Raw genomic sequence first — 56,783 nt, 5'->3', positions numbered from 1 at the left:
CAGGCCATGGGCATCGTCACCGTAGCGCGTGCGGCCCGTGCCGCCGTTGATGAAGCTCGTATCGTCGGGGGCATCGACCAGCCGCGCATCGGCGAACGCATGCAGCTTCACCTCCTGCGCGGCGGCGAAGGATGGGGCGAGGCTGGCGATGGCGAACGTGAACAGCAGGCGCCGCGTCACGCCCCACCCGGACCCCGCGCACCGAGGCGCGCCACGAAGGAAGCGAAATCCATCGGGCGGCCGACGTGGTATCCCTGCACATGGTCGCATCCCGCCGAAGCGAGGAAGGCCATGCTGTCCGCGTCCTCGACCCCTTCCGCGGTCACCTGGTAACCCAGGCGATGGCCGAGCTCCACCAGCGAACGCACGATGGTCCGGTCGGTGGGGTCGGTGGCGAGGTGCTGGACGAACATCTTGTCGATCTTCAGTTCACGGACGGGAAGGCGGCGCAGGTAGGCGAACGAGGTCTGGCCCACGCCAAAGTCATCGATCGCCATCTCAATACCCATATCGGCGAGCCGGCGGAGGACTTGAAGGGCCGCTTCGGGTTCGCCGATCACCGCGCTCTCGGTCACTTCCAGGGCGATCGCCGCGGGCGGGACAGCGTGCGCGTGGAGCAGCTCGGCCACCCGGTCCGGCAAGGCAGGATCCCCGATATCGCGGGCGCTCAGGTTCAGCGAGACCTTGATGGCATGCCCCGCGTGGATCAGCTCCGCCGCACGGGCGATGCCATGGGCGAGCACCCAGCGGGTCAGCCGGCCGATGTTGCCGGTCTCTTCCGCGACGGTGATGAACAGCTCGGGCGGCACCATCCCACGGCCGGGGCGGTGCCAGCGGATCAGGGCCTCGGCAGCGTCCACCGTGTCATCGGCCAGGCGCAGCTTCGGCTGGAACCACAGTTCCAGGGCATCGGCATCGATCGCCGCGCGCAGTTCGCTCATCAGCGACAGGCGCTCGGGGCGGTGCGGGTCGGATTGCGGGTCGTACACATCCACCCCACGGGTGGAACGCAGCGCGGCGAACTCGGCCACCTCGGCACGCCGCAGCAGCGGCGCGGCGCGTTCCCCGTGCGCGGGTGCGAGCGCGATGCCGACCGCTGGCCCCATGTCCATGCTGACATCCGCTTCCTGGTACGGCTGGCCCAGCGCGTCGACCATGCGGAACGCGGCGGCGATCGCTTCGGCGCGATCCGCACCCCGCAACCACACCGCGAACTGGGTATCGGTGGCGCGGCCGACGAAGTGCTGGCCGGCCACGTGGCACAGGCGCTCGCCCGCATCACGCATCAACCGGTCCGCCAGCGCGTGGCCGACGGTCTTCACGATATCCGGCAGGCGGGTCACGCCGACGATCAGCAAGGCGCCCGCCTGGCCGGGCGCGGCCGCGAGATCGCCGTCAATCGCGTCTTCCGCCGCGGCGCGGTTGGGCAGGCCGGTCACTTCGTCGTGCAGCGCCTGGTGGCGGATGCGCAGCTCGCGTTCGCGGACCGCATCGCCCATCGTGCGGAAGGCCGTCGCGAGCTCGCCGATCTCGTCGCGCCGACGCACTTCAGGGGCATCGTGGTAGTCGCCACCCGCGATGCGGCGCGCGGACGCAGCGAGCGCTTCCACCGGACGCGATACGCCACGCGCCACCAGCCAGGCCACGAGCAACCCGGCGCCGAGCGCCAGCAGGAACAGCGCCAGCCACGCATTCCACACCGGCTGGAACGGGTGCAGCGCGTCGTCGAGCGAGTAACCCAGCACCGCGTACACGGCGCTGCCGCCGCGTGGCTGGGTCAGCGGTTGCGCGAGCACGAGGAACTCGCGCCCGGCGATGCTCGCAAGACTTGGCTGCGACGGCAGGTGCGTGCCCGGGCCCTGGTACTGCGCGGTCAGTTCGGAATGCGAGGTGCCGCGCGCGATCACCGCGTAGCCGTCGTGCACCGGCGTGGCGAGTTCCACGTCGCGCGGCAACGCCGAGAGCTGCTGCATGTGTGCGATGAGCGCGTCGTCCACGGGAATGCTCGCGACCACCAGGCCGACCGGCTGCGGCGCATAGATCGGCACCACCACGATCCATGACGCCTTGCCATCCGCGACGGCGATCGCCGCGGTGCGTTCGTCATACGCACGTGCGAGCAGGTCGGGCCATGCGAACGGCTTGCCCTCGTCGGTGCCCGCCGTATCGACCTGCACGCTGCCATCAAGGTGGAGCAGCTGCATGCGTGCGGCGCCCACGCGGCGGCCATGGTTGCGCAACACCGAGAGGATCGTGTCGCGGTCGCTCGCCGCGATCGCCGAGCGCAGGCCGTAATCGAGCGACATGATCTGCACGCCGCTGGCGACGCTGGCCGAGAGGTCGTTCATCTGCGCCACGAACGCACGGGCATTCGCGGACAGCTGGCGGCCGCCTTCCTGCACGAGTTCGCCGCGCGCGACGGTGTAGCCGAGCACGGCCGTGACGCCCTGCACGAAGATGAGGGTGACGACGAAGAACAGTGCCAGCCGCGTGCGGAAACCGGGTACCCGCATGGGCGGATCAGTAACCGATGTGTTCGCGATCCATCGGCCCGCGCGGGTTCGGCAGGAGCGCGAGCACGAAGCGCACGGTCGCACCGGTACCCTCGGCCACCGTCACGCCCTGGATCGGCAACGTGACGCCCGGGCGCAGCTGCGGATGCCACGCGTGCGCCTTGTATTGCCCGGATGCTACGCCATCGATGCTGGCCCTGCCCTTCGCGTCGGTCACCGCCATCTCCTGGTCCTTCGTGACGTAGAGGTACGTGAGCATGTAGTCGTGGATGTTGCAGCCGACCGCCGCGTTGCCGGCGTTCTTCATCACCAGCGGGGTCGAGCTTTCCCCCGGCGCGAGCATGTATTCGAACTTCTCGAGCGCCGAAAACGAGTAGACGTGGTGGCGCGTGATGTCGCTGTTACGGAACACGACGCTATCGCCCACGCGGAGCGCAGTGACGTAGGGGATGAAGGTCTCGTCCTTCTGGTCGACGTAGCGCGTCTCCGCCGCGGGCGTGCGCGTGGGCGTACCCGGGTTCGGCGCGAGCGTGACGACCGCATCGGGGATCGGCTTGCCGGCGGGATCGACGACCTCGATGGCGACGCGGCCCGCAAGCGCGGGGGCGGACGTGAGCATGGATAGCGTCGCGACGGCGAGCAGGCAGCGCATAAGGATCCCCCTGGTGACGGGGCCCTAGCCTAGCCCAGTTGGCGGTTCAACCTCTAACGGGGCGCAGCATGCGGCAGATGCCCGCGATGGGACGTGAAGGGCCGCACGGATCGCTGTGCCACGGATCCGGCCGGTGTCGTACCGCCACGCTGTCGAACGATGGCTGGCCAAGGCCGCCGGCGCTGCCGCAGGCCATGGCCAGCGCCATGCCCGCGAAAAGGATGCTGATCGTGCGCCTGGCTGCCATGTGGGCGGTCCCCCCGCTGTCGTCGCCACCGACGTTAGGCCGGCCGGCGTGAAGGAACAATAGTCCGAATGGGAGGGATGGCCTCGACATTCGCCCGGTCCCCGACGACCCGCACGTGCACGTCCGCCAGCGCGGCCACGGCATCCCGGTGCGAGACCACCACGATCACGCTATCCGGCAGGCTGGCCCGCACGCCACGCAGCACCGCCAGCTCGGCCGTCGCATCAAGCGCGCTGGTGGCTTCGTCCAGCACCGCAAGCACCGGCCGGCGCAGGATCACCTGGGCCAGCATCAGCCGTTGCAGCTCGCCGCCCGAGAGGCGGCTGGACTCACCGTGCACGGCGAGGTCGAGGCCTTCCGGTGCCGCCTCGATGCGCGGCGCGAGGCCCACGCTGCGCAACACCTCGCGCAGGGTCTCGTCGGAGGCCTCGGGGCCCGCCCAGGCGAGCACCTCGCGCACGCGACGCTGCCAGGGGCGCACGCCCTGGCTGACATAGGCGCCGCGCGCCACGCAGGTACGCCAGGCATCGTAGGTGAGCGGCACGCCATCACGGCTGGCCATGAACAGGTCCGGCCGCGCCATGCCAGCCAATGCGTCGACGAGGCTGCTCTTGCCGATCCCGGAGTCCCCGCTGACCAGCACCAACTCGCCCGGCCGCAGCACCAGCCCTTCAAGGAGAATGCCTTCACGCGGCGGCTTCACGCGCATGCGCTCGATCACGACGTCACCCAACCCGTCGTGCGCAGCGGGCGGCGGCGCGCTGTTTTCCATCGCCATGTAGCGCTGCCACAGCGCCAGCGCAGGCTCGGCGGAACGCAGCTGCTGGAAGCCCTGCCGGGTGGAAATCAAATACGGCAGCAGGCGACCCAGCAGCAGGCCGACGGCCACGAGGGCGGCGCCATCGATACCGTGCGAGCGATCCGCCAGCAGGAACACCACGGGGATGCCGATGGCGGCACCGAGTTCGAGCACCAGCCGGCTCGACGCCACCAGTTCGAGCTGGCGCCGGTAGCCATGGCCGAGGCGACCGGAGACATCGCCGTAACTCGCCCGCTCCGCCGCTTCCCTTCCGAACGAGCGGACATGGCGAAGGCGCCGCGGGAAGTCCTCGCTATGCCAGAAGAGATCGGTCATGTCGGCGACGTAGCGCCGGCTGACCTCGCCATGCTCTCGTCCGGTCACGCGCGACGTCAGCAGGATCGCCACCAGCAACAGCGGGATCGTGAACATCAGCACGGGCGAGATCCACAGCGCGAACGCGATACTCACCAGCGAGGTGAGCACGGCCACGGCGAGCTGCTGCATCGCGCCCAGGCCCTGCACCAGCAGTTCGCTGTTGAAGGTGAGGACGTTGGCGATCTCGGCGGAACTCGCACCGGCGAGTTCCGGCAGGCTCGCGCCCAACAGGTGCGCGTGCACGTCGCCGCGCAAACGCATGGCAAGCCGCGCCACCTGCGCGGCGCCCAGCCGCGCGGATTGCCAGCGCAGCAGTGCGAAGAGGATGCCGCTCGCGGCGAACGCGGCGGCGTTGATGGTGAGGTCCGGACTCGCGAACGGTACCGCGTGGCCCGGCTGCACGAGCGGCACCAGCAGTACGGCGGAAAGGCTTCCGCTGACCGCAGCACCCACGGACAGCGCGGCATACACCAGCAGCGAGATGCGTTCAGCGCGTGGCAGCAGCGCCAGCAGCCCTCGCCATGCCGATGGCCCGCGCATGTTCAGCCCACCGCTTCCTGCACGTCCAGCCAGGGCATCAGTGCCTGCAAGGTCGCGCGCGGATCCGGCCCGCGTCGCAGCACCCACGCGCCGCGGAGCAACGCGGTGTCGATGAAGCGCCGCCAGCCTGGCTGGCGGGCCGCGTAGGGCTGGTCTTCGGTGAGCCGCACGATCGCGTCATCGCGTGCCATGGGTTCGAGCAACGGCCCGTCCGTGCGCTGTGGCGACAGCAGCACGGTCGCGACGATGTCCAGCGGCTCCGCTGCCGGGCGCATCCCGCCGCCACGCAGGTCGATCTCGAACTTCTCGACACCACTGCGCCGGCGGATCCGCGGTGACGCCATGATCTGCCGGCGCGCGGGACCGTCCAGCCATGCAAGGCTGGCGTCCGTCACGTGGAGGAAGTTCGGCACGCCCGTCGCGCGCAGCCGCTTCGGTTCGACGAATACGCCATCCTCCGCGAGCACGTCATACCCGTCGAGCGCAGCCTGCAGGGTCAACGTGGATTTTCCGGCGCCGGATGGTCCGAGCAGCAGCACGCCGCGGCCCTCGCCACCAACGCACGCCGCGTGCAGCGAGACCAGGTCCTGGCCGCGCGCCGCCAGCAGGTACACCGCGAACTCGATCAGCTCGTAGCGTACGTGGTAGGCGAAGGCGAGGCGGTCTTCGGATACGGTCACCACCGCTCGCCGCTGGGCGGGCGAGACGATGACGTGGTTCGACGCATCGACGATGCCCATCACCATCCCGCCGCCCGAGGAGGTCTGCACTGGCGGCGGCTCCGAGGGACCACCGGCGCGGGCCGGCACCAGTCTCAGCTCGATGTGGAACACCGGCGGTACCGGCGCCAGGCGGTGGGCGGGCAGCCCTTCGTAGGCGGTGCCGGCGATCGCGAGCAGCGCCTCGCTGTTGCTTGCGAAGACGAACGAGGCGCCAAGCACGGGCCAGCTGCGGGCATGGGCCAGCCGCATGCGCTCCCCGAAAGGGTCGGCGAACTCGGGGGCATCGAAAGGATCGGTGTGGGCCATCGTCGCGTTCGCCGGGATAACCGCCGTAGGTGCCGGGCCCCGGCGGGAAGGTTGTGCCACCCGGCCCGGCAACCTGCCCGGGGGACCGGGGCACTCACGCCTATCCCGCATGACGCGAAAGGCGTTCACCCCATGCTGAACATCCTGGTAGGCCACTCCTACTTCCTGCGCTATGACCGCAAGCAGTGGGAGCGTGGCAAACCCTACCCGCCGCTCGCGACCCTGCAGATCGCCGCCCTGCTGCGGCGCATGGATCACGCGGTGGGTCTGTTCGACGCGATGCTCGCCGAAGGTGTCGAGGATTTCGCGCCGATCGCGCAGGCACAGCGCCCGCAGCTCGTCGTGTTCTACGAGGACAACTTCAACTTCCTCACCAAGATGTGCCTGGGCAACATGCGCGATGCGGCGTGCCGCATGATCGGCGAAGCGAAAGCCGATGGCGCGCGCGTGCTCGTCGCCGGCTCCGATGCGTCGGATCATCCCGAGGCGTTCCTCGCCGCCGGCGCCGACGCCGTGCTGACCGGTGAAGGCATCGGCGCACTGATCGAGCTGGTGAACCGGCTCGAGCGCGATCCGATCATCGATCCGGAGGCGTGGACCGAAGGCGTGGCCGGCATCGCCACGCGCTCGCCCGCCGGCACGCGGGTCACGCGCCTTGGCGTCGTCCCGCCCGATCCGCGCATCAGCGGCCTGCCCGCGTGGGACCTGGTCGACATGCCGCGCTATCGCGCGCTGTGGATGGAGCGGCACGGCTATTTCAGCCTGAACATGGCCGCCTCGCGCGGCTGCCCATTCCGCTGCAACTGGTGCGCGAAGCCGATCTGGGGCAACCACTACAACCAGCGCCCGCCGCAGGACGTCGCCGCCGAGATGACCTACCTGAAGCAGACGTACGCGCCGGACCATATCTGGATGGCCGACGACATCTTCGGCTTCCACATCGACTGGGTCAGCGCGTTCGCCGCCGAAGTGCAGGCATCCGATGGCTCGGTACCTTTCATGATCCAAACGCGCGCGGATCTCTCCAGCGAACGCATGGCCACCGCGCTCGCCACGGCCGGTTGCGTCGAAGCGTGGATCGGTGCGGAAAGCGGCAGCCAGCGCGTGCTCGATCGCATGACCAAGGGCACGAAGGTGCCGGACCTCATCGCCGCGCGGCAGCGGCTGGGTGCGCATGGCATTCGCGTCGGCTTCTTCATCCAGCTCGGGTACCTGGGCGAGGAACTTGATGACCTGCTCGCTACGCGCACGCTGGTGCAGGCGGCCAGCCCCGACGATATCGGCGTGAGCGTGTCGTATCCCCTGCCCGGCACGAAGTTCTTTGAAGAAGTCCGCGCGCAGCTCGGCCGGAAGACCCATTGGGACGATAGCGGCGACCTGGCGATGATGTTCCAGGGGGCGTACGACACGACTTTCTACCGTGAAGTGCGCGACCTGCTGCACCGGGAGGTTACCGACCCGGGCCAGGTCCTCGATGAGGACTGGGCCGAACTGCTCGCGCGCGAGCATCTGCACCGCAACGCCGAACCCACGCCTGCCGCGTGGGCGCGCCGCGCCACCGGGGCATGAGCATGCTGCCGCCCCTGCCGGTACTGAAGCGCGGCCTGGCCCTCACCACCGAGGCGCTGGCCAACGAACTCGCGCTGGGTCGTTCCGGTACCGCGCAGCCCGCGTGGAGTGAGCTGGAATGGCGTCTCGCCGGTGCCGCCGCGGTCGCACACGGCGTATCGCCGTTGCTTGCCGGATTCTCCACCTGGGCACCGGAAGGCTGGCAGGATTTCCTCGCCACGCAGCGCGAGCACGTGGAAGTCCGCCAGCAGCGCATCGCCGCGTTGCTAACGCGCATCGACGCCGGCGCGCGACGCATGGCTTTGCCGCTGGTCGCGCTGAAGGGCTCGGCACTTCACGGGCTCGGTATCTACGTGGCCGGCGAACGGCCAATGGCCGATATCGACCTGCTGGTACGGCCGCGCGATGCGCACGTCGTGAAGTCGCTGCTCGAAGAACTGGGCTACGACGAGTCGTTCCGCCAGTGGAAGCACAGCGTGTTCAAGCCGCGCGATGGTCTTGCCGTGCGTGGCCTGGGTGAACATCGCGATACGCCGGTGAACATCGAAGTACACACGCGCATCCAGGAACGCCTGCCGGTGCGCACCGTCGATATCACCGAACGCATCTGGCCCGCGGAAGCGCAGCCCGGCATCAACCCGTATCCCTCGCGTGGCGCGCTCATGGCCCACCTGCTGCTGCATGCCGCCGGCAACGTACGCGGCCGCAGCCTGCGCCTGCTCCACCTGCACGACATCGCCCAGCTCGCCACGCGCATGCCGCGCGATGAATGGGCCACGCTGTGGGAAGGCGATGAAGCCCCCTGGTGGGCATGGCCACCGCTGCGCCTCGCCGCCCGCTACTTCCCGGGCACCGTGCCGCGTGGCGTGCTCGACCAGCTCCGCCGCGACTGCCCCCGCCTGCTCCGCACCGCGGCGCAACGCCAGACCCTGACCAGCGTCTCCTGCTCACGGCTATGGCTGAACCTCTTGCCCGGCGCGGAGTGGTCACGCACGCCCGCCGACCTCACCCGCCTGCTCATCAACCGCGTACGGCCCACGCAGGAAAGCCGCGAGGAACGCGCCGACATGCTGCGTACCCAGGTATGGCTGCAAGGGCAGACATGGGTACGCCGCAACCACCTCACCCGCCTCATCACCGGCCTGACCCGGCCCGTACCGCGCATGGATACGCTCTACGTCGTCCGCGCCGCGCTAGGCGAGCTGGCGTAACTCAAGGTCCACGCAACCTTTGTGGGAGCGCGCTTGCGCGCGATAGCCTTTTGCCCCACCGCGCAGGCCCTGCAGCTCTTCGGCTTCCGGGAATCGCGCGCAAGCGCGCTCCCACAAGGTCGTTGCTACCTGAGGTGTGCGTCGGGTGCGGGCGCCGATCGCGAATAGTGCGGCGCGGTGTACAGGCGGATGAAGGCCGCTGCCGTGGCGTCGGCGTCTTCGGTGAGCGCGCGGTAATGGGCGGCGGTGGCAAGCTTCTGGCGTAACGCTTCGTCGCGGGCTATCCGAGTGATCGCGTCGGCGAGGCCTTGCGCGTCGCCCGGTTCGGCGGTGAGTGCGGCGTGGGGTGCCCATTCGGCGTAGTGGCCGACGGCGGTGCCGACGGAGGGTACGCCGAGGACGGCGGCTTCGAGGAGGACCAGCGGGCCGGCTTCGTGGCGCGAGGACATGACCAGCAGGTCGGCCTCCGCCAGCAGCGGGCGCAGCGCCGCCTGGGTGCGGAAGCCGAGGAAATGCACGCGGGAAGCGATGCCAAATTCGTCGGCGAGTGCCTGGATGCGGCCGTTGAGCGTATCCACGCCGATCATGTTCATCTCGTAGGCGACGCCTTGCGCCGTGAGCAACGCGAGTGCGCGTAGCAGCGTGGCCTGGTCTTTCACCGGATTCAGGCTGGCGACGTGGATGAGCTTCAGCACATCGCTGGTGCGTGGGCGCGGGGCCAGCGCCGGCCAGCGGTCGACATCGACGCCGAGCGGGATGCGCTGCGCCTTGATGCCAAGCGCGCGCAGCGAGTCGAGGATCGGTGTGCTGGCGGCGGACACGCCGGCGGCACCGCGCAGGACGGCGGCTTCGCTAACGCGGCTGCGCAGGCGACGCCGGCCGCCGTAGCCGATGTCGTGCAGCGTGACCAGTTCGCCGCCGGCGATGTGCACGTAGTACGGGATGCGCAGCAGCGTGGCTGCGATGGCGGCGACCTGGCCGCAGGTGCCGGAGAAGAGGGATTGGACGAGGTTGAAGGGGGCGATGCGGTGTTCTTTCAGGATGGCTTGCGTGGTGCGCCAGCGGAGCCAGGCATTTGGGTTTCTTCGCTTTGGACTGGCACCGGGGCGGTGGTCGCCTATGTTGTGGATGTGGGCGCCGCGGAGGGTCCAGCGGGCGGGGTGGGGTTCCTGGTGGAAGGCGAAGACGTGGACGTCGTGGTGGCGGGCGAGGCGTTCGATGAGCGCGAGGAAGGCGGGAATGACGCGTTCTTCGCCACCGCGGTCGACGCCGCCGGGGAGGATGATGCCGATCTTCATGCGCGTAGCCTGCGCGCCGATTCGAGCTGGGCGTAGGCGGACGCCCAGCGCCGGCCGAGTGCCGGGAACGAGAGGCGGGCCTGGAAGTGCTCCCGCACGAGTTCGCGAGGCGGCTGGTGGCGTGTGACGGCAAGTAGCGCGTCGCCACAGCGCGCGCCGTCGCCGGCCGGGTACAGACGCCCCACCGCGCCGTTTCCGGTCAGTTCGCGGAACGACGGGATATCGGTGACCACGGGCACCGCACCGCAGGCCATCGCCTCGAGCAATGCGAAACCGCAGCTCTCCGAGTGGCTGGCACTGATGTAAACGTCGGTGGCGCGCATGAACGTCTCGACCTGTGCGTGTGGCACCTTGCCGATGAGCTCGACCCGGTCGCGAAGGTGCCCGTCCCCCGCAATGCGCGCACGCACCGCATCCAGCAGCGGCGCATTGCCAAACACGCAGTACAGGCGCGCCCCCGGATTCACTGCGGCAAGCCGGGCGAATCCTTCGAGCATGCTCAACGGATCCTTGTTCTCATTCAGATGGCCCACCCAGAGCACCATCGGCGCACCCGCGACACCGAGCGCCACGCGCGCCGCATCACGGCTGCCCGGCGTGAACCGGCAGCTCGATTCGGGTATGGACAGCACGCGCATGGTCGGAGGAAACAGGCCGGCGACCTCGAAGCGATGGGCGAGCGCCGCCGCGGTGAACGACACGGCGTCCACGTGGCGCAGCCAGCGCCGCCATGTACTGCGTCGCCACCAGGACGGTACCCGGTCGGCATGGTCCTGCAGGACGATCGGCAGCGATGGCAGCGCTTGGGCGATCGCGAACGCTTCCTCGGCGCAGGCCAGGCTGTGGATGTGCAACACATCCGGCGGGTGGCCGCGCAGCAGGTCGGCAATGCGCTTGCCCCGCGCGCGCGGGGTCGCGAAGCCGTCGAGGTCGACGAAGTGGTAATCGATGCCGTGCCGCTGGAAGCGCGACTCACTCGATGCGGCCTGCACCACGCTGACCCGTGGCCCACCGGCCGCGACGGCTTCCGGGATATCGGCGAGCGAAGGCCATTGCAGGAACAGCTCGCCGGGCGAGATGCCGGCGGGCGCGGGATGCAGGTTGAGCTGGGTGACGCGCATGGCCGCCCTCGCCCTAGATACCCGAGACCTGCGGCAGGCGCAGCTTCACCAGCCGGTTGGCGAGGTTGAGCTCCCAGGGCTTGTCATAGCGGCGGCGATGGTAGCGCCACGAGGCAAGCGCGCTCAGGCCACGCTTGGCCCACGAAGGCGAGCGCATGTCCTGCACCGTCGGGAAACGGCAGCGCAGCACGGTGACGAAGTCCTGGATATGCCGGCGCAGGTCATCGGTCAGCCACGGCGCATCGGCGTGGCAGGCATAGTCGACCCAGCGCTTCTCGGTCCATTCCTCTGGGGAGGTCGGAAACACCACCGGCTCGCCGTTCAGGTCGAGCAGCGGCATCGAGGCGCGCTTGCCGCGGTCCGTCTCATGCTTGCTGCTCTCGGGGAGCGGCGTGTAGATGTACACGATGATTTCCGACGCCGGGTTGATCCGCTTCAGTTCGCGGATGAACTCGAACGTGTGCTCGGTTTCCTCCTCGGTGTTCTCCGGCGGGGCGACCATGAACGAAAGCTCGGGGATCACCCCGTGGCGGCGGCACAGTTCCGCCACCTCGAGCGTCTGGTCCGGCCGCGTGCCCTTGCGGATCTCCTTGAGCATCGCGCCGCTGGGCGATTCCGCGCCGACATACGCCATCTTCAACCGGCTCTTCCGTACGAGCTTCCAGCTGCTCTCGGAGAGCTTGAGCAGCGCATCGGAGCGCGCGTAACACCACCACGGCAGCTCCATCTTCGCCATCACCTCGAGCAGCGGCACCATGTCTTCTTCGCGGTCGAAGAAGTTGTGGTCGAAGTACTGGATGGAATCCGCGCCGAGCTGGTGCTTCAGGTACGAGAGGTCGCGCTCCAGGCGAGCGGCGGCGGGCAACTGCGTCGTCCCGCCGAACATCGCGTTCACACCGCAGAACGTGCAACGGAAGCGGCAGCCGATCGCGGCCTGGTGCGCCGCCGTGCGCTTTCCGAGGAACGTACGCGCGAGATAGCGGCGCGGGTCGCCCAGCTTGTCATACGGCAACACGATGCCGGGATCGCCCAGGTGGAACTTGCGGTTGGGGTTATGCACGATGTGGCCATCGGCATCCTTCCATGACATGCCCGCGATCCGCGAGACATCGCGATCCGGCCGGGCCAGCGCGGCGATCAGGTCGGGCATGGTCTCCTCGCCCTGCCCGCGCACGGCGTAATCGACATAGGGCGCGGCCAGCGCCGTGTCCGTATACAGCGTCGGGAAGTACCCACCCCAGATGATCGGCAGGTGCGGGTGGTGCTCGCGCACGGCCTTGGAAACCTCGATGGAAGGCGCCGTCTGCGGACCACCCATGACGCTGATTCCGACGGCATCCACCTTGTTCGCCGCGATGGCGCGCAGCGTGGCATCGACCACGTCACGATCGACGTTGCCATCGACGATGGTGCTTTCGCCATGCCGATCGAGCGTGGACGACAGGTTCAGCAAGGCGAGCGGGAACCGCGCGCCCTGGCGTGAGGTGATCGTCGGGTTGACCAGCAGGGTATGGGGCATCGTTGGGTTCGTCAGCGTGCAAGTCGGCGAAGGCGTGTCACCAGCGCCACGGGAACGTCCAGCGCGACCGGATCGAAACGGGCACCGGATGGGATATCGGCGGGGTCGAGCATCGGCTCGGCGACCGCATCGATGGCAAGGCCGGCGTCCACGCAGGCCGCATGCCAGTCGCTGTAGTAGTGAGTGGCGTGGCGGACGGCATAGCGTTGCCCCCCGGCCTTGAAATCGCGGCGCCAGCCGAGCGCGGCACCCACCGGGTGGAAGTCGCTCACGACCAGCGTGGCCCCCGGCCGGGTCACCCGCGCGAATTCCGCCAGCACGGCATCCAGGCGCGGCACATGGCCCACGGCCAGGCCGCACAGCAGGACGTCCGCGCCGGCATCAGGCAACGGCAACGCGGTGAGATCGCCCTGGGCGAGCGCGATCCGCGCACCGGCGGGAGCGTCGTCGAACGAGGCCGCCGCACGCGCGAGCATCGGTCCGGAAAGATCCACGCCGACGAGGGTGGTCGCACCGCGCGCCAGGGCATGGCGCAGGTAACGCCCGCTGCCACACCCGGCATCGACCACGTCCAGGCCCTCCAGCCGTGCGGGCATCAATGCGAGCATCGCCCGCTCTTCCGCGTGCATCACCGGATTGTGCGCATGGGCCGGGTACGAGGATGCCCACAGCGCATACGCGGGTGCGGGATCGAGGACGGGCGTCGCGGCATCCATGCTCAGTGCACCTTGTGCGTGCGTTCGAAGCCGGGCTCGAGCGCCATCAGCGCGGGATCGGCTAGCGGCGCGGCGACGAGTTTCGGCCGGCCATCCAGGGTCACGGCGACCGTGTCGACGCCGGTGGCGGCGAACCAGTCGGCGAAGTCGGGATCGGCGATACAGGGGCGGCCTGCGCGGATCACGGCACGGAGGTCGGCGCGGCGGAGGGTGTCGAGGATATTTGCCGTGGGGTGGGATGCATCGCGCGCAAGCGCGCTCCCACGACAGACCAGGAAGTCCGCGTGGGCGCCGGGGTCGAGGGTGCCGCGATCCTTGAGGCGGAAGATGCGCGCGGCGTCGGAAGTCACCAGGCCCAGCAGGCTGGCAGCGTCGAGTTCGTCGCGTTCGCGGACGCCGCAGAGTTCGTCCAGCAGGTCGCGCGCGCCGGAGAGGCGCGAATCGCTGCCGAGGGTGAGCCGGCCCGCCGCCGCGAGTGGCCGCGGATCCAGCGTGCTACCGAGCAGGTTGCGATTGCTCGCCGGGCACCACACCACCGCGGCGCCGCGCGCGACGACGCGCGCCATGCCTTCGGCACCCAGTCCCACGCCGTGCACCAGGATGCTGTTCGAACCAAGGCAACCCATGGCGTCGAGCGCGTCGAGCTCACCGCGCGCCGTGGCATCGCTGCCTTCCGCGAGGTGGATCATCCACGGCGTATCCGCCGGCGTCGCCAGGTAGCTCTCACGCACCGGAGGGCCGAATGCCGGGCCACCGACGGCGTAGCTCCAGCCGTGCCCGCGCAACAGCGCCACCGGGAAATCGTCCGCATCCAGAGCCTCGTGCCATGGATCGTGATGGACCACGCAGGTCGTTCCGGCCAGCAGGTTTTTCAGCGCACCGTGGCGCATGCGCAAGGCCTTGGGCACGGCCAGCGCGGCCTGCACGTCCGGGTGCGCGAAATGCGCCTGGAACGCCTCGATCCAGGCGTAACTGTTCGGGAAGACGGTACCGCCGGGGAGCGGCGGCACGCCGTTCACCTGCAGGTGTTCGTGCGCATTGATCAGCGCCGGCATGACGATGTGGTCACGCAGGTCTACTTCATACGCACCACGCACCGGCCGCGCGGCGAAGCGGTCACCCACCAGTGCGGGCACGTGCCGCGAGGAGCCGTGCGCCGTCATCGCCATGGCGCCGCGCAGCATCGCACCGGTGGCATGCCGTGCGCTCAACGGCGGTGCATCACGATGAGGAAGTGGTCGCCCATGTCGCGCAACAGCGGCAGACCACCTAGCCGGTCGTCCATGCGGCCGAGGCGCTCGTAGAACGCGGGGCGGCGTTGCACGCGGTCGATCATGTACGGCGGCGGCAGGAACAGGCTCAGCGCGCGGTAACTGCTCAGCGTGAAATGTTCCGAGAACGCGGCGTAGAACTCGCGCGGGAAGTAATACCAGGTCCAGATCGTGTGCTTGTTCATGCCCACGGGCGTGACCCCGCGTGCACCACGCACCATCGCCCGGCGCAGCCGCCCGCGCATGGCGTAATGCCCGACTTCCCAGGGGACGACCCGCCCCATCACGGAGAACACCAGGCTGCCGCCGGGGCGCACGAGCCGCGCGCATTCCGTGGCGACCTGGCGTAGGTCCGGCGCGCAGTTCAGCGGGCCGAAGTTGGAATAGACCCCGTCGAACTCGCCGTCGATCCGGTCGAGCTCCTGGATACCGACATGCACCGCATCGAGCCGCTCGCTGACGCCCGCGGCACGTGCGCGCTCGCGCGCCCGCTCCACCATGCGCGGCGACCAGTCGCTGGCGGTCACCCGGAAGCGGCTGCGCGCGAATTCCACCGCATCGATGCCGGTACCGCAGCCCAGGTCGAGCAGGCGCGACCCGGCGGGGAGTTCCGCGCGCACCGTGGCCCAGAGCGTATGGCGCATGCGCTGGATCAGCTCGTTGTTGCCGCGCGGCCCGTCGTAGTCGGCCGCGACGCTGTCGAAGGCCTCCTGCGTCTCACGCAGGCGAATATCAAGCGGCGTCGGCGCTACCGTGTCGTGCCTCGTACTCATCGCGTTCTCCGCCGTGCCGTTTACCTGCCCAGTGAGTGCCGGCAGCGGGCTCGCGGGTTGAACGGCGCAAGGCATCGGCTGCCACGGCAGCCAATACCCCGAGGAACAGCCCACCGAGCACACCCAGGCCACCCACCAGCGGGATCATCGGCGCGACCGGGTTCTCGGAGACGTGGACGGGCCAGGGCATGGAGGTCTCGAAGGTGTAATTCGCTTCCAGCCGCGTGCGGATCTCCGAACGGGCTTGCTGCAGGTCACGGATGCCCGCATCCGTCCCAGCCAGGGAGAAGCTGGCGAGCGCGCCCTCGCCGCGGCTGTTGCCCATCTCGCCACGCAAGCGGGTGCGGTCGGCGATCGCGGCATCGAGTTCGCCGTCAATTTCCATGAGGCGCTTCTGGGCCGTCGCGAGCGGCACCGAGCCGATCGTCTTGTGGATCGCCTGCAGGTGCTGCACCGTCGCCAGCGCGAGCTGGCGCGCGTCTTCCGGCGAGTAGGCGCGAATCGTCACGTGCAGAAGATTGGCGTACGGCTGGGGGTCCAGCTTCATGCTCGCCCGGTACACGCGGGCCTCCGGCGACTTGAGCGGGATGCCGACACCGCTGAGCACTTCATTCTTGAAATCGTCGGTCTTCAGCCGTTCCATCACGCGCAGGAGCGATTCCACCTTCGGGTCCTGCCCCGTGGGTGCCGCACCGATCTGGCCGATCTGGATCCACGCATCCACCTCCCACTGCCGTTTGGCCAGCGAGAGGTAGCCACCGACCAGCGCGAGCACGGCGGCGAACACGCCAATGAACCACCAGCGCTGGCGGGCCAGCAGGCGCCACATATCGATGAGGTAGATCTCGTCCTGTTGCATGGCGTTGCCGTCGTCAGTGAGGGAAAGGGTGGAGCAGGCGGCGGCTCGGGAGGCACGCCGATACGAGTTGCAGCAGCAGGCACAGCCCGATGAAGCCAAAGTTCATCCAGATGAACGCCTGCGGCGCGAACGGCGCCATCAGGCAGACGTAGGCCATGCGCAGGAAGATCAGCAGCGCGAACAGCGACGAGGACGCCGCGATCCGCCGCACGCTCCAGCGCATCAGCAGGTACAGCGTCACCAGCGCGGCAAACGCGCCGAGCGGTCCCCATGCGAGCAGGAACGGCAGGAACTCGGTGCCGACGTTGACGTTCGAGGCATCCAGCGGGATGTCGGTGCCCGCGGTCGCGATCGAGCCTTGTAGCGGCACCAGCTGGTTCATCAGGAAGCCGGTGTTGTGGTAGCCCTTCGCGAGCAGCGAAGCGAAGTTGTAGGGACCGGCGCTCACGTAAAGCAGCAGCCACTGGATGCCCGAGGGCATGGCCTTGTAGAAGTCGCCGAACGGCAGCGCCACGCCGGCCACGGATCCCGAGCGCAACATGCCCAGCAATGAGAACGCCGCGGCGCCCACGATCGCCAGCACGGTGATCGCGCGCCAGGGCAACGGCCGCGCCGGGTCGCGGCGGAACACGGTGACCAGGGCGAGCGCGGTCACGCCGGCAAAGATGCGGTTGCGATCGACCACGAGCACGGGAAAGAGCAGTCCTGCGGTGATCAGCGCATAGCGCAATGGCCGGTGATGCGTGCACAGCACGCCGATCACGGGCAACGTCCAGCACAGGTCGGAGATGCGGCGGATGTGCTCATGCCCGCCCTCCATCGTCGCGTACATGGAGGGATCGTGGATGAGCGCGACCGGGAACAACGCGAGGTCCAGCGCGCAGAACAACAGCACGCCGCCGGCGAAGGCCAAACCAAGGAAGCCATCGCGGGTGTGGGCGTAGTCGCGTTCGCGCAGGGCCTGCCACGCGGGCAGGCGGTCATGGCCGATGAAGTCGGCCGCGATGATCAGGGCCGCGCCGAGCATCAGCAGGAGCAGCCCCGGCAGGTAACCATCGGGCAGGTTGAACAGCGCGGACGTCACGACGCAGGCCAGCAGCAGTGGCCAGGCGATATACGTGGATGGCATGCGCAGGAGCGCCCTCATGCTTCCTCCGGGTGCGGATGCGCCGCCGCGGGGCGCAGGGCGGCCCAGCAGCGCAACAGCGCATAACAGCCCAGCCGCAGCGCCAGCGTGCCCGGCTTGCCCTGGAGGAACGCGACCTTCGCGCCGATGTAATGCACCTGCGCCCGCAGCAGCGTCCGGCAAGGCTCGTCAAACAGGCACAACCGGCGGATCGCCACCTGGCGCGACTCCTCGAGGTTCACGATGCGGGTGGCACGGTGCCGCGTCTTGCTGAGGTTCGCGCCGTGCAGGCGGTACGCGCATACCGGCACATCGATAAAGCCGAGCGCATCGTTCGCCGCCAGGCGCAGGAAAAGATCCCAGTCATCGATGCGCAGGCCCTCGGTCCAGCGCGCGACCGTCTCGAGCGCGCTACGCCGCAGGAGTGCCACCGGCCCGCCAACGGCCCAGCGGGTGATGACGGCGCGCCGGATGCCCTGGTCGGTCGCGTAGAGTCGCTTGTCCGCCCCGTGCAGGTCGGCCATGCCGCTGGCGTGCAGGCACTGGCCTTCGCGGTCGACGACGACGGAATCGCCGATGACGGCACCCTTGCGCGGATGGCGCAGCAGGTACTCCACCTGCGCGAGCAGGCCGCCTGGCAGCAGGTAATCATCGCTCGCACCCAGGCGGAAGAACTCACCGTGGGCCCGCGCGGCCAGCTCGTTCAGCGTCGCAGTGATGCCCTTGTTGGCCCGCTGGGTGAACTCGATCGACACCTCGTGGCCGTGTCGGTCGATCCAGGCCTGGATCCGTTCGCTGGTCTTGTCGGTCGAGCCGTCATCGATGATGACGACCTCCTTGGCCGGGTAGGCATCCTCGAGGACGCTATCCAGGCAGCGTTCCACGAAGTCTTCGTGGTTGTAGGCGGGGATGAGGATGGAGACGAGTGGCAGTCCGCTCATGCCGGCAACCTCCCCAGGTAGCGGCGCACCACGACGAGGTTGAAGGCCAGGTAGGCCAGGTAATTCAGCGCGAACGCGAACATGGCGCCGGGCAAGCCGAAACGAGCCGTGCAGACATACACCAACACGAGGTAACTCACGGCGAACACGCATTCGGAGATCACGAACAAACGTGTCATCGCCTTCGCCAGCATGAGATACGAGAGGATGAAGGCCGCGATCTTCACGACGTCGCCGGCCAGTTGCGCCGCGTACAGATCGTTGGCGGGACCGAAATCCGTGCTGAAGAGCAGCCGGGTCACCCAGTCGCGCAATGCGTAGATGACCAGGGCGCTGGCCGCGACCGCCGGAAGCAACACGCGCGCCGCCGCCTGCAGCTCGGCGGCCAGCGCATCGCGCTCGCGGATCGAGGCGAGCTTCGGCAGGTAGTAGATATTGATCGCCGTCGTGAAGAACAGCAGGTACGCATCCGACACGCGCGTCACCGCCTGCCAGTAGCCGACCTGCTCCCAGCCGAACGCACCGGCGAGGTGGTCGCGCACGGCGATGTTCACCAGCGGGGGCAACAGCGCCGACGACAGGCTCATCAGGGAGAAGGCCGCCAGCCGCCGGGTCATCTCGGGATCGAAGCGCATCCTCAGCATGCCGCGCTGGAAGTAAGGGCTTCGCCACCACGCCGGCAGCCCTACGAGCAGCCAGAACAGCTGGCCCAGCACCACCGCGAGCAGTGCGCCGTACAGGGCGAACCAGCGCGCGAGGCACAGCGCCAACGCCACGCTGAGCAGCGAACCCAGCACCTGGACAAGCGCCAGCCGGCGCACATCCATGAAGCCGTTGATCACGGCCAGCACGTAATTGACGAGTGCGATGCCCAGCTGGGCCACGGCGAGCACGCGAACGAGGCTGTCGTACGACGGGTCGCCAAGAAGCCACGCAGCGAGCGGCCGTGCGAACAGCAGCGCGGCGCACGCCATGGTGCACGAAGCGGCCATGGCGTAACCCAGCGCCGACGAGAGCAGGCGCGAAAGCCGTTCGGGATCGTCGCGGTACTCCGCGACGTACTTGACCACGCCCGCGCTGATGCCGCCGCCGGCCAGCACCGCGAGCAGGGACATGAGGCTCATGAACTGACCGAGCCGGCCAACGCCGGCGGGACCAGCCAGCCACGCCACCAGTTTCACCAGCACCAGCGCGGCACCGAGCCGGGCCGCGGTGCCCAGTGCCGACCAGGCGCCGGCCCGTACGATGTTCACGCCGCCTCCGCGCAGGCGCTGCAGGCCGCGATGACATGGGCGACCTGGGCGTCGGTCAGCACCGGGCTGATCGGCAGGCTCAGGACCTCTTCGTGGAGTTGCTCCGTCACCGGCAACGCCATGCCCGCGAGCTCCGCGTAGGCGTGCTGCCGGTGCGGCGGCACCGGGTAGTGCACCTGCGTCTGCACGCCCATCGTCCCAAGGTGCTGTTGAAGCGCGTCGCGCCAGCGGGAACGCACCACGAACAGGTGCCAGGCATGGGCGCTTTCATTCACCGCGGACGGCAGCACGATGCCCGGATGCCGGATGCCCTCGCGGTACGCGCTGGCGATCGCGCGGCGACGTGCCGTATCCGCATCGAGGTAGCGAAGCTTCACCCGCAGCATCGCGGCCTGGATTTCATCGAGCCGCGAGTTAATGCCGCGCATCGGGTGGTCGTACTTCACCTCGGAGCCGTAGTTGCGCAAGGCCGCCACGTAGGTGGCGAGCTGGTCATCGTCGGTCACGACCGCGCCGCCATCACCCAGTGCACCCAGGTTCTTGGCCGGGAAGAAGCTGAATCCCGCCGCGTGGCCAAAGGCACCCGCGCGCGTTCCGCCGAGGCGTGCGCCATGCGCCTGCGCGGCGTCTTCCAGGATCAGCAGCCCGCGCCGGCCGGCGATCTCGGCGATCGCCCCCATGTCGGCCAGCTGGCCGTACAGGTGCACGGGCATGATGACCCGCGTGCGGGGACCGATGGCGGATTCGATCCGCGCGGGATCGATATTGAACGTCACCGGGTCGGGTTCGACCGGCACGGGCCGCAACCCGTTCTCGCTGATCGCGAGGAAGCTGGCGATAAACGTATTCGCAGGCACGATGACTTCATCGCCATCGACCAGTTCGCCCATCTCGCGCCACGCGCGCAACACCAGGGAGAGTGCATCCAGCCCGTTGCCCGTGCCGACCGCGTGGCGCACGCCGCAACACGCTGCGAACTCATCCTCGAAGGCGGCGAGCTCGTCGCCAAGGATGTACCAGCCGGCATCGATGACTCGCGCCACCGCCGCCTTCAGTTCATCGGCATGCCGCGCGTTCACATCGCGAAGGCTGAGGAAAGGCACGTCCATCACAAGACCCACTCGTAGCGGTCGTGCACGACGGCGCGTGCGCCAAAGGATTCCTTCTGGGCGACCAGGCCCGCGTTGAGCACCCGCCCCTCATCCTCCGTGGAGATGCCGAAGCTGAAGCGCTGGCGCGTCGCGTAGACACCGCCGACCAGTTCCGCCAGCAACAGGCTCAGCGCCCCGCAGTCGCGCCCCTCCTCCGAGGCGGCGAGGTACTGCGTGTGCACGGTGTGGCCGAAGTCATAAATGAGAACACCAGCGAGCAGTTCGTCGCCGCGGCGGGCTTCGTGCAGGGTGATGCCGTCGGGAAAGCGTGAGCGCAGCAGCTCAAGCTCCGCGACGCTGTGCACGGGGACGGCGTCGTGGCGTTGCAGGACCTCGGTGAGCAATGCATGGAACGGCGACAGGTCCGTGCCCGTGCCGATCACCACGCCCGCCGCGCGCGCACGCGCGATCGCACGGCGCCGCATCGTGTTCATGCCGGGACGGTCAAGCGGCGCCAGCACCGACGACAGGTCGCGGCGGACGAGCGTCGCGCCGAGCCGGTGCAGCGCGTAGAGATCTTCTTCCGCCGCGGTGGTGTGGAAAACATGCGGTACCGGCTTGTAGACGAAACGAAGCACGCCCGCGCGCCGGTAAGCCTCGCCGATGGACTCGAACGCGGCCAACGTGCCCTCGGCACGCAGGCTCCTCAGCGCGACGAGGCCGCCGTAGGTCAGCCCCGCGTGGCTCATCACCGTGTCGCCGTCGCGGTTCGCGGGAAGCACCGCCACGGGTTCGCCGCGGTCCTCGACCAGCAGCGACGCATCGGTGAAGCGCTCGGCGTGGTAGTCCATGTACGCCCGCCGGTGCAGGAACGTGCCGTTGCGCGATTGCGCCACCACGGCGTCCCAGCGGGCCTCGTCGGCGGGCATGTAGCGCCTAACGGTCAGCATGGCGCGCCTCCGCCAGGCCGAAGCCATCCACGCCCATGTCGTTGCCGTTGTAGAACATGAGCGTGCGGTCGTCCTGCTCCAGAAGCGCCGGATAGCAGATCGTCCGCGAGTCCCAGCCATGCTCGGAGAGGGCGAGGCCGAACAGCTCGTCGTGCCGGTCCCAATGGATGCCGTCGGCACTGATGGCGCAGCCCGGGAAGTAACCGCCCTGCGTATCGCCGCGCGTGAAGTACATGATGTAACCGTCGCCACGGCGGTAAACGCGCGGCCGGCCGATCCGGTATTCGCTGCCGTGCGGCAGCAGGCAGGGCTCGTCACGCGTCGGCGGCTGGCCCGGCGCATCGGTTTCCATGTAGCGGATGTGGTAACGCGGATACGCCTGGTCGCCGATCGTCTCCCAGTCGTCTCCAGCGGCGTACCAAAGGCGCCAGCGTCCACCTTCGTACATAGCGGAATGGATCGCGGCGATCGTGCTGCGGCCCGGCGCGCGGTCGAGGACCGGCGTCTCCTGCGCGCGGGTGAAGCTCTCGCCACCATCGGTCGATAACGCCAGCCCGGTAAATGCGAGGAACTTCGCACGCGCCACGCGCTGGAAGCCCACGTAGAAGAGATGCATGCCGCCTGGCGCATCGACCAGGTCACCAAGGATCATGCCGTTGTCGTCGAAGCAGCCACCCCGGCCGACATCGAGGACCGGGACGTCACTCACACCCAGCACATGGCCCGGGTCGCTGGCGCGCAGGTCCACGTAGCCGATGCGGCCCATGCCTTCGCCATCGCGGAAGCTCGCGTACACGCGGATCGTGTCGTGGTCCTTGCGCCAGGGCGTCGGCGTGAGCGCCGAGTGGCGCATCCAGCCACCCACGCCCTGGCGCAGGGTATCGAACACCAGGCCGCGCTTGGTCCAGGCGGTCATGCGCGCGCCCTCAAAGCGCCACGTCCAGGCTGCGCTTGCCCGGCAGCGCTTTCGCTGGCGAACCTACGTAAACCAGCCCGGGTTCCGTATCGCGTACAACGAGCGCACCCGATCCGATGATGTTGTCGGCGGCAACGCGCACCTTGTCGTTGAACGTGCTGTTCACACCGATGAAGCTGCTCTCGCCGATCTCGCAATAGCCCGACACCACGGCATGCGACGCCATGAACACGTGGTCGCGTATCACGGTGCGGTGGCCGATGTGGTTCCCGCTCCAGAGGATGCAGTTGTCGCCGATGCTGACGAACGGCTGCACCACGTTGTTCTCGAAGATGAAGCAGTTTTCCCCGACGGTCGCATTGCGCCAGACGAACGCGCGCGAACTGATATAACGCGCGAACCGGTAGCCACGCGCTTTCAGGTCGCGATAGAAGCGCGTGCGCAGACGGTTGAGTCCGCTTGCCGGGATGGCGACGAACACCTCGACCTCGTCGGGCGGATAGATCGCCTCGATATCCTCGTAGGCGACTACCGGCGTGCCGTCGATTTCCGCCTGCGCCATCCACGCGCGCTCGACGGCGAACGCCACGATGTCACGGCCGGCATCGTGGGTGAAGTATTCGCGGGCGAGCAGCGCGAACTCGCCCGCACCGACCAGGACTAGCGGCCGGGCCATGCGGCGGCCACTCCCGGAAACGCCGTGGCGTGGGCTTCGCTGAGGAACTGCTCGTAATCCGCGATGTAATCGGTCGGGTCGTACAGCTGGTCGGCCAGCACCATCACGACGCAGTCTTCGCTGAAGTGGTGCAGCTCGCGCCACACCATGGGACCGATCAGCACCCCGCTTGCCGGGTCGTCGAGGATGACCTCGGCAGGCCCGGTGCCGTCGTCCAGCAGGAAGGTGACCGAGCCACGCACCGCGATCGCAAGCTGGGTCAGCGTCCGGTGGGCGTGCTGACCCCGGCGCACCTCGTCACGGGTGGCGAAGATGTAATAGACGCGGCGGATATCGAAGGGCACGTCGCGCATGCCTTCGAGCGCCACGAGCATGCCGCGGCTGTCGCCGTGGATCTGGAAGGGTATGCGAGCTATATCCATGGCGAATCCCGGCGTGCCGCGGTGGTCGTGGATGAGTGCGGGACACATGGCGAAAAGGTTGCAGCCCGGGACGCGCAACCTTTCGGCGTTGCACGGAGCACTCATGGCCATGCGTCGCCCGGCTGTCGGGCGCCCTGGGGAACGCCCTGCATGGCCTGGAATAACCAAGACGATCGTCCGGTGGCATGGCCGCGCCCCTTGCGGGTGCTGCACTGGCTCACCGTGGTGTGCGTCGTCTGCGCCGCCACCCTGATCCTGCTGCGCGATGAAGTCTCCGGCCGCTCCCTGCGCCTGTGGCTGCTCGAAGGGCACCGCCATTTCGGCCTGATCGTGCTCGTGCTTTTCGCGGTGCGCGTCGTGCTGCGCGCCAGGGCGTCACGCCTGCCACCGATTCCCATGCCACGGGTGATGCACCTGGCCGCGGGCGCCACGCATATCGCCCTTTACCTGCTTCTCCTCGCGATGCCGCTGCTCGGCTGGGCCATGTGCAGCGCGGGCGACCAGGACGTGCATTTCTTCGGGCTGACCCTTCCGCGGCTGGTCGCCCCCGACGACGACCTCGCCGATCGCCTCCAGGCGCTGCACATCGACGCGGCGTGGGCGTTGCTCGCGCTGGTCTGCCTGCACATCGGCGCGGCCCTCTTCCATCACTTCGGCCGCCGTGACGGCCTGCTGCACCGGATGTGGCCGCGCAAGGGCGCCTGAGCGCCCGTCACATCCCCTGACTACAAGGAGCTCCACCCCATGCCACCGCTATCGTTCCGACGTCGACCGCGCGCCACCGGCCACGCCGGGTGGTGGGCAGCGCTCGCGCTCGTGCTCTCGCTCGTGAGCCACACGGCGCACGCCATCCCCGCCTATGCGCGGCAGACCGGTTCCTCGTGCGCGGACTGCCACGCAGGCGCCTACGGCCCGGCGCTCACGCCATACGGCATGCGCTTCAAGATGAACGGCTATACCGACACCGATGGCCAGGGCACGAAGATCCCCGTGGCCGCGCAGCTCACCGAGTCCTACGTGAACCCGACGACCGGCCCGAGCGATACAACGCTCTCCCAGGGTGACCTGTACCTCGCCGGCCGCCTCACCGAGAACGTAGGCGGATACGTGAAGGTCGAGGCCGACCATACCGGCCATGACACCTACAACACGCGGCTGAGCAATATCGATATCCGCTATGTCGCGAAGGAACTGAAGATCGGCGGCAAGGACACCCTCATCGGCGTGACCGTGAACAACAGCCCCGGCTTCCAGGACCCGATCGGTGCGCTGCCCAATGCCTCCTTCCTCGCCCCGGGCGGCGTCACCGGCACGCTGCTGAACCCGGGCGCGCCGAACACGCTGACCAACCGCGTCATCGGTGCCAGCGTCTATGCGCTGTATGACAAGAACTGGTACGCCGAAGCCGGCACTTACCGCTCGCTGCAGCGGAACACGCAGGACGACCTCGGCTACAACGTGGGTGGTGACCCCGGCAAGCTCAGCGGCACCGGCTATTTCCGCTTCGCATACATGAAGGACATGCGCAGCCAGTTCTTCTCCGCGGGCGTGGTGGCACTGACCACGAAGCGCGAGCTGCCACGTGGTGCGTCGAAGGACAACATCAACGACTTCGGCTACGACCTCACCTACCAGTACCTCGGCAACCGCGAGCACATCGTGCAGGCGAGCTACGTGAACATCTACGAGCGTCGCAAGTACGGCGAACCGCTGGCGAACCCGCTGGTGCCCGGCACGCTCACCTCCGATCGTGGCTCCGCGCGCGACCAGGTCGGCTCGGTCACCTACACGTTCAAACAGACCTACAGCATCCAGGTATCGCAGCTGAAGAGCACGGGCAGCGGCAACGACGTGCGTTACCCGCCCTTCGGCAACCCGGACAGCACGATCAACCTGTTCACCCTCGCCTGGGCACCGTTCGGCAAGGACGACAGCTGGATCACCAAGGGCAACCTGAAACTCGCCGCCACGTGGTTCCGGGTGACCCGCTTCAACGGGCGCGGATCCAACGTGTTCGGTGCGCCGCCCGGCGTCCGCGGCATCGACGCCTCCGACCTGAACGCCTTCACGCTCTCCGCGAGCATCGCCTTCTGACCACACAGGAACGGTAACGCGTGACTTCCCCACACCTCCCCACCCTGCCCGCGCGGTTCGCCGCCGCGGGCCTCTTCGCGGCCTGGCTGCTGGCTCCCCTGCCGGCCAGCGCAGGTGATGCCAAGGCCGGCCAGGATGTCTTCAAGTCTGAATGCGCCGAATGCCACAGCGTGGCGCAGGGCCGGAACAAGAAGGGCCCCAGCCTGTTTGGCATCGTCGGCCGCAAGTCGGGCAGCCTGCCCGACTACAACTATTCCGACGCGCTGAAGAACATCGGCTGGACCTGGACCCCGGACCAGTTGCACACGTACCTCTCGCAGCCCGCCAAACAGGCGAATCCCGGCACCAAGATGAAATACGATGGCCTCGACAACGCGAAGGACCTTGACGATCTGTTGTCTTACCTGGCCACGCTTCACTAAGGAAGGAACGGCGCGGCGCGGACGCGAAGGCGTGCGATGCGCAAGATGACGCGATGCCGGACCACCTGACCACCTGCGAGCCAGGCAAGGCCCCTGCCCGCCGCGACGCGTTTGTAGCGCGGCGCCGGCTGGCCGTGGCCGTGGCCCTCGCCGCCGCAGGCACCCTGCCGACCCACGCCGGTGACTGGGGGGCGACCGTGGCGATCAGCTCGCAGCTGGTGGATCGCGGCGTGGCGGTCACCCCGCCCGCGCCGATCGTCCAGGGCGCGGTGAACTGGGTATCGCGCGACGGCTGGTCGCTCGGCGTCTCCGCGAGTTACCAGACCCGCGACCCGGGCCGGGTGGCGGAGACGCTCGCCCAGGTCGCCAAATCGTGGTCGTTGTCCGATGACTGGCAGATCCAGGCGGGCCTGCTGGATTACCGCTACCCCGGCGGCGGGAGCGGCGTGCGCACCTATGACCGGACCGAGCTCGGCGCCAGCGTGATCTGGCGCGATGTCCTCACGGCCGGCGTCTCGGCGATCAAGCTCACCCACCGCGGCGGTGGCCTGCGTGGCGCGGCCGACGTGGGCTTGCGCTGGCCGCTGGGCTGGCACGTCTCGGCCACCGGCGGCATCGGCATCGCCCAGTATCTCGCCCCGCTGAGCCGGTACTATCCTGAACGGCCCGACCGCTACAGTTACGGCCATGGCGGGCTGGTCTGGCAGAACGGGGCCTGGCGGGTGGAGCTGATCCACGTGTTCACCAACCGCGAGCGCAACCGCGGGGAACGGCCGGTTTCCCCCTGGACCGCGACGGTGGCACGCACCTTCTGATGCCACGGCAACCATCGGCCCCTTCGAGCGCACTTACGGTCCAGGCACCCCAACGCAAAACGACGCCATGACCCAGGCCGATACCGACGCCAATGACCGACTGCTCCTGCAGCGGATGTCCGCGGGCGACCGAGCCGCGCTGACGGTGATGTACCGCGCCTACCATGGCCGGCTGACCCGTTTCCTGGCCCGGCTGACCCGCCGCTCGGACATCATCGAGGAAGTCATCAACGACTGCTTCTGGATCGTCTGGCAGAAGGCCGCCAGCTTCCAGGGCGAATCGCGCGTCTCCACCTGGATCATGGGCATCGCCTACCGTTGTGGCCTGAAGTCCCTGCGCCAACATGGCAGCGAGCCGGTGGACGAAGACAGCGTTCCCGAGGATCGTATTCCCTCGCACGATCCCGGCGACGACCGCGAACTGCGCGACTGGCTGGGGCGGGGCATGGAGCGCCTCTCCGCCGACCAGCGCGTGGTCGTGGAACTGGTCTACGGCATCGGGCACTCGCTGGACGACGTGGCGGCGATCATGCAATGCCCCGTCGGCACCGTGAAGGCGCGCCTTTTCCATGCGCGCGTGAAGCTGCGCAACGTACTACCGGGCCTGGCCGGCGAAGCGGCCACGTCCAAGGAGAAACTGCCATGACCCGCCCCACCCCAGCCGGCAGGGATTGTGCCCGCGCCTGGGAAGCCATGCCCTGGATCCTCCAGGCCACGGCCAGCCGCGAACAGGAGGCCTGGCTCGATGGCCACCTGGCCAGCTGCGACGATTGCCGCGCCGAGTTCGAGCAGCAGCGCAAGCTCGCCCGCGCCGTGCAATTGCCCTCCGATGTGAAGCTGGATCCCGAGCAGGGCCTGCAGCGCCTGTTCGCCCGCCTCGACGCCGATGATCCGCAGCAGGCGGTGCCTGCCCCGCGCGCGGCCGGCCATGGCTGGTTGCTACGCAGCCTGGCCGCGGCGGTCGTCCTGCAGGCCGTGGGCCTGGGTGCCCTCGGCCTGAAGCTCTGGTCGACGCCGGATGCACGCGCCCCTGCGACCTACCGCACGCTTAGCAATGACGCGCCGGCCGTACCGCGCGGCGCGATCCACGTGGTGCCGGACAAGAGCATGAACATGTTGGCATGGAACGCCCTGCTCCAGGCGCAGCACCTGCGCGTGGTGGGCGGACCGAACGGCGTGGGTGCCTACACCGTGCTCCCCGATGACGCATCGGTCACCGCGAAGGACGCGTCGGACCGCCTGCGTGGCACGCCCGGCATCCGCTTCGCGGAACCGGTCACCGGGACGCCATGAAGAAAGCCCTGCTCCTGTTGTCGTTCGCAGCCGCCATGCTCGGCGGCTGCGCCAGCACGCGCCCGTCGGGCGCCGCGCTGACCACGCCCGCGCCGGAGAGCACGAGCGGCAGCGCGGCCGCGGGCATGGATAGCTCACGGGATATCGTGCTGGCCGTGGCCAACCCGCTGGAACCCGCCGCGACCCATGCCGGCTCCAGCCTGCTGGGTTACGCCCCGGCACCGAACTACGGGGCGGGCCAGCGCGCGCGCTCCCTGCTCGCCGACCTGCGCCGCCAGTACGGCTGGAACGAAGTGGGTGGCTGGCCCATCCGTGCGCTGGGTGTTTACTGCATCGTGCTGCGTCCGCCCGCGGGCATGGACCGCGATGCGCTCATCGCGACACTGACCCGCGACCAGCGGGTCGAGCTGGCCCAGCCGCTGCAGGAATACGCGGTGTATTCGAGCCAGGACGAAGAGCACTACAACGACCCTTACACCGACCTGCAGCGTGGTTTTGTCGAAACCCACGCCGCGGAAGCGCACGTCGTCACGCAGGGTGATGGCGTACAGGTCGCCGTGGTCGACACGGGCGTGGATACCTCGCACCCTGACCTGAAAGGCCACCTGGCCAGCGTGCGCGACGAGGTCTCGGATAACGACAAGGCGTTCGCGAGTGACCGCCACGGTACCGAAGTCGCCGGCATCATCGCCGCTGTCGGCAACAACAGGCAGGGCATGGTCGGCATGGCGCCGAAGGCCCGGGTCAGCGTGTACAAGGCCTGCTGGTACGCGGATCCGAACAGCGGCGCGCGCTGCAATTCGTTCACCCTGGCGAAGGCGCTTGCGGCGGTGAACGATACCGACGCGCGCATCGTCAACCTGAGCCTCGGCGGGCCCGCCGACCCGTTGCTCGGCAAGCTGCTGCAGCAGTTGCTGTCGCAGGGCCGCATCGTCGTCGCCGCGCTGCCACCGGATGGCGTACCGCGTGGTTTCCCCGATAGCTCACCCGGCGTGATCGTCGTCCGCACCACGGCCAACGGCCCCGCGCCGCAGGGCGTGGTGAGCGCGCCCGGCAACGACATCCTCACCACCCAGCCAGGCGGCGGGTACGACTTCACCTCCGGCTCGTCCATGGCCACGGCCCATGTCAGCGGCATCGTGGCCCTGCTGCTCTCGGTGGCCCCCGGCCTCGACGCCAACAGCGTCCGCGACATCCTCCTGCGCACCAGCGCCCCCGCCAACGGCCTCGTCCAGGTCGACGCGGCTGCCGCGGTCGATGCGGTGCCGAAAAAGGCCCTGGCCAAGCGCTAACGCCTCGGCCCTGTGGGAGTGAGCTTGCGAACGATGCTCTCCCGCGCCCCATATCGCTCGCAAGCTCGCTCCCACAGGGTCCAGGCGGTAAAATGGCCGTCTGATGCGTATCGGCTCCTACACCATCGCACCCGCCGTGGTCCTTGCGCCCATGGCCGGCGTCACCGACAAACCGTTCCGGCTCCTGTGCAAGCGCATGGGGGCCGGTCTCGCCGTGTCCGAGATGACGACCGCCGACCCGCGCCTGTGGAACACCCGCAAGTCGTTGCGCCGGATGGACCACGATGGCGAACCCGAGCCGGTGAGTGTGCAGATCGCCGGGTACGATCCCGGCATGCTCGCCGAAGCAGCCCGCTACAACGCGGACAACGGCGCGCAGATCGTCGATATCAACATGGGCTGCCCGGCGAAGAAGGTCTGCAACGTATGGTCCGGCTCCGCGCTGCTGCAGGATGAGCCGCTGGTCGGGCGCATCCTGGATGCAGTGGTGAAAGCCGTGGATATCCCGGTGACGCTGAAGATCCGCACTGGCTGGGATCGCGACCACCGCAACGCACTGACCATCGCGCGGATCGCGCAGGATGCCGGCATCGCCGCGCTGGCCGTGCATGGTCGAACCCGTGCCGACAAGTACGAAGGTGACGCCGAGTACGCGACCATCGCGGCCGTGAAAGCCAGCGTTTCGATTCCCGTGCTCGCCAATGGCGACATCACCACGCCCGACAAGGCGCGCGAAGTACTCGCGGCCACGGGCGCCGATGCGATCATGGTCGGCCGCGGCGCGCAGGGCCGCCCGTGGATCTTCCGCGAAATCGCCCACCACCTCGCCACCGGCGGCTACCTCGCCGAACCGTCGCCGCACGAAGTGCGCGACATCCTCGTCGGCCACCTCGAACACCTCTACGCCTTCTACGGCGAAGTGATGGGCGTGCGCATCGCGCGCAAGCACCTCGGCTGGTACGCGAAGGATCGCCCGGAAAACGCAGCATTCCGGCACGTGGTCAACCGCGCGGAAGACGCCGCGACACAGCTGAAGCTAACGCGCGACTACTTCGACGCACTAGCCACCGGCACCCCCCTAGCCGCCTGACCACCCACCGCTGTTGTGGGAGCGCGCTTGCGCGCGAAGGGTGCTCGCGACAAGACCCATCGCGCGCAAGCGCGCTCCCACAGACATAGCTTCATTCGCCGACCAGGCCAAAACGCGACAGCTGGAAGCGAAGCACCAACCGGGTCCCCCGCGGCGCGCTGAACCTGTAACGCTCGAGCGTCTCCAGCGCGCCACGGCCTGCCCCGGCATTCGGCGTAGACGCGAATACCTCCGGAGACGTGGCGCGCCCATCCGCGTCCACCGTGAACGCAACCACCGCGCAGACCTGTTTCGTCGAACGCCACCAGAGGCCGGCGGGAATCTTGTACGGTGCCGACGCCACGACGGCCTTCTCGGCTGCAGCCACGCGGCTGCGCCATGCAGCCGCATCGCAGGCGTCAGGGATTTCGCTGGCAGCGGATGTGCCCGAGGCCAGTAACCCCAGAGCCACGGTCAGACATTGCATGAAGCGTCTGCAGCTCATTTGCCACCTCGTGCTATGGCGTGCCGCGATAGGGTTGATAGTCCTCGAATTCCCAGGAGCCAACGCGCCCGATCTTCGGAGCGATTTCATCCCAGGTGTCGCCGGTGCAACGTGCAAGGTACCGGTCTATCAGCGCGAAGACCTTCCCGAAGTCGTACGCATTCATAAGAATCAGGTCCCGGCCGAACATAGGTTCCGGCGACCTGCCGCTGCTCATCTCCGAGGCCAGCCACGCAGGGCTGCAAACGCAGAACTGGAAAAGATTGGTGCCATCTTCGTTCGCGGGCCCGATCTCCGCATGGCACCAAAAGCCAAAGAGGCCCTCGTCGTCAGGGACGAATGACTGCATATCGACGTCCGTACTGGAAAGTCGTTTGAGTTCTGCGCGCATGCTCGGCCTCGACCGGTCGTTCCAGAGCGTCCATGGGTCCGCCGCTTACCAGGCTGGGTGCGCGGCGGTACGACGTTAGCACCTATCGCCGCTGACGGCTCGCGGATGCGCCGCTGGCAGGCGCCTAAAGCGCCTCAAGGAACGTAGCCGACGGGACGAAGAACAACGTACCGGTCACCGCCGCGCTGAAATCGAGCAGGCGGTCGTAATTCCCCGGTGGGCTGCCGATGAACATGTTCACCAGCATGCGTTCGATCCGCGACGGGTGGCGGGCGTAGCCGATGAAGTACGTGCCGAATTCACCTTTGCCGACTTCGCCGAAGGGCATGTTGTCGCGAACGATCTTCAGCTCCCTGCCATCCTCTTCAATGGTCGTGAGCACGTTGTGCGCGTATGACGCCTTCGCACCGTCCTCCAGCTCCACGTCGGAGAGCTTGCGCCGGCCGATGATGATCTCCTGCCGTTCGACCGGCAACGCGTTCCAGGCGGCCATGTCGTGGAGGTACTTCTGCACGATCACATAGCTGCCACCGGTGAAGGCCGCGTCCTCGTCGCCGATCGTCGTTGCGCCTTCCGCCTCGGATCCGACGGGGTTCTCCGTGCCATCGACGAAACCGAGCAGGTCACGCTCGTCAAAGTATTTGAATCCATGCACTTCGTCCGCGGTGGTCACGTGCCGGCCGATCCGCTCCATCACCTGCGCTGCGAGTTCGAAGCAGAGGTCCATGTGCGTGGCGCGCACGTGGAACAGCAGGTCACCCGGCGTCGACGGTGCGTGGTGCGCCCCGCGAAGCTCGCGAAACGGATGGAGTCCCGCGGGTTTCGGTGTGCCGAATAAGCGGTCCCATGCCGCGGAGCCGACGCCCACGACGCACGAGAGGCGCCGCTCCGGGTGGCGGAAGCCGATGGCCCGGGCGAGCCCGGCCATGTCGCCACACAACGAGCGGACGGCCTGAACGGCCTCGTCATCCGTGTTCATCACCACGACCAGGAACAACGCCGCCTGGGTAAGCCGCGCGGTAACCGGCTGACTCATCACCGCATTCATCAGGGCTGCCAGCCGGTCATCCAGGCTTCAAACAGGGCGAGCTTGTCATCGCCCCACGGGTTGCCGCCGGGTGGCATGCGCGGTGTCTCGGTGCCCTTCAGGCGAGCCAGCACGTGCCGGGCGTTGGCGTGGTCCGCATAAACGGCATCACCCGCCGGGTTCGCCATGTAATCGAACTCGCGCAGCATCACGCCCATCCCACCCATGCAGCGGGCATCGCCGTCGGTAAACAGGGGGGCTATGTCTTTTTCGAAGGATTGGGTCATGGGGGGTCTTCTGGTCAGGGGTATGGAAAGGGGCAACAGGGGGTCGTGCCGCCCTTGGGCAGCTTTCGGGTCGATGGGGTCCAATCGCGCGCAAGCGCGCTCCCACAATGTCCGGGGAAGCGCGCTTAGGTGGGCCTACAGCACGCCGGTGGGGTAGCCGGAGAACCAGCGGGCGATGTTTTCCGCGTACAGGCGGATGGAGCGCTGGGCCTCGGGCGATCCTTCCAGCGCGTTGCCTGGGGGCTCGCTGACGAAGCTGGGTGCGCCCAGCGCCGGGTCCCAGTTGTAGTCGGCGAAGTGGTGGAAGGTGGATTCGGCCACGGCGGGGCCGTTACCGTCCCGGGGCTCGAACGCGACCGCGATGTTGAAGTCGCGGCCGCTGGCCTTGCTGCGACCGGTGGCGATGATGCGTGCGCTGCTATCGCCCTCGGGCTGGCCTACGGCGCCCTCGTGCGGATGCGAAGGGAGATAGCGAAGCACGCCACCCGGCGCCGAAGGGTCACGCAGTACAGGGTGTGGCGAGCCCGATACCGTGATCTCCTGGAAATCGCCGTTCGCACCCGAGTGGTAGTTCGGCCAACTGATGCTCGTGGTGATGGTGTCATCGCACTGGCAGCGCGACGGGTCGGGATCCGGGTGCTTCGTATGGAAGAAATGCGCGGCACCGATCCCGCCGAGCGTACACACGGAGCTGCCGAGATCCATGTGGTCGCGGGCGACCAGCACGCCCTTGCCCTGCTGGCGAAAACGGCCGATGGCCTCGCAGTCCTCAGGGGCCAGGCCGTTACCGACATCGACGGCGAACAGCCAGAGCTGATCGTAATCGGAGGCGTCCAGCGTGGACATCACGCTGTCCGGAGCGCCGATGGGGTCGCGATCGCGGGCCGTCACCTCGTAGAGGCGCTCACCGTTATCGCCGCGCATGCCTTCCAGTGTGTCGCGCAGCAGGCTGAAACGCCCGATGTGCCAGTCATCCGCATCGAACGGAATCGTGGTCTGCATGAGGATACGTTTCATCACCTGCTCTCCTTACCAGTTCGCTTTCGCATATTCGGAATCACGCAGCCATGCTTCGAAGCCCACCGGACAACGGTGCGCCGCCTCGCACGGTACCAGCGAGCGCTCCTCGAGCACCGCGCCAAAGTATGGCGCGCGTTCGTCGATGACCACCTCGACCGGTGACTCGAGCCCGCTGAGGAACCGCTGCACGATGTCCGACATGCGCTCGAGTTCGGGACCCGCCATCTCCAGCGTCGCGTTGCGCGGCGGATTCACGGCGATCCGCGCCAGCGCCTCCGCCACGTCGGTGGAAGCAACCGGCTGAATGTACGCCGGGGAGAGCCGCAGGGCTTGGTCGGAAACACCACCCGCTTCCACGATCGCAAGCAGGAATTCGTAGAACTGCGTCGCGTGCAGGATGGTATAGGGTATGCCCGAGGCCCGAATCAGGTCCTCGGCAGCAGCCTTGCCGCGGAAATACGGGCTGTGGCGCAGCCGGTCGGTGCCGACGACCGAGATCGATACATGGTGCCCGACGCCCGCCCGAGCCTCGGCATCCAGCAGGTTGCGCGCCGCCAGCGCGAAGAACTCATACGAGGGCTCGCCGTAGGGCGCTTCCGAGTTGCTGGCATCCACGACCACGTCAGCGCCGGCGAGCACCTCGTCCAGGCCGACTCCCGTGACGACGTTCACCCCGGTCGCGCGCGATGCCGCGACGGCTTCGTGGCCGTCCGCCCGAAGCACGTCCACGATTTGCCGACCCACCAGGCCGGTCCCACCGATGACAACGATCTTCATGGGCCACCTCCGCCGGATACCAGGTCCAGGCTGAAAGCGTAGGCCGCCGCACGCACCCGGGCTAGGCCCTGCCGGGTACACATCGCGTTGCACGCGAAGCGACAATTTGCGGGACGCTCAACTGTTGCCCAGGAGAGGCGTCGGATGCAGGCGTTGCGCCGCAACGGGTCGCGCCGCGACCTGCGACGGTGGCTTGTAGAAACCGCTTCTCATTGGTGCGGCCGCCACAACAGCGCCGGGTGCGGCCATTGCCTTCCCTGTGGGAGCGCGCTTGCGCGCGATGGGCCTTGCGGCCAGATCCATCGCGCGCAAGCGCGCTCCCACAAGGGCACAAGGGGCTACGCTTTTTTCAGGGCGGCCGCCAGCTTCGTTCGGTCCAGTTCCTTCTCCCACGCGCAGACCACGATCGCCGCCACGCCATTGCCAACGAGGTTGGTCATGGCGAGGCCCGTACCGAGGAAGCGGTGGATGCCGAGGATAAGCACCATGCCGGCCACCGGCACCACGGGTACGACGCTGAGGGTTGAGGCGAGCATCACGAGCGCGGCGCCGGCGACGCCGGAGGCACCCTTCGAGGTCAGCATGCCGACGATGGCGACGGTGATCTGCTGTTCCAGGGTCAGGTCGACGTTGAGAGCCTGGGCGATGAAGAGGATCGCCATGGTCAGGTAGATGTTGGTGCCATCGAGGTTGAACGAGTAGCCCGTCGGCACGACGAGACCGACGGTCTCCTTCGGGCAGCCAGCCTCCTCCATCTTGCGCATCAGCGGCGCCAGCACGACCTCGGACGAGGAGGTGCCAAGGACGATCAGGAGTTCATCCTTGATGTACCCGCAGAAGCGAATGATGCTGAAACCGCACAGCCGGCCGACGATGCCCAGGATCAGCACGACGAAGATGATGCAGACGAGGTAGAAGCTGCCGATCAGCTCCATCAGCGGCACGAGCGCCACCACGCCGTACTTGCCGATCGTGAAGGCGATCGCGCCGAACGCGCCGATCGACGACACCGCGGTGATGTAGTGGACGATCTTGAAGAACACCTGTGCACCGGCTTCGATCACGTCGTAGACCGGCTTGCCGCGCTCGCCGACCGATGCAAGGGCGCAGCCGAAAAGAACGGAGATCAGCAGGATCGACAGCACGTCGCCCTTGGCGAACGCATTGACGAAGGTCGTGGGAATGATGCTGAGCAGGAAGTCGATCGACTCGATGTTGTGGCCCTGCGCCACGAACGATGCGACCTCGTTCGACTTCAGCGTCGACGGGTCGACGTTGAAGCCCGTGCCCGGGTGGAAGATGTGCCCGGCGACGAGGCCGAAGAACAGCGCGATGGTCGAGATGATCTCGAAGTACAGCAGTGCCTTTCCACCGACGCGGCCGACCTTGCGCATGTCGCGCATGCCGGCGATGCCGGTGACGACCGTACAGAAGATGATCGGCCCGATCACCATCCGGATCAGTGCGATGAACGCGTCGCCGAACGGCTTCATCGCCACGGCATAGCGTGGCGAGAGGTAACCGAGGATGACGCCGAGGACCACCGCCACCAGCACCTGCACATAGAGCTGGCGATAGAACGGCTTGCGCGGGCGCGCTGGCGGGAGGGCGGTGGTATCGGGCATGGTCACGCTCGTCAGGTGAAGTCGTAGAGGCGGGCGGGGTTATCCACGAGCAGGCGGTGGCGCAGCGCCTCATCGGGGCAGAAACGGAACATCAGGTCGACGAGGCCGCCGTCGTTCGGCATGTCTTTGGAGATATTGGGATGGGGGAAGTCCGTACCCCAGAGCACGCGATCCGGCGCGGCCTCGATCAGGGCCTGGGCGAACGGGATCGCATCATCGAACGGACGCTTGCCCACCGAGACACGCTCGGCACCGCAGACCTTCACCCACGCGAGCGGATTGTCGCGCATCAGCGCCAGCAGCAGGCGGAACGGTTCCTGTTCAACCCCCTTCGCGGCCTGCACGCGGCCCATGTGATCGATGATGAAGGGCACGCGGATCTTCGCCAGGACGTCCTGGAGTTCCACGATGTCCTGGGCATCCAGGTGCAGCACGACGTGCCAGCCCATCTCGGCCACGCGATCCAGCACGCGCCAGAACACCTGCATGTCCGGGCGGCCGCCGAGGTGCTGCACGAAGTTGAAGCGCACGGCACGCACGCCGCCATCGTTCAGGGCAACCAGGCCCTTCTCGTCGATGCCGTCGTCGACGATGGCGACGCCTTTGTAGCGACCGTTACTGCGGGCGATCGCGTCGAGCATCGCCGTGTTGTCGGTGCCGTGGCAGCTCGCCTGCACGATCACGCCACGGTCGAAGCCGAGGAAATCATGCAGGGCCACGAGGTGCTCGTACGGTGCATCCGGCGGCGTGTAGCTGCGGTCGGGTGCATAGGGGAAGCGATCCGCCGGGCCGAAGACGTGGCAGTGTGCGTCGCACGATAGCGGGGGCATCGCCTGCACCGGTTTCGTCGGGTTCGGGTCCGGCGGCAGGCAGCTCTTGAGCGGGTTATTCATTCGGCAGGTCGTCCACATAGCGCAGGCCGGCTTCCGCCAGGCGCGGGCGCATATCGTAAATATCCAGGCCAAGCTCGCCCGCCGCAAGGCGTTCGCGCTTGGCTTCTTCGTTGAGCACGCGCTTGCGTGAAGCGGCGATGGCGGCCTCCACCGAGGCATGCGGCACCACCACGACGCCGTCATCGTCGGCGACGATCGCATCACCGGCCTTCACCAGTTGCCCGCCGATCACCACCGGCACGTTCACCGAGCCGAGCGTGGCTTTGACCGTGCCGCGTGCATGCACCGCCCGCGCCCACACGGGGAAACCCATGCGGCGCAGCTCCGCGCTGTCACGCACGCCGGCATCGATCACCAGGCCGGCGACGCCGCGCGCCATGAGCGAGGTGGCCAGCAGGTCGCCGAACATGCCGTCGGTGTTCTCGGTGGTGCAGGCCACGACCAGCACATCGCCGGGGCGGCACTGCTCGACGGCCACGTGCAGCATCCAGTTATCGCCCGGCTGGGCCAGCACCGTGACCGCGGAACCCGCGATGGCGCGGTCCTGCTGGATCGGCTGGATGGGCGGCAGGAACAGGCCTGTGCGACCTTGCGCCTCGTGCACGGTGGCGACGCCCATGGAGGCCAGCGTCTCCGCCTGCTCGGGCGTGATCGAGGGCCGGTTGCGGACGACGACGCCCATCATGCCAGCGTGCCCTGGGTGACATGCGGGAACACACGCTGGAAGGCTTCGGCGTACTTGATCTTGAAATCGGAGTTACGCGTCGCCTGCGCGCCACGCTGCAGGCCAACCCGGGTGTAGTACTCCCACAGGTGCTCCTGCGCGCGCATGGTTTCGAACGCGGCCTGCTTCTTCTCCCACACCGACGAGATATCGAGGAACAGCTCCGGCTTCCACTCGCACTGCTCCGGCTGGTGCGGTTCGAACAGGTACACCGGCGGGGCACCGATCACCGGCACCTCCGGGTCGTGTCCGTGGGCCTGCGCAACCACGCGGGCTTCCTGCGCTACGTGCGTGGCAAGCGGATGATCGAAGTTGTACGGATCTTTCAGCGAATGGCTGAGCACGAATGACGGGCGCAGCTCGCGGTAGATCTTCGCCAGATGGAAGACAACATCCAGGTCGGCGCGCATCGGGTAGTCGCCGATATCCAGGAATTCGACGCTGGCGCCGAGGATGCCGGCGGCTTCCTCGGCCTCGGCGCGCCGGTCCGTCTTCACCTTCGCCATGGTCATGCCCGGCTGGCGCCAGAGCTTCGCGGATTCACCGCGCTCGCCGAACGACAGGCAGACGATGTGCACCTTCCAGCCCTGCGCGGCGTGCAGCGCGATCGCGCCGCCCGCGCGCCAGACGAAGTCGGCGGAATGGGCGCTGACGACCAGCGCGGTCTTGTTCTCGGACATGGGGATCTCCGTGGGGAATGTTCAGCCGGCGGGGCCGGACCAGATCGAAGGGGAAACCGGCACCGTGCCGCGCATGAGCAGCCGCGCGGTGCGCAGGAGGGCGGCGCGGACGACACGGCCGTTATCGAGGCCGAGCTCCACGCTGAATTCGCCCGTGGGGTGTTCGATCGACAGCGTGCGCGCATCGCCCTGCCCGGCCTCGGCGAAAGCCGCAGCGACGGTGCCCGGCATGACCGCGGCGGTGGCGACGGTCACCGCGCCAAGGACGCCGATCGAGGTGTGGCAGTCGTGCGGGATGAAGGTGCGCGTGCCCAGCGCGCCGCCATGCCGCGGCTTCGATAGCAGGGTGATCTTTGGCACCGGCTTGCCGGCGACATCGCCGAGGTTCATCAGCGGGCCGGCCTTCAGGCGCAGCGCTTCGATGCGCGCCTTCAGCGCGGTGTTCGCATCGAGGTCCACGGGACTTTCGTCGCCGTTGATGCCGAGATCGGACGCGGCGACCAGCATCACCGGCATGCCGTTATCGATCAGCGTGACCTCCACGCCATCGATCGTGTCGCGCAGGTTGCCTGTCGGCAGCAACGAACCCGCGAGCGAACCTTCGGTATCGAGGAAGCCACAGGTGACCGGCGCAGCGGGACGCGGTACGCCATCGATGTGGGCGTCACCGTCGTACAACGGGCAGCCGCCGGGTGTCTGGATGGTGATCTCGGCGATGACACCCGTGTTGACGGTGCGCACGCGGCGGGTCGTCGTCCCGTCATCTGCGACGATCAGCCCGGCTTCGATCGCGGCGGGCAGCGCGGCGGCCAGCATGTTGCCGCAGTTGGGCGTGGTGTCGACCTTCGCCTCGCCGATGCCTACCTGGCCGAACAGGAAATCGAGATCGGCCGTGCCGTCGATGGGCACCGAGAGGATCCCGGTCTTGCTGGTCAGCGATTTCGCGCCACCCAGGCCATCGATCTGGCGCTCGTCCGGCGAGCCCATCGCGGCGAGGATGACGGCGTCGCGCGTAGCCGTGTCAGCGGGGAGATCGGCGGCACGGAAGAATGGCCCCTTCGAGGTGCCTCCGCGCATGTACCAGCAGGGGATTTCGTGCGACATCGGGTTTGCGTCACGTCGGGCCGGGAACAGCCTCGATGGTCCTCACCCCGGCCACCCCGAACAACGCGAAACACCGCCTTTCTGATATGCACGAATTGCATGTCTTTGCTTACCACATGCAAATGTTGCATTGCACAAGCTACAGCCTGGCGTCGAGCCGGCCTTCCGCGATCAGTTCGTCGACGATCTCGAGCGCCTTCTCCGTGATGGCGCTGGTAGGCCGCTGGGTCGGGGTGGCCACCACCAGGCGCGTGGTGATCTGCGGCATGACGATGGGTACCGCGTGCAGGTGGTGCTCCCCGCGCCGGCTCAGCAAGGCATTGCGCGAGAGCACGCCGTAGCCGACGCCGCGTTCGACCAGGTCGAGCAGCGAACGCACGGAATCGATTTCCAGGCGGATATCCAGCGCGACACCGTAGCGCGCCGCATCCGCCTCGATCAGCTGGCGCACGGAATGCAGGGGCGACGGGATGATCAGCGGATACTGGCCCAACGTGGCCAGCGGTACCGTTTCCGGCAGCGTGCGGCCATCGCGTGTCGTAGCGATGAGGTTGAGCTCTTCGGAATGCACATGGCGGAAACGCATGTTCGCATTCACCGCCGGGTTGTACAGCAGCGCGCAATCCAGGCGGCCCAGCTGTAGCCATTCGAGCAGGCTGGCGCTCAGCGCTTCGACCACGCTGATCTGCGCCTGCGGGTAGCGTTCGCGAAAACGCATGACGAGTTCGACCGTCAGCGCCGAGCCCACGCTTGGCGGCAGCCCGATCGCCAGCTTGCCTGCGTACACGCCGCGGCTCTGGCCCAGCGAAAGCCGTGCCACTTCCACCTGGCGGAGGATGCCGCGGCCGTGCTCCACGAGCTCGCGGCCGGCATCGGTAGGCACCACGCCACGCCCGTTGCGTTCGAGCAGGTGGGTGCCCAGCTCGATCTCCAGCTGGCGCACCTGCCGGCTGAGCAGCGATTGCGAGACGTCGAGCGTCGCCGCGGCGCGCGTGAGGCTGCCGAACTCGACGATGCGGATGAAACTCTGCAGGTGTTTCAGGTCCAAGGTCACGGGACGGGTAGCCTTTGGTGGGCCTAGCTTACTGGCTCCCGGGCCCACCCATGTTCACCATGACGCGCAGGCCGACGACGATGGCGTTGGCCGGCACCTTGCGCACGCCGACGGTGTTGCCGAGGACATCCGGATGGACGATGTACTGCAGGTTCGGCACCAGGCTCACCACCGGGAAGAGCTTGTAGCTGTAGTTGAGCTCGGTCATCAGCTCGTCGCGCTTGAAGTGGCCTTCGCCCTTGTTCTTCGCGACCAGGTCGTCCTCGAAGCCCACGGCCTTGCGGCTGAAGCGGAACCAGGTGGCCTGGAAACCCAGCGAATCCGTGGGACGTGCACGGCTGAGGCCGGTCCACAGCAGGCCGGCGGTGGATTGCAGCGTGTAGTTCTCCGCGTTGTCGAGCGGGCCGGTGGCCGAAGCGAAAACCGCAAGGTTGCGCGTGTTGCTGTTCGGGTCGGGTTTCCACACGACCTTGTCGGCGAGCACGTAGAGACCGTAGCGGCCGCCGTCGTAATTGCGCGCGGTGCCGCCGACGAGGCCGCGATGCTGGCCCTTGCTGTTGAGCTCGGGATCGGTGAACGGCGCGGAGTTGTACCAGCCGCCGATCTTCAGGTGCTTCGGATACGGATCCGTGGCGAAGCTGGTTTCATAACCAATCTCCACCGGGATCATCACGCCGGTCGCGTTGTTCAGGCCCCAGTTGAGGCCGTTGTTGTTGCGGCGTTCCGGGTTGATCTCAAAGGCGCCGATCGACACGTAACGCGCGTCGGGCTGGTATTTCACCCGCGCGCCCCAGTTCACGTACGGAAAGCCACTGAAGCCGCCCGAGGTGTTCGTAAGCTGGTACGGGCAGTCCGGCGCGCTGACGAAGCGGCAGCCGTACGTGGAACGCGCGAACTGCCACGTGGCGTTCATGCGGCCGGCCAGGACGTTGATGTGGCTGTCCTTGAACTGCTGTTCCCAGGTCAGCTGGGCCAGTTCCCACTGGCGTTTCGGGTACCAGTAGCCCTGGATCTTCTGGAGCACGCCGATATCGTCGGCGGCGACGCTGTGGCCGTAATAGCGCGCGAACGTGATGTGCATCTTGCCGCCCTCGATCCCGGCGAGCTTGCCCATGTCGAGATCGGCGCCGCCAACCGCGCCGCCGCCGTTCGTGGCGCCGAGGCGTTCTCCGCCGCGCACGCTGGCTGCCCAGTCATTTGCCCAGACGAAGCGGAGTGAAATGCCCTCGTCACGGAGCTTGTCGACCGGGCCGCCCGCGTCCTTCGGCTTCGCCGGCGTGGTCTGGCTCGGTTGTTCCGCGTCGGGCGTGGTCTGGGCCGCGGCGTGGCCAGCGGCCAGTGCGGCAATGAAGGCGAACGTGAAACGGCGAAGCGTCATGTGCATGGGTCCCCGGTGCCGGTGAATCGGCGAAAGCGGGGGCGATGCTGGCCCGCGGGAACCTGCGGGAACAACGCGATGCGCAACCTATCAGGTATGCATGTTCTGCATGTTTGCGCTTACGCCATGCATTTTGTGCATTGCACAATGGCTTGCTGAGCCGCGATGGCGGCGCTCACGTCCTCAGGGAGACCCAGCGTGCCGTAGCGCAACACATACGCATCGAGGGTCGCACGGAAGCCCTCTTCGGCCGACCAACGCTCCGGACGGGGCGCTTCCGGCGCCTGTTCGCCATGCAACCGGGACAGCAACGCGGCACATTCACCGCGGTAACCGAGCGCAAGGAAGCTCGCCGCGGCGCGGCTCACGTCGCCCGACGGCGCGGGTGTGAAGCCGGCCATGCCCGGCACTTCGGCCAGGTAGGCGTCCTCGCAGAACGACAGCTTGAGCGCCAGGGCTTCGCGAAGGCGCTGGTCGAAATCCTCACCCTTGTAGCGGCAGCGGTCGCTCCACCACGTCCAGTAGTGGATGGTCTCGCCGAGCGCGTGCAGCGCCTCGGCAGCCAATGCCGGCCCACCCTGGACCGGGGCCTCACTGATGACGAAGGCGACGCTTTCGCCCGCGGCGAGGCGGACATGGGCGGCGACGACTTCGGCACCCGCACCCAGTGGGCGCGAGCAGGCCAGGTGCCAGCCATCCGCTGCCTGCGCCTCGCACTTCCCCGCGCTAGCGAGTGGCGCGGCGCACACAAGGCGGAACGAGGCTTCGCCTTCCGTGCAGGCGATGATGCGGACAAAGCGCCCCGCGGCCACGGCTTCCGCCTGGTCCGCGCGGCCCTCCGCCACGGCCATGAAATCGACGACGCGCAGCTCGGCGCCATCAGCGTGGCCCACGGTCTCGAGGACGTTGGTACCCGGGACATACGCACTTACCCAGTCCACCGCGCCGTCCATCTGCACGCTCAGCAATGCCCGCTCCGGATGCGAGGAGCGCAACAGGCCGGCGCGCCGATCCAGCGCCAGCCAGGCCAGCGCCGCATCTTCGGTGACCCGCCCGTGGCCGCGCATGTCGCCAATGGCGAGGCCGCGCGGGGCCGGGGCGTATGCGGGCACGGCCGCAAGCCGGGACTGTGGCATGGACATACAAAGCTTCCGTGGCGCCTGGGGAGGGACGCCGAGCGGCGCGGAGGTTGGGGGTTGGGGCGCAAAATCGGCGTGAATCTTTCGTTCGATGCTTACGCGTTTGTTTAATTCGACCCTGCCCTGCGGCGTAGAATGGCGCCAGGCCAGAACTTCTTGCGAATCAGACCCATGAGCGACACCCGCGTCCCCGGCATCGATGACTACGACGGCCCTGCCGGTGGCTGGGGAGCGCTGGGGGCGGTGGCCCGTGCGCTGAGCGGCCAGATGGCGATCGCGCGCGAGTCCATCGCGCTGCACAAGGTGAACCAGCCCCACGGCTTCGACTGCCCGGGCTGCGCGTGGCCCGACCCGAAGGAAACCTCGTCGTTCGAGTTCTGCGAGAACGGCGCCAAGGCCGTCTCGTGGGAGGCCACCGCCAAGCGCGTGCGGCCCGAGTTCTTCGCGAAGAACACGGTGGCCGAACTCTGGAACCTCAGCGATTACACGCTCGAGGGCCTGGGCCGCCTGACCCACCCCATGGCCTACGACGCCGCCACGGATACCTTCCAGCCGGTGGCGTGGGAGGAGGCCTTCCGTCGTATCGGTGCCGCGTTACGCGCGCTGCCCGACCCGAACATGGCCGAGTTCTACACCTCAGGTCGTGCATCGAACGAAGCGGCATTCCTTTACCAGCTGTTCGTGCGTGAGTACGGCACCAACAACTTCCCCGACTGCTCCAACATGTGCCACGAGGCCACCAGCGTCGGCCTGCCGAAGTCGGTCGGCTCGGGCAAGGGCACGGTGCTGCTCGAGGATTTCGACCACTGCGACGCCATCTTCTGCATCGGCCACAACCCGGGCACGAACCACCCGCGCATGCTCTCCACGCTGCGCGAAGCCTCGCTGCGCGGCGTGCCGATCGTGGTCCTGAACCCGATGCCCGAGCGGGGGCTGGAGCGCTTCACCTCGCCGCAGCACCCCGCTGAAATGCTCACGGGTAAATCGGTGCGCATTGCCTCCACCTATTACAAGGTGAAGATCGGCGGCGACGTCGCCGTGCTGAAGGGCATGATGAAGTACCTGGTGGAAGAGGACGCGACCGCACGCGGTGCAGGCCTCCCGCCCGTGATCGACCATGCGTTCATCGCGGAGAACACCGAAGGATTCGAGGCGCTGGTGGCGGATGTCACCGCCACGCAGTGGGGCGACATCGAGCGGGTTAGCGGGCTCAGCCGCGGCGAGATCGAGTACGCCGCGTCGATCTACGCGAAAGCGAAAGCCGTCATCGTTTGCTATGGCATGGGCATCACCCAGCACCAGCATGGCACCGAGAACGTCCAGCAGATCGCGAACCTGCTGCTCATGCGCGGCAACATCGGCCGCAAGGGTGCGGGCATCTGCCCCTTGCGCGGGCACAGCAACGTGCAGGGCGACCGCACGGTCGGCATCACCGAGAAGCCGAACGCGGAACTCAATGAAGGCATCCGCCGTGCCTACGGCTTCGAGCCACCCGCGGAGCACGGCCACGATGCGGTGGCCTCGCTGCTGGCGATCCGCGATGGCCGCTCGAAGGCGATGATCGCGCTGGGCGGCAACCTGGCCGTCGCCATGCCGGATACCGAAGAGACCTTCGCAGCCATGCGCAAGCTCGACCTGGCCGTGCACGTGGCGACCAAGCTCAACCGTTCGCACCTGCTGCTGGCGAAGGAATCGTTCATCCTGCCCTGCCTGGGCCGCACCGAACTCGATGTGCAGGCGACGGGACCGCAGGCCGTCACCGTCGAGGATTCCATGTCGATGGTGCATGCCTCCGCTGGCACGCTTACGCCCGCTTCGGAACACCTGCGCTCCGAACCGTGGATCGTGGCCGGCATCGCGAAAGCCGCCCTGCCCGCCACGCGCGTCGACTGGGATGCGCTGGTCGGCGATTACAACCTGATCCGCGACGACATCGAAAAGGTCTTCCCGATCTTTTACGACTTCAACAAGCGGGTGAACGTGCCGGGTGGCTTCCGCCTGCGCGTCGCGGCGAGTGAGCGCGACTGGGCGACGCCGAGCAGGAAGGCGCAGTTCCTCCTGGCGCGCGGGCTCGACGAGGATGACCGTGTCGAGCAAGGCGGGCTGATGCTCACCACGATCCGCTCGCATGACCAGTACAACACCACCATCTACGGCCTGAACGATCGCTACCGTGGCGTCACCGGCCGCCGCGATGTCGTGTTCATGCATGCGGCCGATCTCGCGGCACGCGGCCTGAAGCATGGCGATCGCATCGATATCTTTGCCACGGGTCGCAACATCGCCGATGGCCGCCAGCGCGCCGTGCGCGGCTTTACCGCCATCGCTTACGACATCGCCGAGGGTTCGGTGGCCATGTATTACCCGGAAGGCAACGCGCTTATCTCGCTCGAGAATCACGACAGCCACTCGGGCACGCCGACGTACAAATCGGTGCCGGTACGCATCGTCCCTTCCACCGAACCGGCCGCACCGCGCCGAAAGAAGGCTACCCATGCGGCATGACCTGACCCCGCCCGCCGGCAGCGCGCGCCGCACCGTCACGCGCTACGAGCGCGGCCGTGCCACCGAGGACCAGGACCGGCTCGCGGAAGAGGTGCCGGTGGCGCTGCATTTCGACGGGAAGCCCTTCGCGGTGATGATGGCTTCGCCGGTCGACCTGGAGGATTTCGCCCGCGGGTTCGCGTTGACCGAGAACCGGGTGGAGGACGTACGGGATATCGAGTCGATCGAAGTGCACGAGGTGCTGGAAGGCATCACGATCGATGTGCGCACGCGTCTCGCCGTTCCCACGGCGGTCATGGAGGCGGCGACGGTGGGCGCCGACGTAGCGCTGGCCGGGGCGCAGGTGACGACTGGCGACACGATCGAAGCCGGCCCGGCGCTGGGCACGCGTGAGATGCCCGGACGCAGCGGCTGCGGCATCTGCGGCACGCGGGAGCTGGAGGACGTGATCCGCCGCCCGCGACCGGTGGCGGCTGGTAGCAACGTCGCTCCCGATGCGATCGAACGCGCGCTGGAAGCATTGCGCGCGGAGCAGCCTATCAACGCGTTCACCGGGTCGGTCCATGCAGCCGCCTGGGCGCGCGCCGATGGTTCGCTGATGGTGGTGCGCGAAGACGTGGGCCGGCATAACGCGCTGGATAAGCTGATCGGGGCGATGACCCGCCGCGGTATCGACCCACGGGAAGGCTTCGCCGTCATCACCAGCCGCGCGAGCTATGAGATGGTGACGAAGGCTGCGATCGGCGAGATCACCGTCCTGGTCGCGATTTCCGCGCCCACCGCCCTCGCGGTGACGCTCGCGGCCGATTGCGGGCTCACGCTGGTCGGGTTTGCGCGACCTGGCCGCTTCAACGTTTATAGCCGGCCGGAGCGCATTCAGAACCCGCGCATCTGACCCGCTTTTGTCGGCCCCGCTCTTGTGGGAGCGCGCTTGCGCGCGATGCGGGTTCGCGGCAACACCCATCGCGTGCAAGCACGCTCCCACAACAACGGGAGCGTGGCGGTCAGGCGTTGCGACGGCGCTTGAGGCTGTCCTTCACGTCGACATCGAACAACACCGTCGTGGCCACCGTATCGTGGCCGGGGATGTCGAAGACCAGGCCGTCCTTGCTCGGCAGGCGCGCCTGCAGTTCGAGCAGCTGCGCTCGCGGAACCTCCAGGCGCCATTCGTGCGCATTGCCATCGAGTGAGCAATGCACGGCGTTCGTCGCGTCGATGGCATAGCGCATGGTGAAGGCGCGGCCGAACGCCGTGGACCCGAGCAGCGCGACATCGCCCAGCAATTCGGCGAGTTCGTCCTCATCGATGCGCACGCGGATGGTGTCGTTTTCCAGTTGCACTCTCATGGGTTCGCCTCGCGCCATTCGTCGGGGGTGTTGCAGTTGGACAGCGCCAGGGGCGTGGTGCCGCCGAGCGACAGTGTGGCGACGCCGATGCGCGCCTGCAATGCGGAGACCGAGCAGGCGCGGCCATCGAGTTCGACCAGCTCGGCCAGTGTTGCGCGCGTCATAGCATCCAGCATGAGGCGCATCGGCAACGGATGCCCTGCCCAGCGGGTGGCGCGCATGCGACGTTCGTCGCGCAGGCGCATGAGGGTTGGCGCGTCCACGTGTGGCATATCCACCGGTACGATCAGCAGCTCGCCGTCCTCGACGGCCGCTGCGACGCTGGCGATACCGCCGATCGGGCCTTTCTCGATCCAGCGATCGGCGATGCCACCGTGCGCCGCGCCGCTCACGACGACCTCGCCGGCACCAGCGTCGACGAGGACCTCGCGGGTGCGTTCGAGCAGCGTGCGGCCGCCGATGCGCAGCATGGCCTTGTCTTCGCCCATGCGCGATGAGCGGCCGCCGGCGAGGATCACGCCGATCACGGCGCGAGCACCGGATCGAGCGGCCACGCATCCACGACTTCACCGAAGGCGCTATCCGCCGTCAGCCATGCATTGGCTTCGGTGAAGGGCACGATGCGGTAAGCCGCCTGGTTGCGCTGCACACGCGCCACTTGGCGGCCTTCCTCGTCGGCTTCGAGGCGGCCGAGGGCGAAGTGATGCAGGCCGGGGCGTGTCTCGTGGCCTTCGACAAGACGAACACGCGTGGGGGTTTCAGCGCGCAGCCCTGCCATGCCGCGCAGTGCCGGCGCGACGAAGAAACGATGGCCGACGGCGACGGCAATGGGGTTGCCCGGCAGGCCGAGCACCAGCGGGCCGCCATCGAAGCGCGCGGCGAGGATCGGCTTGCCGGGACGGATCGCGACCTTGTGGAACAGCTCGCGCGCGCCCATCGCCGCCAGGGCCGTGGGCACGAAGTCGAAACGTCCCGCCGAGACGGCTCCCGTGGTCACGATGAGGTCGGCGCCCGCCACGCGTGCCTCTTCCACCGCAAGGCGGAAGGCATCGCCGGTATCCGGGACGCGGCGGCGCATGAGGAGCACGACACCCCACGAACCCAGCATCGCTTCGAGGAAGGGGCCGTTCGAATCGTGGATGCCACCCTCGGGCAATGGGCCGCTGGCGTGCAGTTCGCTGCCGGTGTTGATAATCGCGACGCGTGGAAGGCGAGCCACCTCCACCGCATCGACGCCGAGCGCGGCGAGCAGCATGATCGCCGCGGCATCGATGCGCCGGCCCGCGGCCAGCGCCGCACTGCCGCGCATGATGTCGCCACCCGCGAGCCGGATGTTCTGGCCGCGCTTCTCTTCCTGGAGCAGGCGGACGCGATCGCCTTCGCGCTCGCAACGTTCGACGGGGACCACCGTGTCGAACCCATCCGGCACGCGTGCGCCGGTGGCGATCTCGCAAGCTTCGCCGCCGGGGAAAGCCGTGGTGCCATCGCCCGCCGCCTGCATGCCGGCGACCGTGAATGCCGTGTCCGCCGGAATCGGGCCTCCACCCTGGCGGATAGCGAAGCCGTCCATCGCGGCGTTATCGAATGACGGAAGCGCCAGCGGGCTCGTCACCGGCCCGGCGAGGATCCGCCCCATGGACAACGAAAGGCCCACCCGCTCGTTGCCGAGCGGGCGGGCCTCCTTCATCAGAACAGCAAGGGCTTCGGCATAGGTAAGCATTCACCAAGCCTAACCCGTGGGAGCGCGCTTGCGCGCAATCGCGCGCAAGCGCGCTCCCACAAGGGCACTGCCACACCCGGTCAGGCCTGCTTACGGGCCTCCTGCACCGCCGCCGGGCGGTAGGCGTGGAACGCCACCGTGGCTGCGGCGCGGCCCTGGCTCAGGCTGCGCAGGGCGGTGCTGTACCCGTCGAGCTGGGCCAGCGGCACGTCGGCTTCGATCTCCGTGCGTTCCTGTTTGTCGGTCAGGTTCACGATCTGGCCGCCGCGGCGCTGCAGGTCGCCCAGCACATCGCCCACCGCCACGCCCGGCGCGGTCACGGAGACGCGCATCACCGGCTCGAGCAGCACGGTGCCGGTCGCCTCCAGGGCAGCCTTCACCGCGATCTGCGCGGCACGATGGAACGCGCCTTCGTTCGAGTCCACGGCGTGCGCCTGGCCATCGAGCACGAGCACTTCCGCACCGACCACCGGGAAGCCACGCGGGCCTTCCAGCAACGCCTGCTCCGCGCCCTTCTGCACCGCCGGCTGGAACTGCTTCGGGATCACGCCACCCGTGGTGCGATCCTCGTAGCAGTTCGCATCGCCTTCCACCGGCGATACCGAGAGCACGACGCGCGCGTACTGGCCGCTGCCACCGGTCTGCTTGGCGAGCTTGCCTTCGATCGGGCCCGACGGCCTTGCCGGCGTTTCCTGGTAAGCCACGCGCGGCGAACCCGTGCGCACCTGCACGCCCCATTCGCGGCGCAGGCGTTCCACCATCACTTCCAGGTGGAGTTCGCCCATGCCCCAGACGAGGGTCTCGCCCGTCTCCGGGTCGGTACTGACGCGGAAGGACGGATCCTCCTGCGCCAGGCGCGCCAGGCCATTGCCGAGCTTGAGCAGGTCCGCCGAGCGTTCCGGCGACAGCCGCCACGACAGCACCGCAGGCTGCGCCTGGATGGTCTCGAGGCGCAGTTCGTGATGCGGGTCGGCCAGCGTTTCGCCGGTCGCCACGTCCTTCCAGCCCATGATCGCCACGATGTCACCCGCCTCCGCGGTATCCACGGCCTCGGTATCGTCAGCGCGGACCACGGCGAGGCGCCCGATGCGCTGCGTGCGATCGGTACCACTGCGCCATACCGCGTCACCCACGTTCAACCGGCCTGCGTACAGGCGGATGAAAGCGAGCGGCCCATGCGACTGGTTGACCACCTTGAAGACCAGCGCGGCGAGCGGCGCGTTCGCATCCGGCGCCACCTGCACATCGCCCTTGTCGGTATGCGCGACCACGGACGGACGATCCACCGGCGACGGCAGATAAGCCACGAACGCATCAAGCAGCGGCTCGATGCCCACGTTACGGAACGCCGAACCCGGCAGCACCGGCTGGCCGATGCCCGCGAGCGTGCCGCGGCGCAGTGCCGCCGTCAGCGTAACCGCATCGATCGGCTGCTCGGCGAGCCAGAGCTCGGCCAGCGCCTCGTCCTTGTCAGCCACCGCAGCCACCAGCTCCGCGCGTGCGTTCGCATGCATGGCGCGCTCGGCGTCGGTCCACGGCGTGATGCTGGGCGTACCCTTCTCATCGAACAGCCACGTGCGCTCGCCGACCAGGTCGTAGAGGCCCACGATGTGTTCGCCTTCGATCACCGGTTGCGCCACGACCCATGGGTTCGCACCGAGCTTCTCGCGCATCTGCACCAGCGTCGCGTCGAAGTCCGCGCCAGGGCGGTCCATCTTGTTGACGAACGCCATCAGCGGCACGCCATGCCGGCGCGCCTGGTGCCACACGGTTTCGGATTGCGGCTGCACGCCGGCGACGCCGGAGAAGACCACCACGGCGCCATCGAGCACGCGCAGCGAACGTTCCACCTCGATCGCGAAATCGATGTGCCCCGGGGTGTCGATCAGGGTCAGCCGATGCGGCAGGCCACCTTCCGGCGTCCAGTTGGCGCGCACGGCCGCGGCGCCGATCGTGATGCCACGTTCGCGCTCGAGTTCCATGTGGTCGGTGGTGGTCGCGCCATCGTGCACCTCACCGGTGCGATGGATCGTGCCGGTCTTGTAGAGGAGGCGCTCGGTGAGCGTGGTTTTACCAGCGTCGACATGGGCGATGATGCCGAGGTTGCGCCAACGGCCGACGGGGATGGTGGTATCGCGGGTACTCATGGTTGAACAGTTCCAATCAGGGCGCCAGGGGCTCGACAAGATGTCCTTCGAGCGAGGCATTCCCCGAGGCTTAACCGTCGCCCCTGGCGTGGGTGGGACGGATCAGGATCGGGGATCGCGGCAGTTCTTCATGGCACGGTGCTCCGGCAAGGGCTTGGAAATTCGGGTTTGGGGAAATCGGGGCCAAAAAAAAGCACCCTTCCGGGTGCTTTTCGTGAAGCGGTTCGAGGCCGGCGCCGTTACGGCGTAAGGCCTGCCACAAGGCGCGCGCACCCGCGACGCGCCCGTGGGGGCATCGTTGGCAGGTGGATCAATGCGTGCTTGCAGGCAAACATGGCGGCTCTCGGTGAATTGGGGGCGGATCGTACGCCTGGGCCCAGCGGGCTGCAAGCGGCTGGACCCTAAGGTAGGGGCGCCGTGCGGCCTTTCAAGGGTCAGCCCCGTCGGGGGACATCGTGTGGGAGTGAGCTTGCGAACGAGGCTCTTCCGCGGCCTATCGCTCGCAAGCTCACTCCCACAGGCCCAGGGCGAGGGCTAGGGCAACGTATAGGCCACCACGTAATCGCCGGACTTCGTACCCAGGCCGCTGTGCCCGCCGGCGGCGATGACGACGTATTGCTTGCCATTCACGGAATACGACATGGGGTTGGCCTGGCCTCCGGCGGGGAGGCGCGCCTTCCACAGCACGTCGCCGGTGCCTTCATCGATGGCGCGCAGGTAGTTGTCCGCGGTGGCACCGATGAAGACCAGGCCGCCGCGCGTGGTCATGTTGCCACCGATGTTGAAGATGCCGGTGGGGAGCGGCGCATTGAAGTGCGTACCGAACGGACCGGTGTCGCGCGTGGTACCGAGCGGGTGTTCCCACACGAGCTTGTGCGTGACGAGATCGATGGCCGCGATGGTGCCCCACGGCGGCGGGTTGCACGGCACGCCGAGCGGGTTCAGCCACGGATGCACCTTGCCAACGTACGGCGTGCCGTACTGCGGCGCGAGCCCGCCGCCCACTTTCGGCTCATTGCCGGAACCATCCCACGGCTTCACCAGGCCCTTCTTCTCCGCCGGCTCGCGCGGCGCGAGGCTGATGATGAAGGGGATGTAGTTCGCGTTGGCGATGATGAGCTTGTTGTACGGATCGATGGAGGCGCCGTGCCAGTCGATCACGCCATCGAATGCCGGGTACACGATGGTGTCCTTCAGCTGCGGCGGCGTGAACTGGCCCTTGTAGACCGCCTTGCGGAATTCGATGCGGCACATCAGCTGGTCGAACGGCGTGGCGCCCCACATCTGCTCTTCCGTGAGGTCCTTCGGCGTCAGCGACGGCATGCCGGTGGAATACGGCTGCGTCGCCGAGAGATGGTCGCCGGGTACACCGTCCTGCGATACCGGCTTTTCGGTCACTTCAGTCACCGGCTTGCCCGTCTCGCGGTTGAGCACGAAGAACTCGCCACGCTTGGTCGTCTGCACCAGCGCGGGAATGGTCGGGCCGCCATCGGTACCAGGAAGATCGACCAGCGAAGGCCCCACGGGCACATCCATGTCCCACACGTCGTGGTGGGTGTTCTGGTAGACCCACTTCGGTTCGCCCGTCGTGATGTCGAGCGCGACGGTCGAGCTTGAGTACTTCTCGTCAAACGGACGGCGGTGGCCACCGAAGTAATCCGGCGTGGCGTTACCCATCGGCAGGTAGACCATGCCGAGGTCGGGATCCGCCGTGTACACGCCCCACGCATTGGGCGTCCCGCGGGTGAGCTGGTCATCCGGTCCCGGCGTCCAGTTCTGCGGATCGTGCCCGATGTCCCACGCCCACACGAGCTTGCCCGACATCGGATCGAACGCGCGCACGGCGCCCGACGGTTCGCCTTCGGCCTGGTTGTCGTAGACCCAGCCGCCAAGGATGACGCGGTCCTTCAACACCATGGGCGGCGACGTCACGAAGTGGAATCCCGCTGGCACGTGACCGAGATACTGCGTGAGCGAGATGAAACCGTGCTCGCCGAAATCTTCGCACGGCTTGCCGGTATCGGCGTTGAGGGCCATCACGCGTGCATCGAGCACGGGCGCAATGATGCGGCGGGGGCAATCCGTCTGCGTACCCGCCGGCGCTTCGTAGTAAGCCACGCCACGGCATGCGAGGTAGACGTCGGCGTCGGTGTTTGCCTTCGGGTCGTACGACCATTTCTTCTGGCCGGTCGCGGCATCGAACGCGACGACCCAGCTATGGCCCGTGCACACGTACAGCGTGTCGTTGACCTTGATCGGCGTGTTCTCGAAATTGAACTCATGGCCCGCGTCGGTGCCACCCTGGTCTTCACCGGGGCGCATGGTGTCGCCGGTCTGCGCGGTCCAGGCGACCTTGAGGTTCTTTACGTTGCCGGCATTGATCTGGTCCAGCGGCGAGAAGCGGTCACCCTTCGGCGTGCGCCCGTAGAACTGCCAGTCACCGTCAGGTACCGAGGCGTCGGCACCATCGGCGATGTTCCGCGCCTCGGCATGGCCGCGCGTGCCGACCGGCTGCATGAAGCCGGCGATACCCACAACCAAAGCGACCACCAGGGCGAAGGCGACCGCGACGCTGCCGGCGCGTGCCGGATAGATGCCGCGGCGTACCCAAGGCATGAGCAACCACAGCGCCCCGACCACGGGCACGAGCAACCGCGGCTCCAGCCACCAGCCCTTCAGCCCGACTTCGTACAGAGCCCAGCCGGTGGTGCCGAGCAGGACCACCGCGTACAGCCACAACGCCGCGGGCGACCCGCGCACGAGCAACACGCCCGTGACGAGGATCGCGAGGCCCGCGACCAGGTAATACAACGACCCGCCGAGGACCGTGAGCCAAAGACCACCGGCGGCGAGGAAAAGACCAAGCAACGCGAAGACCACGCCGCTGATGCGCGGGGGCCTGCGTGACGAATACGTGGATGACATGGGGGTTTCTCCGAGATGACGCGCGGCTCGAATGCGTCGGCCCGGTCGCGCTATCCTTAAAAGATAGACATCGCAGGTATATGTGCCGTGTACATCGTGCGCGGCCTCCACAGCAAACCCCATGCGGAGTGTCCCCATGCAGTACGTGAAACTCGGCAAGACCGGCCTCGAGATCTCCCCGGTGATCCTTGGTTGCATGACCTACGGCGATCCAGACCGCGGCAACCATGCGTGGACGCTCGATGAAACGCAGAGCCGTCCCTTCCTGCGCAAGGCGCTGGACCTGGGCATCAACACGTTCGACACGGCGAACGCCTATTCCGATGGCACCTCGGAGGAGATCGTCGGCCGCGCCCTGAAAGATTTTGCGAGGCGCGACGAAGTGGTTATCGCCACCAAGACGTTCTTCCGCTGGCACAAGGGCCCGAACGGCGGCGGCCTCTCGCGCAAGGCCATCTTCCATTCGGTGGATGACTCGCTGGCTCGGCTCGGCACGGACTACATCGACCTGCTGCAGATCCACCGCTTCGATGCCACCACGCCGATCGAGGAAACGCTCGAAGCGCTGCATGACGTCGTGAAGGCAGGCAAGGCACGCTACATCGGCGCGTCATCCATGCATGCGTGGCAGTTCGCGAAGATGGTCTACACTTCGCGCCTGCACGGCTGGACCGAGTTCGTGAGCATGCAGGACCATTACAACCTGATCCAGCGTGAGGAAGAACGCGAGATGATCCCGTTCTGCCAGGACCAGGGCATCGCGGTGATTCCGTGGAGCCCGCTGGCACGCGGCCGCCTGACCCGTGACTGGGAAGAGAGCAGCGCGCGCCAGGAGAAGGATGTTTTCGGCGGCACGCTGTATAACGCGACGGAAGATGCCGACCGCGCCATAGTGGCGGCGGTGAAGAAGATCGCCGAGACGCGCGGCGTGCCGCGTGCGCAGGTTGCGCTGGCCTGGGTCGCGCAGCGGCCGGGCATCACGGCACCGATTGTCGGCGCTTCGAAGCCGCATCACCTGACCGATGCGGTGGCGGCACTCGAACTCAACCTGACCGCCGACGAGATGAAGGCGCTGGAAGAAGCGTACACACCGCGCGCCATCGCCGGATTCGAATAACGCCGACATCCTGTGGGAGTGAGCTTGCGAACGATGCTCTTTCGCGAGGCCATCGTTCGCAAGCTCACTCCCACAAATGGACGCCCTGGGAAGCTACGGCAGCAGGCGGCTTTCGATGGCGTCGGCGGCGATCCTGGCGCCGTGTTCTTCCCGCAGCGCACAGCCGATCGCTTCGGCGCGAGCGCAAACGGCCGGGTCATTCAACAGGGTCTTGAGCTTCGCCGCCGCGCGGTGTGCGTTATAGCGTCCGGCGGGTAGCACGTCGCCCGTGCCGAGACGCTTTACCCGCGCCGCATTGTCCGGCTGGTCGAAACCATGCGGCACGACCAGCGCGGGGCGACCCGCGCGCAAGGCTTCCTGCGTGGTGCCGATGCCGCCGTGGTGGATCACGGCGCAGGCCCGTGCAAACAGGGCACCGTGCGATGCGTAGTCAATCGCGAGCATGTCATCCGAGAGGTCGCCGAGCCGTTCGCGCAGCTCCGGCGAGCCGGTGAGCAGCACCGCGCGGCGACCGAGCATGCGTGCCGCCGCGATGCTTTCACGCAGGAAGCCCTCGCCCGCGTGCACGGCGGCCGAGCCGAGTGTGAACACGAGCGGCGGCTCACCGGCGGCCAACCAATGCGACAACGCCGGGTCGAGCACATCAGCCGCAGGCAGGTAGCGGCACTGGCCGGTCAGCAACGTGCCAGGCGGCGCGTCCTCCGGGAGGGCTCCCAATAACGGGGAATACATCGCCAGCACGCCATCGCGACCGTGCTGCCCCCGATGGAACGGGTCGCCGTTTGGTCCGGTAGGCGCCAGGCCGAGCGATCGCCGGAACGTGCGGACGTTCGAGGTCCATGGCCGTGTTACGGCTTCGACAAGACGCACGAGCCAGCGTGCGCGCGACGGTTTCCGGCCCAGCCACCGATCCAGCCTGCCAAGGCCGGTTGCCGGCGGATCGAACGGCGAAAGAAAGACCGACGGCGACAGTACCGCCGAGAACCAGGCAAGCGGCAGCGTCTCGCCGAGGATCTGCCCGGCGAACGCAAGCGTCGTTGTCACCAGGGCATCGGCTTCGGTGCAGAAGGTTTTCAGGGTGTGGTAGCTCGCGGCCACGTCGGCCGCCGACAGGTCGCGCACGACGAAGCGCGGTCCGCGCCACGGGTGGAAGGCCCGGGCCGCGAAGGCCGCCTTGTCCTCTGGCTCGGCGATCCCGCTGGCCATGACGAATTCGAGTCCGGCATCGAGCACGGCCTCCCGGTGGATCGCATGGGCGCCCACCGTCACCCGGTGCCCCCGGGCGGCCAGCTCACGGCCCACGGCCAGCAGCGGGAACAGGTCCCCCTGCGATCCCACGGTCGCGAACACGATGTGCCGTTCCGCCATGCCTGCCTCCCAACCCGCCAGGCCCCCATCCTCGCGCATTTCGACCCCGGCGTTCCGTGGGGGCGGGTTGCCGTCCCGGCTGGCCAGGCCGTTGTGGGAGCGGGGGGGGGCGGCGGGGGGGGCCCCCCCCCCCCCCACCCCCCCCCCCCCCCCCCCCCCACACCCCCGCGCCCCGGGGGGGAATTGGAAGAAAAAAT

At 67.8% G+C, this 56,783-nt stretch carries 54 protein-coding genes (1 of these 54 running past the window's edge); 13 read left to right on the top strand and 41 right to left on the bottom strand.

The window, feature by feature from the left end:
- The 6 genes in view from ACZ6YI_RS14025 to ACZ6YI_RS14000 are tightly spaced (at most 46 nt apart) and all read right to left on the bottom strand, a layout consistent with a single transcriptional unit that may run on beyond the window.
- Positions 1-180 carry the 5' end (the start) of a hypothetical protein gene (locus ACZ6YI_RS14025; RefSeq protein WP_465779201.1) on the bottom strand. Its footprint begins 1,002 nt before the window's first position, so only the first 180 of its 1,182 coding nucleotides appear in the window; its start codon is at positions 178-180; its stop codon lies off the left edge, out of view.
- Positions 177-2,513 carry a putative bifunctional diguanylate cyclase/phosphodiesterase gene (locus ACZ6YI_RS14020; protein ID WP_465779200.1) on the bottom strand — a complete coding sequence of 779 codons (2,337 nt, stop codon included), beginning with the start codon at positions 2,511-2,513 and terminating at the stop codon, positions 177-179. Before ACZ6YI_RS14020 ends, ACZ6YI_RS14025 begins: the two co-directional genes overlap by 4 nt.
- 7 nt (positions 2,514-2,520) lie before the next feature.
- Entirely contained in the window at positions 2,521-3,165 is a 645-nt protein-coding gene (locus ACZ6YI_RS14015; protein WP_465779199.1) for a carboxypeptidase regulatory-like domain-containing protein, read from the bottom strand.
- Between the two features lie 46 nt (positions 3,166-3,211).
- Positions 3,212-3,412, bottom strand: a complete 201-nt coding sequence (locus ACZ6YI_RS14010; RefSeq protein ID WP_440328952.1) for a hypothetical protein — start codon at positions 3,410-3,412, stop codon at positions 3,212-3,214.
- Positions 3,413-3,446: 34 nt separating this feature from the next.
- On the bottom strand, positions 3,447-5,129 hold the full coding sequence (locus ACZ6YI_RS14005) for an ATP-binding cassette domain-containing protein (protein WP_465779198.1): 1,683 nt from the start codon (positions 5,127-5,129) through the stop codon (positions 3,447-3,449).
- A 2-nt stretch (positions 5,130-5,131) separates the two neighbouring features.
- A complete protein-coding gene (locus ACZ6YI_RS14000) occupies positions 5,132-6,175 on the bottom strand; it encodes a phosphoenolpyruvate carboxykinase (ATP) (RefSeq protein ID WP_465779229.1) in 1,044 nt (347 codons plus the stop codon).
- Between the two features lie 114 nt (positions 6,176-6,289).
- On the opposite strand from ACZ6YI_RS14000, the gene ACZ6YI_RS13995 reads away from it, so the two are divergent.
- Together ACZ6YI_RS13995 and ACZ6YI_RS13990 are read left to right on the top strand one after the other, a co-directional pair.
- The gene (locus ACZ6YI_RS13995) at positions 6,290-7,726 is read left to right on the top strand and encodes a B12-binding domain-containing radical SAM protein (RefSeq protein WP_465779197.1); all 1,437 of its coding nucleotides are present in this window, start codon (positions 6,290-6,292) and stop codon (positions 7,724-7,726) included.
- Positions 7,727-7,728: 2 nt separating this feature from the next.
- Complete coding sequence (locus ACZ6YI_RS13990; protein WP_465779196.1) at positions 7,729-8,937, top strand: nucleotidyltransferase family protein; 1,209 nt, start codon at positions 7,729-7,731, stop codon at positions 8,935-8,937.
- A 125-nt stretch (positions 8,938-9,062) separates the two neighbouring features.
- Here the strand turns inward: ACZ6YI_RS13990 and ACZ6YI_RS13985 are convergent, their stop codons facing one another.
- From ACZ6YI_RS13985 to ACZ6YI_RS13915, 15 genes are read right to left on the bottom strand one after another with little or no spacing between them, the layout of a single operon-like run.
- Positions 9,063-10,235 carry a glycosyltransferase family 4 protein gene (locus tag ACZ6YI_RS13985; RefSeq protein ID WP_465779195.1) on the bottom strand — a complete coding sequence of 391 codons (1,173 nt, stop codon included), beginning with the start codon at positions 10,233-10,235 and terminating at the stop codon, positions 9,063-9,065.
- Complete coding sequence (locus ACZ6YI_RS13980) at positions 10,232-11,356, bottom strand: glycosyltransferase family 4 protein (RefSeq protein WP_465779194.1); 1,125 nt, start codon at positions 11,354-11,356, stop codon at positions 10,232-10,234. The genes ACZ6YI_RS13985 and ACZ6YI_RS13980 overlap by 4 nt, the downstream gene beginning before the upstream one ends.
- Before the next feature lie 13 nt (positions 11,357-11,369).
- On the bottom strand, positions 11,370-12,875 hold the full coding sequence (locus ACZ6YI_RS13975) for a B12-binding domain-containing radical SAM protein (protein WP_465779193.1): 1,506 nt from the start codon (positions 12,873-12,875) through the stop codon (positions 11,370-11,372).
- A gap of 11 nt (positions 12,876-12,886) precedes the next feature.
- The gene (locus ACZ6YI_RS13970) at positions 12,887-13,591 is read right to left on the bottom strand and encodes a class I SAM-dependent methyltransferase (RefSeq protein WP_465779192.1); all 705 of its coding nucleotides are present in this window, start codon (positions 13,589-13,591) and stop codon (positions 12,887-12,889) included.
- Positions 13,592-13,593: 2 nt separating this feature from the next.
- Complete coding sequence (locus ACZ6YI_RS13965; protein WP_465779228.1) at positions 13,594-14,775, bottom strand: amidohydrolase family protein; 1,182 nt, start codon at positions 14,773-14,775, stop codon at positions 13,594-13,596.
- Positions 14,776-14,798: 23 nt separating this feature from the next.
- Positions 14,799-15,635 (bottom strand): class I SAM-dependent methyltransferase, encoded by an 837-nt coding sequence (locus ACZ6YI_RS13960; RefSeq protein WP_465779191.1) that lies wholly within the window; start codon positions 15,633-15,635, stop codon positions 14,799-14,801.
- Positions 15,595-16,494 (bottom strand): Wzz/FepE/Etk N-terminal domain-containing protein, encoded by a 900-nt coding sequence (locus ACZ6YI_RS13955; protein WP_465779190.1) that lies wholly within the window; start codon positions 16,492-16,494, stop codon positions 15,595-15,597. The genes ACZ6YI_RS13960 and ACZ6YI_RS13955 overlap by 41 nt, the downstream gene beginning before the upstream one ends.
- Before the next feature lie 13 nt (positions 16,495-16,507).
- Entirely contained in the window at positions 16,508-17,641 is a 1,134-nt protein-coding gene (locus ACZ6YI_RS13950; protein ID WP_465779189.1) for a hypothetical protein, read from the bottom strand.
- Positions 17,638-18,561 carry a glycosyltransferase gene (locus ACZ6YI_RS13945; protein WP_465779188.1) on the bottom strand — a complete coding sequence of 308 codons (924 nt, stop codon included), beginning with the start codon at positions 18,559-18,561 and terminating at the stop codon, positions 17,638-17,640. Before ACZ6YI_RS13945 ends, ACZ6YI_RS13950 begins: the two co-directional genes overlap by 4 nt.
- Positions 18,558-19,814 carry an O-antigen translocase gene (locus ACZ6YI_RS13940; RefSeq protein WP_465779187.1) on the bottom strand — a complete coding sequence of 419 codons (1,257 nt, stop codon included), beginning with the start codon at positions 19,812-19,814 and terminating at the stop codon, positions 18,558-18,560. The genes ACZ6YI_RS13945 and ACZ6YI_RS13940 overlap by 4 nt, the downstream gene beginning before the upstream one ends.
- A complete protein-coding gene (locus tag ACZ6YI_RS13935) occupies positions 19,811-20,923 on the bottom strand; it encodes a DegT/DnrJ/EryC1/StrS family aminotransferase (protein ID WP_465779186.1) in 1,113 nt (370 codons plus the stop codon). Before ACZ6YI_RS13935 ends, ACZ6YI_RS13940 begins: the two co-directional genes overlap by 4 nt.
- Positions 20,923-21,834 carry a GNAT family N-acetyltransferase gene (locus ACZ6YI_RS13930; RefSeq protein WP_465779227.1) on the bottom strand — a complete coding sequence of 304 codons (912 nt, stop codon included), beginning with the start codon at positions 21,832-21,834 and terminating at the stop codon, positions 20,923-20,925. The genes ACZ6YI_RS13935 and ACZ6YI_RS13930 overlap by 1 nt, the downstream gene beginning before the upstream one ends.
- 7 nt (positions 21,835-21,841) lie before the next feature.
- The gene (locus ACZ6YI_RS13925; RefSeq protein WP_465779185.1) at positions 21,842-22,771 is read right to left on the bottom strand and encodes a hypothetical protein; all 930 of its coding nucleotides are present in this window, start codon (positions 22,769-22,771) and stop codon (positions 21,842-21,844) included.
- A 10-nt stretch (positions 22,772-22,781) separates the two neighbouring features.
- A complete protein-coding gene (locus ACZ6YI_RS13920; RefSeq protein WP_440324723.1) occupies positions 22,782-23,447 on the bottom strand; it encodes an acetyltransferase in 666 nt (221 codons plus the stop codon).
- Positions 23,432-23,869, bottom strand: a complete 438-nt coding sequence (locus tag ACZ6YI_RS13915) for a sugar 3,4-ketoisomerase (RefSeq protein WP_465779184.1) — start codon at positions 23,867-23,869, stop codon at positions 23,432-23,434. The genes ACZ6YI_RS13920 and ACZ6YI_RS13915 overlap by 16 nt, the downstream gene beginning before the upstream one ends.
- Positions 23,870-24,019: 150 nt before the next feature.
- Between ACZ6YI_RS13915 and ACZ6YI_RS13910 the strand changes: the two genes are divergently transcribed.
- From ACZ6YI_RS13910 to dusB, 8 genes are all read left to right on the top strand, one after another.
- Positions 24,020-24,574, top strand: coding sequence for a cytochrome b (locus tag ACZ6YI_RS13910; protein WP_465779183.1), 555 nt, complete (start codon positions 24,020-24,022; stop codon positions 24,572-24,574).
- 39 nt (positions 24,575-24,613) lie between these two features.
- Entirely contained in the window at positions 24,614-25,963 is a 1,350-nt protein-coding gene (locus ACZ6YI_RS13905; RefSeq protein ID WP_465779182.1) for a cytochrome C, read from the top strand.
- 44 nt (positions 25,964-26,007) lie between these two features.
- Positions 26,008-26,385 (top strand): c-type cytochrome, encoded by a 378-nt coding sequence (locus tag ACZ6YI_RS13900; RefSeq protein WP_465779226.1) that lies wholly within the window; start codon positions 26,008-26,010, stop codon positions 26,383-26,385.
- Between the two features lie 53 nt (positions 26,386-26,438).
- Positions 26,439-27,200 (top strand): TorF family putative porin, encoded by a 762-nt coding sequence (locus ACZ6YI_RS13895; RefSeq protein WP_465779181.1) that lies wholly within the window; start codon positions 26,439-26,441, stop codon positions 27,198-27,200.
- Between the two features lie 67 nt (positions 27,201-27,267).
- Positions 27,268-27,846, top strand: coding sequence for an RNA polymerase sigma factor (locus ACZ6YI_RS13890; RefSeq protein WP_440324733.1), 579 nt, complete (start codon positions 27,268-27,270; stop codon positions 27,844-27,846).
- The gene (locus tag ACZ6YI_RS13885; protein ID WP_465779180.1) at positions 27,843-28,493 is read left to right on the top strand and encodes a zf-HC2 domain-containing protein; all 651 of its coding nucleotides are present in this window, start codon (positions 27,843-27,845) and stop codon (positions 28,491-28,493) included. The genes ACZ6YI_RS13890 and ACZ6YI_RS13885 overlap by 4 nt, the downstream gene beginning before the upstream one ends.
- Positions 28,490-29,785, top strand: a complete 1,296-nt coding sequence (locus tag ACZ6YI_RS13880; protein WP_465779179.1) for a S8 family serine peptidase — start codon at positions 28,490-28,492, stop codon at positions 29,783-29,785. Before ACZ6YI_RS13885 ends, ACZ6YI_RS13880 begins: the two co-directional genes overlap by 4 nt.
- A gap of 103 nt (positions 29,786-29,888) precedes the next feature.
- On the top strand, positions 29,889-30,875 hold the full coding sequence (dusB, locus tag ACZ6YI_RS13875; RefSeq protein WP_465779178.1) for a tRNA dihydrouridine synthase DusB: 987 nt from the start codon (positions 29,889-29,891) through the stop codon (positions 30,873-30,875).
- A 91-nt stretch (positions 30,876-30,966) separates the two neighbouring features.
- Here dusB and ACZ6YI_RS13870 read toward each other — a convergent pair whose 3' ends face one another.
- The 14 genes from ACZ6YI_RS13870 to ACZ6YI_RS13805 form a co-directional block, all read right to left on the bottom strand.
- The gene (locus tag ACZ6YI_RS13870; RefSeq protein WP_465779177.1) at positions 30,967-31,341 is read right to left on the bottom strand and encodes an energy transducer TonB; all 375 of its coding nucleotides are present in this window, start codon (positions 31,339-31,341) and stop codon (positions 30,967-30,969) included.
- 31 nt (positions 31,342-31,372) lie between these two features.
- Positions 31,373-31,750, bottom strand: a complete 378-nt coding sequence (locus tag ACZ6YI_RS13865; RefSeq protein WP_465779176.1) for an immunity 8 family protein — start codon at positions 31,748-31,750, stop codon at positions 31,373-31,375.
- Positions 31,751-31,874: 124 nt separating this feature from the next.
- Complete coding sequence (locus tag ACZ6YI_RS13860; RefSeq protein WP_465779175.1) at positions 31,875-32,786, bottom strand: Dyp-type peroxidase; 912 nt, start codon at positions 32,784-32,786, stop codon at positions 31,875-31,877.
- Between the two features lie 11 nt (positions 32,787-32,797).
- Complete coding sequence (locus ACZ6YI_RS13855; protein WP_465779174.1) at positions 32,798-33,064, bottom strand: hypothetical protein; 267 nt, start codon at positions 33,062-33,064, stop codon at positions 32,798-32,800.
- 135 nt (positions 33,065-33,199) lie between these two features.
- The gene (locus ACZ6YI_RS13850) at positions 33,200-34,081 is read right to left on the bottom strand and encodes a hypothetical protein (protein ID WP_465779173.1); all 882 of its coding nucleotides are present in this window, start codon (positions 34,079-34,081) and stop codon (positions 33,200-33,202) included.
- Between the two features lie 12 nt (positions 34,082-34,093).
- Complete coding sequence (locus ACZ6YI_RS13845; protein ID WP_465779172.1) at positions 34,094-34,861, bottom strand: SDR family oxidoreductase; 768 nt, start codon at positions 34,859-34,861, stop codon at positions 34,094-34,096.
- Positions 34,862-35,199: 338 nt separating this feature from the next.
- Positions 35,200-36,486, bottom strand: a complete 1,287-nt coding sequence (locus ACZ6YI_RS13840; protein ID WP_465779171.1) for a dicarboxylate/amino acid:cation symporter — start codon at positions 36,484-36,486, stop codon at positions 35,200-35,202.
- Between the two features lie 11 nt (positions 36,487-36,497).
- Positions 36,498-37,379: an amidohydrolase family protein gene (locus ACZ6YI_RS13835; RefSeq protein WP_465779170.1), complete on the bottom strand. Its 882-nt coding sequence runs from the start codon at positions 37,377-37,379 to the stop codon at positions 36,498-36,500.
- A complete protein-coding gene (locus ACZ6YI_RS13830) occupies positions 37,372-38,061 on the bottom strand; it encodes a 4-carboxy-4-hydroxy-2-oxoadipate aldolase/oxaloacetate decarboxylase (protein WP_465779225.1) in 690 nt (229 codons plus the stop codon). The genes ACZ6YI_RS13835 and ACZ6YI_RS13830 overlap by 8 nt, the downstream gene beginning before the upstream one ends.
- Positions 38,061-38,783, bottom strand: a complete 723-nt coding sequence (locus tag ACZ6YI_RS13825; RefSeq protein ID WP_440328467.1) for a PIG-L deacetylase family protein — start codon at positions 38,781-38,783, stop codon at positions 38,061-38,063. The genes ACZ6YI_RS13830 and ACZ6YI_RS13825 overlap by 1 nt, the downstream gene beginning before the upstream one ends.
- Positions 38,784-38,804: 21 nt before the next feature.
- Entirely contained in the window at positions 38,805-39,887 is a 1,083-nt protein-coding gene (locus ACZ6YI_RS13820; protein ID WP_465779169.1) for a 4-oxalomesaconate tautomerase, read from the bottom strand.
- Positions 39,888-40,026: 139 nt separating this feature from the next.
- Positions 40,027-40,941, bottom strand: coding sequence for a LysR substrate-binding domain-containing protein (locus ACZ6YI_RS13815; RefSeq protein ID WP_440330146.1), 915 nt, complete (start codon positions 40,939-40,941; stop codon positions 40,027-40,029).
- Positions 40,942-40,969: 28 nt separating this feature from the next.
- Complete coding sequence (locus ACZ6YI_RS13810; RefSeq protein WP_465779168.1) at positions 40,970-42,319, bottom strand: carbohydrate porin; 1,350 nt, start codon at positions 42,317-42,319, stop codon at positions 40,970-40,972.
- 119 nt (positions 42,320-42,438) lie between these two features.
- A complete protein-coding gene (locus ACZ6YI_RS13805) occupies positions 42,439-43,461 on the bottom strand; it encodes a hypothetical protein (protein ID WP_465779167.1) in 1,023 nt (340 codons plus the stop codon).
- A gap of 168 nt (positions 43,462-43,629) precedes the next feature.
- Between ACZ6YI_RS13805 and ACZ6YI_RS13800 the strand changes: the two genes are divergently transcribed.
- Together ACZ6YI_RS13800 and fdhD are read left to right on the top strand one after the other, a co-directional pair.
- Positions 43,630-45,963: an FdhF/YdeP family oxidoreductase gene (locus ACZ6YI_RS13800; RefSeq protein WP_465779166.1), complete on the top strand. Its 2,334-nt coding sequence runs from the start codon at positions 43,630-43,632 to the stop codon at positions 45,961-45,963.
- Positions 45,953-46,858, top strand: coding sequence for a formate dehydrogenase accessory sulfurtransferase FdhD (gene fdhD, locus ACZ6YI_RS13795; RefSeq protein WP_465779165.1), 906 nt, complete (start codon positions 45,953-45,955; stop codon positions 46,856-46,858). The genes ACZ6YI_RS13800 and fdhD overlap by 11 nt, the downstream gene beginning before the upstream one ends.
- A 109-nt stretch (positions 46,859-46,967) precedes the next feature.
- On the opposite strand, the gene ACZ6YI_RS13790 is transcribed toward fdhD, so the two are convergent.
- The 5 genes from ACZ6YI_RS13790 to ACZ6YI_RS13770 all read right to left on the bottom strand — a co-directional run bounded on the left by ACZ6YI_RS13790 (position 46,968) and on the right by ACZ6YI_RS13770 (position 54,101).
- A complete protein-coding gene (locus tag ACZ6YI_RS13790; protein ID WP_465779164.1) occupies positions 46,968-47,309 on the bottom strand; it encodes a hypothetical protein in 342 nt (113 codons plus the stop codon).
- A complete protein-coding gene (mobA, locus tag ACZ6YI_RS13785; RefSeq protein WP_465779163.1) occupies positions 47,306-47,836 on the bottom strand; it encodes a molybdenum cofactor guanylyltransferase in 531 nt (176 codons plus the stop codon). Before mobA ends, ACZ6YI_RS13790 begins: the two co-directional genes overlap by 4 nt.
- Entirely contained in the window at positions 47,833-49,029 is a 1,197-nt protein-coding gene (locus ACZ6YI_RS13780; protein WP_465779162.1) for a molybdopterin molybdotransferase MoeA, read from the bottom strand. The genes mobA and ACZ6YI_RS13780 overlap by 4 nt, the downstream gene beginning before the upstream one ends.
- A gap of 80 nt (positions 49,030-49,109) precedes the next feature.
- Complete coding sequence (gene fusA / locus ACZ6YI_RS13775; protein WP_465779161.1) at positions 49,110-51,176, bottom strand: elongation factor G; 2,067 nt, start codon at positions 51,174-51,176, stop codon at positions 49,110-49,112.
- Between the two features lie 534 nt (positions 51,177-51,710).
- A complete protein-coding gene (locus ACZ6YI_RS13770; protein WP_465779160.1) occupies positions 51,711-54,101 on the bottom strand; it encodes a membrane-bound PQQ-dependent dehydrogenase, glucose/quinate/shikimate family in 2,391 nt (796 codons plus the stop codon).
- A gap of 136 nt (positions 54,102-54,237) precedes the next feature.
- On the opposite strand from ACZ6YI_RS13770, the gene ACZ6YI_RS13765 reads away from it, so the two are divergent.
- Complete coding sequence (locus ACZ6YI_RS13765) at positions 54,238-55,218, top strand: aldo/keto reductase (RefSeq protein ID WP_465779159.1); 981 nt, start codon at positions 54,238-54,240, stop codon at positions 55,216-55,218.
- Between the two features lie 93 nt (positions 55,219-55,311).
- On the opposite strand, the gene ACZ6YI_RS13760 is transcribed toward ACZ6YI_RS13765, so the two are convergent.
- A complete protein-coding gene (locus ACZ6YI_RS13760) occupies positions 55,312-56,586 on the bottom strand; it encodes a glycosyltransferase (RefSeq protein ID WP_465779158.1) in 1,275 nt (424 codons plus the stop codon).
- Positions 56,587-56,783: the final 197 nt, after the last annotated feature.

Source organism: Luteibacter sp. NPDC104163 (genome assembly GCF_055584245.1).
The sequence above is the reverse complement of the archived record's forward strand: the minus strand, read 5'-3'. Positions and strand labels throughout refer to the sequence as shown.

Coding starts and splice junctions, on each gene's coding strand:
- ACZ6YI_RS13915 (WP_465779184.1), bottom strand. CDS start 23,869: ATGGATATAGCTCGCATACCCTTCCAGATCCACGGCGACAGCCGCGGC.
- fusA (WP_465779161.1), bottom strand. CDS start 51,176: ATGAGTACCCGCGATACCACCATCCCCGTCGGCCGTTGGCGCAACCTC.
- ACZ6YI_RS13840 (WP_465779171.1), bottom strand. CDS start 36,486: ATGCCCGATACCACCGCCCTCCCGCCAGCGCGCCCGCGCAAGCCGTTC.
- ACZ6YI_RS13995 (WP_465779197.1), top strand. CDS start 6,290: ATGCTGAACATCCTGGTAGGCCACTCCTACTTCCTGCGCTATGACCGC.
- ACZ6YI_RS14020 (WP_465779200.1), bottom strand. CDS start 2,513: ATGCGGGTACCCGGTTTCCGCACGCGGCTGGCACTGTTCTTCGTCGTC.
- ACZ6YI_RS13820 (WP_465779169.1), bottom strand. CDS start 39,887: ATGTCGCACGAAATCCCCTGCTGGTACATGCGCGGAGGCACCTCGAAG.
- ACZ6YI_RS13910 (WP_465779183.1), top strand. CDS start 24,020: ATGGCCTGGAATAACCAAGACGATCGTCCGGTGGCATGGCCGCGCCCC.
- ACZ6YI_RS13980 (WP_465779194.1), bottom strand. CDS start 11,356: ATGCGCGTCACCCAGCTCAACCTGCATCCCGCGCCCGCCGGCATCTCG.
- ACZ6YI_RS14015 (WP_465779199.1), bottom strand. CDS start 3,165: ATGCGCTGCCTGCTCGCCGTCGCGACGCTATCCATGCTCACGTCCGCC.
- ACZ6YI_RS13965 (WP_465779228.1), bottom strand. CDS start 14,775: ATGCTGCGCGGCGCCATGGCGATGACGGCGCACGGCTCCTCGCGGCAC.
- ACZ6YI_RS13955 (WP_465779190.1), bottom strand. CDS start 16,494: ATGCAACAGGACGAGATCTACCTCATCGATATGTGGCGCCTGCTGGCC.
- ACZ6YI_RS13905 (WP_465779182.1), top strand. CDS start 24,614: ATGCCACCGCTATCGTTCCGACGTCGACCGCGCGCCACCGGCCACGCC.
- ACZ6YI_RS13835 (WP_465779170.1), bottom strand. CDS start 37,379: ATGAATAACCCGCTCAAGAGCTGCCTGCCGCCGGACCCGAACCCGACG.
- ACZ6YI_RS13860 (WP_465779175.1), bottom strand. CDS start 32,786: ATGAGTCAGCCGGTTACCGCGCGGCTTACCCAGGCGGCGTTGTTCCTG.
- ACZ6YI_RS13945 (WP_465779188.1), bottom strand. CDS start 18,561: ATGAGCGGACTGCCACTCGTCTCCATCCTCATCCCCGCCTACAACCAC.
- ACZ6YI_RS13760 (WP_465779158.1), bottom strand. CDS start 56,586: ATGGCGGAACGGCACATCGTGTTCGCGACCGTGGGATCGCAGGGGGAC.
- ACZ6YI_RS13960 (WP_465779191.1), bottom strand. CDS start 15,635: ATGAGTACGAGGCACGACACGGTAGCGCCGACGCCGCTTGATATTCGC.
- ACZ6YI_RS14010 (WP_440328952.1), bottom strand. CDS start 3,412: ATGGCAGCCAGGCGCACGATCAGCATCCTTTTCGCGGGCATGGCGCTG.
- ACZ6YI_RS13770 (WP_465779160.1), bottom strand. CDS start 54,101: ATGTCATCCACGTATTCGTCACGCAGGCCCCCGCGCATCAGCGGCGTG.
- ACZ6YI_RS13925 (WP_465779185.1), bottom strand. CDS start 22,771: ATGACCGCCTGGACCAAGCGCGGCCTGGTGTTCGATACCCTGCGCCAG.
- ACZ6YI_RS13790 (WP_465779164.1), bottom strand. CDS start 47,309: ATGAGAGTGCAACTGGAAAACGACACCATCCGCGTGCGCATCGATGAG.
- dusB (WP_465779178.1), top strand. CDS start 29,889: ATGCGTATCGGCTCCTACACCATCGCACCCGCCGTGGTCCTTGCGCCC.
- ACZ6YI_RS13890 (WP_440324733.1), top strand. CDS start 27,268: ATGACCCAGGCCGATACCGACGCCAATGACCGACTGCTCCTGCAGCGG.
- fdhD (WP_465779165.1), top strand. CDS start 45,953: ATGCGGCATGACCTGACCCCGCCCGCCGGCAGCGCGCGCCGCACCGTC.
- ACZ6YI_RS13990 (WP_465779196.1), top strand. CDS start 7,729: ATGCTGCCGCCCCTGCCGGTACTGAAGCGCGGCCTGGCCCTCACCACC.
- ACZ6YI_RS13885 (WP_465779180.1), top strand. CDS start 27,843: ATGACCCGCCCCACCCCAGCCGGCAGGGATTGTGCCCGCGCCTGGGAA.
- ACZ6YI_RS13985 (WP_465779195.1), bottom strand. CDS start 10,235: ATGAAGATCGGCATCATCCTCCCCGGCGGCGTCGACCGCGGTGGCGAA.
- ACZ6YI_RS13850 (WP_465779173.1), bottom strand. CDS start 34,081: ATGAAACGTATCCTCATGCAGACCACGATTCCGTTCGATGCGGATGAC.
- ACZ6YI_RS13870 (WP_465779177.1), bottom strand. CDS start 31,341: ATGCAATGTCTGACCGTGGCTCTGGGGTTACTGGCCTCGGGCACATCC.
- ACZ6YI_RS13930 (WP_465779227.1), bottom strand. CDS start 21,834: ATGCCCGCCGACGAGGCCCGCTGGGACGCCGTGGTGGCGCAATCGCGC.
- ACZ6YI_RS14005 (WP_465779198.1), bottom strand. CDS start 5,129: ATGCGCGGGCCATCGGCATGGCGAGGGCTGCTGGCGCTGCTGCCACGC.
- ACZ6YI_RS13950 (WP_465779189.1), bottom strand. CDS start 17,641: ATGAGGGCGCTCCTGCGCATGCCATCCACGTATATCGCCTGGCCACTG.
- ACZ6YI_RS13845 (WP_465779172.1), bottom strand. CDS start 34,861: ATGAAGATCGTTGTCATCGGTGGGACCGGCCTGGTGGGTCGGCAAATC.
- ACZ6YI_RS13825 (WP_440328467.1), bottom strand. CDS start 38,783: ATGTCCGAGAACAAGACCGCGCTGGTCGTCAGCGCCCATTCCGCCGAC.
- ACZ6YI_RS13830 (WP_465779225.1), bottom strand. CDS start 38,061: ATGGGCGTCGTCGTCCGCAACCGGCCCTCGATCACGCCCGAGCAGGCG.
- ACZ6YI_RS13765 (WP_465779159.1), top strand. CDS start 54,238: ATGCAGTACGTGAAACTCGGCAAGACCGGCCTCGAGATCTCCCCGGTG.
- ACZ6YI_RS13855 (WP_465779174.1), bottom strand. CDS start 33,064: ATGACCCAATCCTTCGAAAAAGACATAGCCCCCCTGTTTACCGACGGC.
- ACZ6YI_RS13880 (WP_465779179.1), top strand. CDS start 28,490: ATGAAGAAAGCCCTGCTCCTGTTGTCGTTCGCAGCCGCCATGCTCGGC.
- ACZ6YI_RS13780 (WP_465779162.1), bottom strand. CDS start 49,029: ATGCTTACCTATGCCGAAGCCCTTGCTGTTCTGATGAAGGAGGCCCGC.
- ACZ6YI_RS13865 (WP_465779176.1), bottom strand. CDS start 31,750: ATGCGCGCAGAACTCAAACGACTTTCCAGTACGGACGTCGATATGCAG.
- ACZ6YI_RS13975 (WP_465779193.1), bottom strand. CDS start 12,875: ATGCCCCATACCCTGCTGGTCAACCCGACGATCACCTCACGCCAGGGC.
- ACZ6YI_RS13970 (WP_465779192.1), bottom strand. CDS start 13,591: ATGGATGCCGCGACGCCCGTCCTCGATCCCGCACCCGCGTATGCGCTG.
- ACZ6YI_RS13935 (WP_465779186.1), bottom strand. CDS start 20,923: ATGGACGTGCCTTTCCTCAGCCTTCGCGATGTGAACGCGCGGCATGCC.
- ACZ6YI_RS13810 (WP_465779168.1), bottom strand. CDS start 42,319: ATGACGCTTCGCCGTTTCACGTTCGCCTTCATTGCCGCACTGGCCGCT.
- ACZ6YI_RS13800 (WP_465779166.1), top strand. CDS start 43,630: ATGAGCGACACCCGCGTCCCCGGCATCGATGACTACGACGGCCCTGCC.
- ACZ6YI_RS13805 (WP_465779167.1), bottom strand. CDS start 43,461: ATGTCCATGCCACAGTCCCGGCTTGCGGCCGTGCCCGCATACGCCCCG.
- ACZ6YI_RS13920 (WP_440324723.1), bottom strand. CDS start 23,447: ATGGCCCGGCCGCTAGTCCTGGTCGGTGCGGGCGAGTTCGCGCTGCTC.
- ACZ6YI_RS13895 (WP_465779181.1), top strand. CDS start 26,439: ATGCCGGACCACCTGACCACCTGCGAGCCAGGCAAGGCCCCTGCCCGC.